This window comes from Parachryseolinea silvisoli (genome assembly GCF_021190955.1).
In the GTDB taxonomy this organism is placed as follows: domain Bacteria; phylum Bacteroidota; class Bacteroidia; order Cytophagales; family Cyclobacteriaceae; genus Ohtaekwangia; species Ohtaekwangia silvisoli.
Genome location: NZ_JAIOAO010000001.1, coordinates 2,133,849 through 2,191,519, shown reverse-complemented (window position 1 = coordinate 2,191,519; position 57,671 = coordinate 2,133,849). Strand labels below are relative to the sequence as shown.

Annotated in this window: 51 protein-coding genes and 1 tRNA gene (2 of these 52 cut by a window edge); 25 read left to right on the top strand and 27 right to left on the bottom strand. The window is 50.1% G+C overall.

Translation table 11 applies throughout. The features are described from left to right. The 5 genes from K7P01_RS09085 to asnB form a co-directional block, all read right to left on the bottom strand. On the bottom strand, nucleotides 1–653 hold the 5' portion of the coding sequence (locus K7P01_RS09085) for a glutamine synthetase beta-grasp domain-containing protein (RefSeq protein ID WP_267292055.1). Its footprint begins 382 nt before the window's first position; 653 of the gene's 1,035 nt are visible here — the first part of the coding sequence; it begins with the start codon at nucleotides 651–653; its stop codon lies off the left edge, out of view. A gap of 89 nt (nucleotides 654–742) precedes the next feature. Next, nucleotides 743–1,921, bottom strand: a complete 1,179-nt coding sequence (locus K7P01_RS09080; RefSeq protein ID WP_267292053.1) for a porin — start codon at nucleotides 1,919–1,921, stop codon at nucleotides 743–745. Nucleotides 1,922–2,240: 319 nt separating this feature from the next. Beyond that, nucleotides 2,241–3,593, bottom strand: a complete 1,353-nt coding sequence (locus K7P01_RS09075; protein WP_267292051.1) for an ammonium transporter — start codon at nucleotides 3,591–3,593, stop codon at nucleotides 2,241–2,243. A gap of 851 nt (nucleotides 3,594–4,444) precedes the next feature. Next, entirely contained in the window at nucleotides 4,445–5,872 is a 1,428-nt protein-coding gene (locus tag K7P01_RS09070) for a DUF4403 family protein (protein WP_267292049.1), read from the bottom strand. A gap of 63 nt (nucleotides 5,873–5,935) precedes the next feature. After that, entirely contained in the window at nucleotides 5,936–7,837 is a 1,902-nt protein-coding gene (gene asnB / locus K7P01_RS09065) for an asparagine synthase (glutamine-hydrolyzing) (RefSeq protein ID WP_267292380.1), read from the bottom strand. Nucleotides 7,838–7,901: 64 nt separating this feature from the next. On the opposite strand from asnB, the gene K7P01_RS09060 reads away from it, so the two are divergent. After that, a complete protein-coding gene (locus K7P01_RS09060) occupies nucleotides 7,902–9,047 on the top strand; it encodes a carboxylate-amine ligase (protein ID WP_267292047.1) in 1,146 nt (381 codons plus the stop codon). A gap of 115 nt (nucleotides 9,048–9,162) precedes the next feature. On the opposite strand, the gene K7P01_RS09055 is transcribed toward K7P01_RS09060, so the two are convergent. The 3 genes from K7P01_RS09055 to K7P01_RS09045 all read right to left on the bottom strand — a co-directional run bounded on the left by K7P01_RS09055 (nucleotide 9,163) and on the right by K7P01_RS09045 (nucleotide 11,915). Next, nucleotides 9,163–9,933: a 3-keto-disaccharide hydrolase gene (locus tag K7P01_RS09055; RefSeq protein WP_267292045.1), complete on the bottom strand. Its 771-nt coding sequence runs from the start codon at nucleotides 9,931–9,933 to the stop codon at nucleotides 9,163–9,165. 79 nt (nucleotides 9,934–10,012) lie between these two features. Beyond that, complete coding sequence (locus K7P01_RS09050; RefSeq protein WP_267292043.1) at nucleotides 10,013–10,381, bottom strand: hypothetical protein; 369 nt, start codon at nucleotides 10,379–10,381, stop codon at nucleotides 10,013–10,015. Nucleotides 10,382–10,499: 118 nt separating this feature from the next. Then, the gene (locus K7P01_RS09045; protein WP_267292041.1) at nucleotides 10,500–11,915 is read right to left on the bottom strand and encodes an FAD-binding oxidoreductase; all 1,416 of its coding nucleotides are present in this window, start codon (nucleotides 11,913–11,915) and stop codon (nucleotides 10,500–10,502) included. A 37-nt stretch (nucleotides 11,916–11,952) separates the two neighbouring features. Between K7P01_RS09045 and K7P01_RS09040 the strand changes: the two genes are divergently transcribed. Beyond that, a complete protein-coding gene (locus K7P01_RS09040) occupies nucleotides 11,953–12,462 on the top strand; it encodes a C40 family peptidase (protein WP_267292039.1) in 510 nt (169 codons plus the stop codon). Here K7P01_RS09040 and K7P01_RS09035 read toward each other — a convergent pair. Further along, a complete protein-coding gene (locus tag K7P01_RS09035; RefSeq protein WP_267292037.1) occupies nucleotides 12,459–13,322 on the bottom strand; it encodes a hypothetical protein in 864 nt (287 codons plus the stop codon). The genes K7P01_RS09040 and K7P01_RS09035 overlap by 4 nt on opposite strands. 121 nt (nucleotides 13,323–13,443) lie before the next feature. Here K7P01_RS09035 and K7P01_RS09030 point away from each other — a divergent pair, with 121 nt between their 5' ends. The 3 genes from K7P01_RS09030 (at nucleotide 13,444) to K7P01_RS09020 (ending at nucleotide 17,279) form a co-directional block, all read left to right on the top strand. After that, nucleotides 13,444–14,796, top strand: coding sequence for an NAD-dependent succinate-semialdehyde dehydrogenase (locus K7P01_RS09030; protein ID WP_267292035.1), 1,353 nt, complete (start codon nucleotides 13,444–13,446; stop codon nucleotides 14,794–14,796). A gap of 80 nt (nucleotides 14,797–14,876) precedes the next feature. Beyond that, nucleotides 14,877–15,593, top strand: coding sequence for a head GIN domain-containing protein (locus K7P01_RS09025; RefSeq protein ID WP_267292033.1), 717 nt, complete (start codon nucleotides 14,877–14,879; stop codon nucleotides 15,591–15,593). 279 nt (nucleotides 15,594–15,872) lie between these two features. Beyond that, entirely contained in the window at nucleotides 15,873–17,279 is a 1,407-nt protein-coding gene (locus tag K7P01_RS09020) for an MATE family efflux transporter (RefSeq protein ID WP_267292031.1), read from the top strand. Nucleotides 17,280–17,320: 41 nt separating this feature from the next. On the opposite strand, the gene K7P01_RS09015 is transcribed toward K7P01_RS09020, so the two are convergent. Further along, on the bottom strand, nucleotides 17,321–17,599 hold the full coding sequence (locus K7P01_RS09015; protein WP_267292029.1) for a hypothetical protein: 279 nt from the start codon (nucleotides 17,597–17,599) through the stop codon (nucleotides 17,321–17,323). A 266-nt stretch (nucleotides 17,600–17,865) separates the two neighbouring features. On the opposite strand from K7P01_RS09015, the gene cmk reads away from it, so the two are divergent. Both cmk and K7P01_RS09005 read left to right on the top strand, forming a co-directional pair. Beyond that, entirely contained in the window at nucleotides 17,866–18,585 is a 720-nt protein-coding gene (gene cmk, locus K7P01_RS09010; protein ID WP_267292027.1) for a (d)CMP kinase, read from the top strand. A gap of 46 nt (nucleotides 18,586–18,631) precedes the next feature. Further along, on the top strand, nucleotides 18,632–19,195 hold the full coding sequence (locus tag K7P01_RS09005; RefSeq protein ID WP_267292025.1) for a DUF502 domain-containing protein: 564 nt from the start codon (nucleotides 18,632–18,634) through the stop codon (nucleotides 19,193–19,195). A gap of 157 nt (nucleotides 19,196–19,352) precedes the next feature. On the opposite strand, the gene K7P01_RS09000 is transcribed toward K7P01_RS09005, so the two are convergent. From K7P01_RS09000 to K7P01_RS08990, 3 genes are all read right to left on the bottom strand, one after another. Further along, nucleotides 19,353–19,901 carry an outer membrane beta-barrel protein gene (locus K7P01_RS09000; protein ID WP_267292023.1) on the bottom strand — a complete coding sequence of 183 codons (549 nt, stop codon included), beginning with the start codon at nucleotides 19,899–19,901 and terminating at the stop codon, nucleotides 19,353–19,355. 218 nt (nucleotides 19,902–20,119) lie between these two features. Then, entirely contained in the window at nucleotides 20,120–21,304 is a 1,185-nt protein-coding gene (gene mnmA / locus K7P01_RS08995) for a tRNA 2-thiouridine(34) synthase MnmA (protein ID WP_267292378.1), read from the bottom strand. 26 nt (nucleotides 21,305–21,330) lie between these two features. Then, nucleotides 21,331–22,578, bottom strand: a complete 1,248-nt coding sequence (locus tag K7P01_RS08990; RefSeq protein WP_267292021.1) for a peroxiredoxin family protein — start codon at nucleotides 22,576–22,578, stop codon at nucleotides 21,331–21,333. 99 nt (nucleotides 22,579–22,677) lie between these two features. Between K7P01_RS08990 and K7P01_RS08985 the strand changes: the two genes are divergently transcribed. The 3 genes from K7P01_RS08985 to nadB are packed head-to-tail and all read left to right on the top strand — an operon-like array spanning nucleotide 22,678 to nucleotide 26,459. After that, the gene (locus K7P01_RS08985) at nucleotides 22,678–23,817 is read left to right on the top strand and encodes a CaiB/BaiF CoA transferase family protein (RefSeq protein WP_267292019.1); all 1,140 of its coding nucleotides are present in this window, start codon (nucleotides 22,678–22,680) and stop codon (nucleotides 23,815–23,817) included. Between the two features lie 60 nt (nucleotides 23,818–23,877). After that, complete coding sequence (gene nadA, locus K7P01_RS08980; protein ID WP_267292017.1) at nucleotides 23,878–24,888, top strand: quinolinate synthase NadA; 1,011 nt, start codon at nucleotides 23,878–23,880, stop codon at nucleotides 24,886–24,888. A gap of 2 nt (nucleotides 24,889–24,890) precedes the next feature. After that, a complete protein-coding gene (gene nadB / locus K7P01_RS08975) occupies nucleotides 24,891–26,459 on the top strand; it encodes an L-aspartate oxidase (protein WP_267292015.1) in 1,569 nt (522 codons plus the stop codon). Between the two features lie 88 nt (nucleotides 26,460–26,547). Here the strand turns inward: nadB and uvrB are convergent, their stop codons facing one another. From uvrB to K7P01_RS08920, 11 genes are all read right to left on the bottom strand, one after another. Continuing rightward, nucleotides 26,548–28,572 (bottom strand): excinuclease ABC subunit UvrB, encoded by a 2,025-nt coding sequence (gene uvrB / locus K7P01_RS08970; protein WP_267292013.1) that lies wholly within the window; start codon nucleotides 28,570–28,572, stop codon nucleotides 26,548–26,550. Nucleotides 28,573–28,808: 236 nt separating this feature from the next. Continuing rightward, nucleotides 28,809–29,552, bottom strand: a complete 744-nt coding sequence (locus K7P01_RS08965) for a shikimate dehydrogenase family protein (RefSeq protein WP_267292011.1) — start codon at nucleotides 29,550–29,552, stop codon at nucleotides 28,809–28,811. A 2-nt stretch (nucleotides 29,553–29,554) separates the two neighbouring features. After that, complete coding sequence (locus tag K7P01_RS08960; protein ID WP_267292009.1) at nucleotides 29,555–30,517, bottom strand: DUF368 domain-containing protein; 963 nt, start codon at nucleotides 30,515–30,517, stop codon at nucleotides 29,555–29,557. Continuing rightward, nucleotides 30,504–31,307, bottom strand: coding sequence for a phosphosulfolactate synthase (locus K7P01_RS08955; protein ID WP_267292007.1), 804 nt, complete (start codon nucleotides 31,305–31,307; stop codon nucleotides 30,504–30,506). Before K7P01_RS08955 ends, K7P01_RS08960 begins: the two co-directional genes overlap by 14 nt. After that, nucleotides 31,307–32,716, bottom strand: a complete 1,410-nt coding sequence (locus K7P01_RS08950) for a tetratricopeptide repeat protein (RefSeq protein ID WP_267292005.1) — start codon at nucleotides 32,714–32,716, stop codon at nucleotides 31,307–31,309. Before K7P01_RS08950 ends, K7P01_RS08955 begins: the two co-directional genes overlap by 1 nt. A gap of 58 nt (nucleotides 32,717–32,774) precedes the next feature. Next, complete coding sequence (locus tag K7P01_RS08945; RefSeq protein WP_267292003.1) at nucleotides 32,775–33,761, bottom strand: NAD-dependent epimerase/dehydratase family protein; 987 nt, start codon at nucleotides 33,759–33,761, stop codon at nucleotides 32,775–32,777. Nucleotides 33,762–33,775: 14 nt separating this feature from the next. Further along, nucleotides 33,776–34,504 (bottom strand): tyrosine-protein phosphatase, encoded by a 729-nt coding sequence (locus K7P01_RS08940; RefSeq protein WP_267292001.1) that lies wholly within the window; start codon nucleotides 34,502–34,504, stop codon nucleotides 33,776–33,778. 23 nt (nucleotides 34,505–34,527) lie between these two features. Then, entirely contained in the window at nucleotides 34,528–36,870 is a 2,343-nt protein-coding gene (locus K7P01_RS08935) for a GumC family protein (protein ID WP_267291999.1), read from the bottom strand. A gap of 9 nt (nucleotides 36,871–36,879) precedes the next feature. Then, the gene (locus K7P01_RS08930; RefSeq protein ID WP_267291997.1) at nucleotides 36,880–37,650 is read right to left on the bottom strand and encodes a polysaccharide biosynthesis/export family protein; all 771 of its coding nucleotides are present in this window, start codon (nucleotides 37,648–37,650) and stop codon (nucleotides 36,880–36,882) included. A 24-nt stretch (nucleotides 37,651–37,674) separates the two neighbouring features. Beyond that, nucleotides 37,675–38,229: a dTDP-4-dehydrorhamnose 3,5-epimerase gene (gene rfbC / locus K7P01_RS08925; RefSeq protein ID WP_267291995.1), complete on the bottom strand. Its 555-nt coding sequence runs from the start codon at nucleotides 38,227–38,229 to the stop codon at nucleotides 37,675–37,677. A gap of 17 nt (nucleotides 38,230–38,246) precedes the next feature. Then, nucleotides 38,247–39,359: a glycosyltransferase family 4 protein gene (locus K7P01_RS08920; RefSeq protein WP_267291993.1), complete on the bottom strand. Its 1,113-nt coding sequence runs from the start codon at nucleotides 39,357–39,359 to the stop codon at nucleotides 38,247–38,249. A gap of 186 nt (nucleotides 39,360–39,545) precedes the next feature. Between K7P01_RS08920 and hflX the strand changes: the two genes are divergently transcribed. After that, nucleotides 39,546–40,745: a GTPase HflX gene (hflX, locus tag K7P01_RS08915; protein WP_267291991.1), complete on the top strand. Its 1,200-nt coding sequence runs from the start codon at nucleotides 39,546–39,548 to the stop codon at nucleotides 40,743–40,745. A gap of 27 nt (nucleotides 40,746–40,772) precedes the next feature. On the opposite strand, the gene K7P01_RS08910 is transcribed toward hflX, so the two are convergent. Next, nucleotides 40,773–41,276: a hypothetical protein gene (locus tag K7P01_RS08910; RefSeq protein WP_267291989.1), complete on the bottom strand. Its 504-nt coding sequence runs from the start codon at nucleotides 41,274–41,276 to the stop codon at nucleotides 40,773–40,775. Between the two features lie 239 nt (nucleotides 41,277–41,515). On the opposite strand from K7P01_RS08910, the gene K7P01_RS08905 reads away from it, so the two are divergent. Beyond that, nucleotides 41,516–41,587: transfer RNA gene (locus K7P01_RS08905), tRNA-Arg, on the top strand. 205 nt (nucleotides 41,588–41,792) lie between these two features. Here the strand turns inward: K7P01_RS08905 and K7P01_RS08900 are convergent. After that, nucleotides 41,793–42,278 carry a hypothetical protein gene (locus K7P01_RS08900; RefSeq protein WP_267291987.1) on the bottom strand — a complete coding sequence of 162 codons (486 nt, stop codon included), beginning with the start codon at nucleotides 42,276–42,278 and terminating at the stop codon, nucleotides 41,793–41,795. A 307-nt stretch (nucleotides 42,279–42,585) separates the two neighbouring features. On the opposite strand from K7P01_RS08900, the gene K7P01_RS08895 reads away from it, so the two are divergent. Continuing rightward, complete coding sequence (locus tag K7P01_RS08895; RefSeq protein ID WP_267291985.1) at nucleotides 42,586–43,404, top strand: polysaccharide deacetylase family protein; 819 nt, start codon at nucleotides 42,586–42,588, stop codon at nucleotides 43,402–43,404. A gap of 750 nt (nucleotides 43,405–44,154) precedes the next feature. On the opposite strand, the gene K7P01_RS08890 is transcribed toward K7P01_RS08895, so the two are convergent. Continuing rightward, entirely contained in the window at nucleotides 44,155–45,240 is a 1,086-nt protein-coding gene (locus K7P01_RS08890) for a Gfo/Idh/MocA family protein (RefSeq protein ID WP_267291983.1), read from the bottom strand. Between the two features lie 96 nt (nucleotides 45,241–45,336). On the opposite strand from K7P01_RS08890, the gene K7P01_RS08885 reads away from it, so the two are divergent. From K7P01_RS08885 to K7P01_RS08830, 12 genes are all read left to right on the top strand, one after another. Further along, on the top strand, nucleotides 45,337–45,699 hold the full coding sequence (locus K7P01_RS08885) for a winged helix-turn-helix transcriptional regulator (protein ID WP_267291981.1): 363 nt from the start codon (nucleotides 45,337–45,339) through the stop codon (nucleotides 45,697–45,699). An 862-nt stretch (nucleotides 45,700–46,561) separates the two neighbouring features. After that, complete coding sequence (locus K7P01_RS08880) at nucleotides 46,562–47,116, top strand: dihydrofolate reductase family protein (RefSeq protein WP_267291979.1); 555 nt, start codon at nucleotides 46,562–46,564, stop codon at nucleotides 47,114–47,116. 130 nt (nucleotides 47,117–47,246) lie between these two features. Further along, a complete protein-coding gene (locus K7P01_RS08875) occupies nucleotides 47,247–47,609 on the top strand; it encodes a VOC family protein (RefSeq protein ID WP_267291977.1) in 363 nt (120 codons plus the stop codon). 100 nt (nucleotides 47,610–47,709) lie between these two features. Beyond that, complete coding sequence (locus tag K7P01_RS08870; protein ID WP_267291975.1) at nucleotides 47,710–48,180, top strand: MarR family winged helix-turn-helix transcriptional regulator; 471 nt, start codon at nucleotides 47,710–47,712, stop codon at nucleotides 48,178–48,180. A 198-nt stretch (nucleotides 48,181–48,378) separates the two neighbouring features. After that, nucleotides 48,379–49,149, top strand: a complete 771-nt coding sequence (locus tag K7P01_RS08865; RefSeq protein ID WP_267291973.1) for an SDR family NAD(P)-dependent oxidoreductase — start codon at nucleotides 48,379–48,381, stop codon at nucleotides 49,147–49,149. A gap of 211 nt (nucleotides 49,150–49,360) precedes the next feature. Continuing rightward, the gene (locus K7P01_RS08860) at nucleotides 49,361–49,864 is read left to right on the top strand and encodes a DinB family protein (RefSeq protein ID WP_267291971.1); all 504 of its coding nucleotides are present in this window, start codon (nucleotides 49,361–49,363) and stop codon (nucleotides 49,862–49,864) included. Between the two features lie 118 nt (nucleotides 49,865–49,982). Further along, nucleotides 49,983–50,960 carry a helix-turn-helix domain-containing protein gene (locus tag K7P01_RS08855; RefSeq protein WP_267291969.1) on the top strand — a complete coding sequence of 326 codons (978 nt, stop codon included), beginning with the start codon at nucleotides 49,983–49,985 and terminating at the stop codon, nucleotides 50,958–50,960. A gap of 73 nt (nucleotides 50,961–51,033) precedes the next feature. Then, a complete protein-coding gene (locus K7P01_RS08850; RefSeq protein WP_267291967.1) occupies nucleotides 51,034–51,732 on the top strand; it encodes an SDR family oxidoreductase in 699 nt (232 codons plus the stop codon). 58 nt (nucleotides 51,733–51,790) lie between these two features. Then, on the top strand, nucleotides 51,791–52,816 hold the full coding sequence (locus K7P01_RS08845) for an efflux RND transporter periplasmic adaptor subunit (RefSeq protein ID WP_267291965.1): 1,026 nt from the start codon (nucleotides 51,791–51,793) through the stop codon (nucleotides 52,814–52,816). A 39-nt stretch (nucleotides 52,817–52,855) separates the two neighbouring features. Further along, entirely contained in the window at nucleotides 52,856–55,987 is a 3,132-nt protein-coding gene (locus K7P01_RS08840; RefSeq protein WP_267291963.1) for an efflux RND transporter permease subunit, read from the top strand. Nucleotides 55,988–56,044: 57 nt separating this feature from the next. Further along, nucleotides 56,045–57,340 (top strand): TolC family protein, encoded by a 1,296-nt coding sequence (locus K7P01_RS08835; protein ID WP_267291961.1) that lies wholly within the window; start codon nucleotides 56,045–56,047, stop codon nucleotides 57,338–57,340. Between the two features lie 178 nt (nucleotides 57,341–57,518). Beyond that, nucleotides 57,519–57,671: the 5' end (the start) of a M57 family metalloprotease gene (locus tag K7P01_RS08830; protein ID WP_267291959.1), read on the top strand. The gene runs 1,023 nt beyond the window's last position; 153 of the gene's 1,176 nt are visible here — the first part of the coding sequence; its start codon is at nucleotides 57,519–57,521; its stop codon lies off the right edge, out of view.

Below are 57,671 nucleotides of genomic sequence, written 5' to 3'. Positions count from 1 at the left end.
AGCGGCTTGCAGTGCCAGTTAATCGCGATACCATATTTTTCAGCCGTACGTTCCAGCAGGTAGCGTGCTACCCATACCTGGTCGCCGGCGGCTTTCGCGCCTTTGGAAAATACCTGGAACTCCCACTGGCCAGTGGCCACTTCGGAGTTTATACCTTCTACGTTGATGCCCGCTTCAATGCAGAAGTCGAGGTGTTCTTCTACGATCTCACGGCCGAAAGCGTTCTTCGCGCCGACAGAGCAGTAGTATTGGCCTTGCGGAGCCGGATATCCGTGAGTAGGGAAGCCAAGCGGCTTGTCGGTTTCCGGATTCCACAGGAAGTATTCCTGCTCAAAGCCAAACCAGAAATCATTATCGTCGTCGTCGATGAGCGCGCGGCCGTTGGACGGGTGTGGCGTGCCATCGGGGCTCAATACTTCGTTCATCACCAGGAATGCATTCTTACGAGCCGGGTCGGGGAAGATGGCAACAGGCTTGAGCAAACAGTCAGAAGAACCACCGGGAGCCTGCTCGGTGGAGCTGCCGTCGAAACACCATACCGGGCAGCTTTCCAGCTTGCCGTCGAAATCGCGAACGACTTTCGTTTTGCTACGCAGGCTTTGAGTGGGAACATATCCGTCAAGCCAGATGTACTCTAATTTGGTTTTTGACATGGGCGTATTATTTAAAATTTAACAATTAGGTTCGGTTGTAGTTTAAAAGGTGCTCCCGGCAACAGGGCAATTGCCGGGAGTCACCAGGATTAAAATTTATAGACAGCAGCCAGATTAATAGAAGTCATCATATCCTTGGGTTCACCATCTTTATCCTCGAAAGAATCTTCTGAAGTTTTGTCGATGCGGATTTCCGGAATGAAAGTCAGGTCACCTACTTTATAGTTTGCTGATAGCGTTACATCGATCACATTGCCATCACCATCGTCATCCGTCCCGAAGGGGCTGATATAGCCGGCCTTCACTCCAAAGTATTCTGCGCGCACGCCGATCGAGAATGCATCCGACAAGGTAAATTTCGGATACAGCGCCACGCCCATGAAGCCACGGGAATCAGCGTCGTCAGCATCCACGATGTCGCCACCGACCATTAGCTCTTTTTGTTTTACGGTACGGTAAGAAGCATTCCAGCCTAAGTAGAAAGCATCCGTTACGCTAAAGCCACCGGTAATGTCAGCCTGGAACGTACCGCCATCAGAGTAATCATCCACGGTACCGTCGGCATCGTGGTCCACGTTATAATCTTCGAGCTTGCCGTCCTGGTCGCCGTACAACAGGTTCAACCACACACCGCCGTTGTCGTTGACATAGCCGATCTGGCCACCGTACGTATAGGAGTTGAAAGCGTTGTACTCTACCAGGTCTGTGGGGTTCATCACCGCCAGCTTTGCAACGTATCCGCCACCCAAATCGAAGTCCAGGCGTGCGCCCGTGTGATTGAAGGGACCCCAGGAGAAGAGGTATGAAGTAGAGTAGTGGTAGTTGAGTGTAGGCGAGATCACTTCGTAGCCTACAAACGTGTTAAACTGACCGATATTCAGTTTAACCTTGTCTGTAATTTTATAGAATGCATACAGCTGGTTAACGATACCCTGGCTGGTATACATGTTGGCAAACACAGCATCCTTACCGCGGGGACCGAACACGACGTCGGCCACGAAGCCTGCCTTCGAAGTTTCATAGCTGGCAATGAAGTTTACCATGCCGATACCGAAACCGCGCATGTTAGCAAACGATGTAGATGGATTATACTCGGTAGCAGAGAACTGGTTTATGGTACCGAGGGAAGAGTGAAAATAGGCATCGACCGAACCCGAAAACGTAAACGTTTTCGTAGAGTCTGGCTCGGCTGTTGTCTGACTATACGTGTTGAAAGAAAAGGTAAATAAAGTTATCACTACTAAAAGGAGTACTTTTATAGATTTCATATTTTGCAATGTGTTTTATTAAACAATAAGCTAGAGTTATCCCTGCGGGAGATCTCGTACATCTCCCCGGGGATGCTTTAGTGATGAAGAAGTGTATATACTGACTGGTTCCTGGACACGCCGGTATAAAGCCTTCCGGCGTGGAATATCAGTCAGTGCCTGAGCGCACTAAGGGCTGGCAATACGAGATGCGGCGTGCTGTTGCATAGGGATTTTGGTTTGGTTTGTAATAAAAAAAGCTATCCGCTAATGGTTAATGAGTTTTTATAGAAGGCCGGGTGGTTAATCCGGCCTTTTATATTCTAGTGTTGTGCAGCGATTAGATGACTTTCTCTTTCAGTGAGCTGAAGTCCACCGGGTATAGATTTTCGCCGTGCTGGCTGTAATCCTGACCGATTTTCTTGTCCTCGGCACTGACGGTAAGACCCATGAGCAGGTCTGTGATCTTGAGCAATGCCATCGAGCCGATGAAGGTATAGCCGATGACAATGACCAGTGCTTTCATGTGTACGATGAACAGCGCAGTCTCACCAAAGAACAGACCGTTGCCAGTTGTGTTGGCGCCGTTTACGGCAGTGTTTGCCAGCAAGGCTGTCATCACCATACCGACTGCTCCACCCACGCCGTGGCAAGGGAACACGTCGAGTGTATCTTCCAGGGAAGTTTTAGATTTCCACGATACAACGATGTTGGAGATGATGGCGGCGAACGTACCGATGAACAAGCTTGAAGGGATGGTTACGAAACCAGCGGCCGGTGTGATGGCCACGAGACCTACGACAGCACCGATACAGAAACCGAGTGCCGAAGGCTTCTTGCCACGCACCGCGTCAAACAGGATCCAGGCAAGACCGGCAGCAGCCGAAGCTGTGTTGGTTGTAGCAAAAGCTGATGCAGCCAGGGCGTTCGCGCCTACGGCGCTACCGGCGTTGAAGCCGAACCAACCGAACCACAGTAAACCTGTACCGAGCAATACAAACGGAATGTTTGCCGGTGTAACGTGCGCTTTTGCTTCTCCTTTGTTACGGATATAGATAGACGCTGCCAGGGCAGCAAAACCAGCGGACATGTGTACGACAGTACCACCGGCGAAATCGAGCACACCCCACTTAAAGAGGAAGCCGTCCGGGTGCCAGGTCCAGTGTGCCAGGGGCGCATAGATCACCAGTGAGAACAGGACCAGGAACAGCAGGTACGATTTGAATTTGATACGCTCAGCAAAAGTACCAGTCACCAGCGCGGGGGTGATGATGGCGAACTTCAACTGGAAGAAGGCAAAAAGTACCAGGGGAATGGTGGGAGCCAGTGACCAGGGTTTGCCGTCCAGCACGTTCTTGAACATAAAGAAGGAAGACGGGTTGCCGATAAAACCACCGATGTCATCACCAAAGGCAAGGCTGAACCCTACCAGGATCCACAGCACGCTGATCACGCCCATGGCGATGAAGCTCTGCAACATCGTGGAGATGATGTTTTTGGTATCGATCATACCGCCATAAAAATAGGCGAGGCCGGGGGTCATGAGGAGTACCATGGCGGCGGCGGCCAACATCCAGGCGGTATCGCCGGTGTCAATGCCCTCCGTGACAATGGTGGTGGGCACCGATGGCTGAAAGACAGCCAGAATGCTCACCGCGATGAGTAAGACAAGAAAAATAACGGACTTTTTCATAGTTATTTAGTTTTAGGGTTTGATGACGTTCATTTAGCGCCTTATTGGTATAAATTTTTTAACAATAAGGTAAAAAACAAACCTGTTTTCGTGAAATATTTCCGAAAACGTTGTAGTCATGGTTCTTTTTAAACCAAGCTACCTCGAAAATTATAATATTTTCAATAATCCTCGTTATGCAGAATGTTGTAGCGCGATTATGTAGAATGATCTAATTTTATTTTGTATGTGTGTTTTCCCCATGGAGTAGGTTCAATTGCGTGCTTTGGAGCACACAATTGGAATAATTCAATCACGTCGCAGTAAGCCGGATGTAAGGTTTGGGAGCATGTGCTCAAATGTGCAGGGGATAGTGGGTTTGAATGGCCGGCCAATGACGGGGATGTCTCCGAGTATTCTCCGTGTAGAGTGCGAGTTTAGTCCGACATAAGCCCGTGTTAAAGGACCGAAACACGTGGGGCTCAAGGTTAACGGAGCACGCGGGAAGTGCGGCTTTATGACTGGACGAAGAGGAGACATAAAAAAAGGCCAGGTGTTTCCACCTGACCCTACTAAACAACCAGACGCCAAAATAGTCCGTTAAACCCGGCGTGCACTGGCAACTCTTGAATGTCGCTTTAATCCCATCGCTGGTGCTAAGGGATTGAATGAATGCTAATGCTCATTTATCCTCCATTCCTTCATTCAGATGCCGAATGACGCGCGTTGTAGGAACAATTTTCTCACTTATTCGTTAAAAATAGAACTGTTTTTTAATAAAAATATCAGAAATCGTTGTAGTTGCGTTAAAATATCAACCTTATTTTAAATAATTGATATGTTTTTTAGTGAGGCAGGGTGTTTTTAAGGCCTTAGCTTAGAATTTTGGGCCGGTTTTTCTTTTTCTTACCCTTAAACACTTTCTGGTGAAGCCCGATCGTGGCCTGTCCCGTTGCTTTTAGTACTACCTGCACGTCATTTTTGGTAACAATGATCTGTTGAGGCTTCACGTCCAGCGCGGCCACCTGCAAATTGATCTTATCGCCTGAGCGGCCGTTCTCGACACCTTTCTCGATAAGCCCTGGCAACTGGTCGATCCACGATTGTGTGTGGATGGTAAGCTTTTCGTTGACGATCTCCAGCATGTTGTCGTGCAGCAGCCAGTCGGCGGAGTTCACCAGGCTGTTTTGAGAGTCTACGTCGAAATTGAACTTCTGCACAAAGAACACGGCCTTCATGGTATCGTACGCCAGCACTCCGCGCAAATATACCCGGCCGTCCACATCGCCGCGTAATTGTAACCGTATGGCTATACCTTCTTCGGTGCCGTAGACGTCGAGGTCTTTTATGGTAGTGGAGTAACCCTGGGCGGTAAACGTATGGTTGCCCAGCTCTTTCTTCAACAGGGTGTTGATGGTGCGGAAGGGAAGCTTAGCCAGGACATATAGCGTCAGGCTATCGGTATCGGTCTTTTTGGCTTTATACGGCGGCAGTACAGTGTTGGTGGCCGGCATCTCCTGCGTTTCGAGCACGGTGCGCACATAAGCCTTGAGCTCGGTCTCGAGTACAATAAAATTGCCGCGTTGTGTCACGCGTGCCTGCAAGTCTTGCGCGGTGGGCTTCAGCCACACTTCGGTGCCCTTCTTGTTGATGCGGATAGGCTTCTGGATATCGTTCCACAGCTTCTCGATCACTGTGCGTGTAGCCAACCGGTCGTGTAAGACCTGGTCCATTTTTCCCGAAAGTGCCTCCCGATTTGACAGGATCGTTTGTTCAACAATTTTTCGCAGATTGATCCGTACCATCGCGATTTTCAAAAAAGGATCCTTGATCCAGACAATCCGTTGCAGATCCGTTTGCGTCAGTAAATTCCAGTCCTTGTTAATGAGAACGTTTGTGGCGAGATGCAAAACCATTTCCATGGCGATGGGTGTAGCATTTTTTACTTTGATACCCGCTACGCGTTTGATGAACTTTCCTTTTACGCTCACCGGGAAGGCAAACGCAAGCTTCTCTTTCTTCCACTCGATTACCACGGGACGGGTACGAGCGATTTCCAGGTACAGGCTATCGCCGCGGTCGTTTAGCTTGATCCATTGCTGAATAAAGGAGCCTTTCATTTTGCCGTTGAGGGTGGCGGCCAGGCTGTCGAGGTGATAATACACGGGCAGGTTGACGGTGGAGAGCGGCAGCAGCAATTCGGTGTCGCGTGTCGTGGCAGGCGGCGGCTCGGGCTTGATGCGTTCGCACCCCGCCAGGCAGCACGCTAACAGCGATAGAAGTAACAGGGCTTTTTTCATGCGCGCAGGGGGAGGCTTTAGTATTCCCTACTAAAGATGTATGCCGCCCCGCCCGCGGGCGTGCTAATGATACTTTTTCCACCACGACTGGAAGACGACCAGGCCCCAGATGCGGGCATGCACGTCGCCAGGATTGTTGGAGAAGAGCTGCTTTTTGAGCTTGTCTATTTCAGGATAGTGAAAGATGCCCTGCTGGGTGACAAAGGCTTCCGACAACAGATCGTCGGTAATAAGCGACCGCATCTCGCGCCGGAACCACTTCAGCAATGGCACCTCAAATCCCTTCTTCGGCCGGTTATACAGTTGTTCGGGTAATACATCGCGGAATGCGTCCTGTAAGATGCGCTTGCGCAAACGGTGGTCAATTTTATAGGACTCCGGCAGGCTAAAGATGAAGTTTACAACCTGGTAGTCGAGGAAAGGCACCCGTACTTCCAATCCATTGGCCATGCTCATGAGGTCCACTTTCGTGAGCATATCGTTTGGTAGGACCACGTTCATGTCGGTCAGCAGAATGTCGTTGATGTTTTCGTGCGGGGGCAGCGTGCGTAGCAAAGTACTACGGCGCGGCATAAACTCTTGCAACCCGGCCTCTGTGCGTAGGGCGGGCTGCAACAACGCCAGGGCTTCGTCCTGGCTGGCAAAGGATGCCCACCGCCAGTAACGGTCCTGGGTCGACAACGACGCACCTTCGCTAAAGCGCGCCAGCTGCCGGATTTTATTGGTGAGCGTGCTGTTGCGCGATTTGGGTAATATTTTCCATAGTCCCTGCAGGCCTGTCACCGCGTTTTCTTTCCAGCCCGGGTGCAGCATGCGGTATGCTGCGGCGTGTTTGTTGTAGCCGGCCAGCAGCTCGTCCGCACCATCGCCCGACAGTGCTACGGTAACGTGCTTGCGCGTTTCTTTACTGAGAATATATACCGCCAGGGCGGAGGAGTCTGCAAAAGGCTCGTCGGTATACTCCAGCACGGCATGTACGTGTGCGAAGAGGTCGTCGTTCGTGAGGGAGAAAACGGTGTGCCGGGTGTTTAATTTTTTCGCGACGGCACGGGCATAGTCGGTCTCATCAAAAAACTTTTCGTCGCGAAAGCCAATCGAGAAGGTGTGCAGGTCTGGCTTGTGTCGCGCAGCCAGTGCCGAGATGACAGAAGAATCGACGCCTCCGCTCAGGAAAGAGCCCAGTGGTACATCGGACACCAGCCGACGCTGTACAGCGGCCTCCAGCAATGTTTTTAGTTTCTCTTTGGCCTGATCATACGAGAGCCCACTTGCGTTTTCTTTTTCACGCTCGTAGGGGATCTGATAATACGGTTGGATATCGAGTTGCTGCCGGCGCACCGTCATATAGTGACCGGGCATCAGCTTTTTGACCGGCGCGAAGATTGTGTCGGGTGCCGGTATATAATTCAGTTGCAAAAATGAATACAGTGAGCTGTAGTCCAGTGTCTTTTCGATGCCGTATTGCAATACCGCCTTCATCTCCGAGGCGAAGATGAACTTGTCCTCATCGAAGACGTAGAGCAGGGGCTTGATGCCATAACGGTCGCGTGCCACAAAAAAGCTTTGCTCTTCCTTATCATATACACAAAACGAGAAAAACCCGTTGAGGCGCGACAAACATTTTTCACGCTGGTCGATATAAAGCTTCAGCAGTACCTCGGTGTCGGAATGTGAAAAGAACGAATAGCCCTTGGCGATCAGCTCATCGCGTAGCTCCTGATAATTAAAGATCTCGCCGTTAAAAACAATTCCGTAGCGTTTGCTTTCATCCCACATGGGTTGGTGCGCAATCGACGCGGTGTCGATGATCGAGAGGCGACGATGGCCGAGCGCAACCCAATCGTCGAGATAAATATCCTGAAAGTCAGGGCCGCGCCGGCTGAGCGACATCGTAGCATTCGTAACGTGTATCTTGTTGAACTTGCCGACGAGGTTAAAGGCAAAGATGCCGGTAATGCCACACATGTAGTTGATGGTGATTGTTGTCGGAAAGTTAGTAGATTGCCCGGTATCTTTTTTAATTTTTATCATGCCGGATAACCATCTTGTCGAATTGCCGTTCACCAGCAGTCAGCAAACGCTGTCGCTGGGAGTGGAGCTCGAGCTGCAGGTGCTCGATCAGCAGACGTTGCAGCTCACGCCGCGTGCCGCAGAGATTCTCGAGCGGGTCGATTCCGAAACATTCAAAGAAGAGTTCTTTCAAAGCACCCTGGAAATTGTCACGGGTGTGTGTGCCGACGTACAGGCGGTTGAGCGAGACCTGACCACAGCGCTGGCGCACGCACGCCAGGTTAGTGCCGGCCTCGGACTAGCCCTTTCTTCTACGGGCACGCATCCACTGGCGGATTACCGAGATCGCCTCATTACGCCCTCGCCGCGCTACAACGAGCTGATCGATCGCAACCAATGGCTTATCCGCCGTATGGCCGTATACGGCATGCACGTACACCTCGGCATGGCGTCGGGAGAAGAATGTATACGCTACAATTATTTTTTTATGAGTTTCCTGCCGCACATTCTGGCGTTGTCGGCCAGCTCTCCGTTTTGGCAGGGCATGTACACCGGCCTCTCGTCATGCCGTCCGACAACGTACGAGGCAATGCCCACCGCGGGCATGCCGTACCTGGTGGGGAATTGGTCGGAGTTTGAGAAGCTCTATCATTTCCTGCTACGCTCGAAGGCCATTCAAAGTATGAAAGACCTGTGGTGGGATTTACGCCCCAGTCCCACGCTGGGTACGTTGGAGCTGCGTTTTTGTGACGAGCCCGCGTCGCTGGCCGAAGCACTCGGCATCGTGGCTTTTATACACCTGCTGGCACATTGGTTTCGCGAGCACGAAGATGAGTGGGTAAGCGCGCGCACACCGCTCAAACATTGGATCTTTCGCGAGAATAAATGGCGTGCCATACGCTACGGCCTCGATGCGGAAGTAGTGGTAACGCGCAATGGTAAGACTAAGCTCCTGCGGAAGGATATTGCCGATTGGCTGAAGACGCTTCGTCCATATGCGGCAAAGATGGGCTACGAAAAATACTTGTCGGTCATTCAGGATATTCTGAAACGAGGCACCAGTTCCACTCGTCAACACGAAGTATTTGTTCAGCGCAACGACCTGGGTGCTGTGACGAAGCACAATGTGCAGGAGTTTGTGACGGGTATGCCGCAGTGGAGTTAGGAAACTTCGAATTGTTGCGCCCTTTCAGGGCTGAGGTGTGATGGTTGGGTGAGCCCAGGCCTTCGCTTCAGCCTGGGCTATTTTGTTGCGCCCTTTCAGGGCTGGGTATATTTCATTATAATGTCTTAATGCGAATATTCCGGAACCAGGCCTCGTGGTTGTGATCCTGGAAGTCGATGTGGCCGGTCTTGGCGGTGCCGTAGTTCTTGGCGTCGTTCCACTTGCTTTTGGCTTTGCGCTTTTTCCAGTCGGCAGAGCCCAGCTCATATTCCACCACCTTGGCGCCGTTCAACCAATGTTCTACGTGGTTGCCGTTCACGACCAATCGTGATTCATTCCACTCACCCACCGGTTTAGGTTTTGCATCCGGAGCGGTATGCATGTCGTAATTGGCGCCGGTAAATTGCTCGGGCTTCAGGTCGCCGGGATAACCTTCGTTGTCGATGAGCTGAAACTCGGGGCCTGACAGGTACGGTTGATCATTTTCTTCCGTCACGCGGAACATCACGCCGCTATTGCCTTGTGCGGAGATTTTCCAATCAAAGGCCAGCTCGAAGTTGGCGTATTCATCGACCGTCATGATATCGGCGCGCTGGTTCTCACGGCCGTCCACAAAAGGCTTGCAGTGTAGCGTGCCGTCGACAACGTCCCAGCTGTCGCTGGGTTTATCCTTGAAGTACTTCCAGCCGGTGAGTGTCTGGGCATCGAATAATAGCTTGTAGCCGGCCGCGGCGTCGGCTTCTGACAGCTGTGCCGCCGGTGAAGCAGCAGGCGCCACGACTTCCGGTTTTGTAGCGGTAGTATCGGCCGCGGGTGTTTCGGTTTTTTTGGTACTGCACGCCAGCAACGAGGCTAACAGACAGGCATAGGTCATTCTCTGGATCATGGTTGTGGAATTTGATTTTATGAAATATAGCAAGGAATGACCACACGCACGACCTTTTTTCCGTCAGTGGTAGGCCTCGCTAAGGCACGGCACGGAAGATCCATACCCTCGTGAATGCACCGACGCCGACGGCCTTGTTGCTGTTGCCCTGGGTCAGGCGTGTGATGGAAGCTACCTTTAGATCTGTAACGGTAACGGTCCAACCTTCGAGTGATGTACCGTCTTTTTCGGATTTCGTGCGCACGGCGGCTTCGTGGCGAACCAGGGATGGGTTGGTGATGTAGGCCAGGGCCAGAAAGATGATGACCAGGATGAGGCGGGTGATGAACTTGAATACTTTGAAGAGGAGGTAAAAGACAAGGGCGAGTGCTGCGACCGCGAGAATGGTGATGATCAGTTCCATGATGGAAAAATACGAATTGCGGCCTTCAGCGCCAACTGACTCCACGCCAGTCTGTGGTTGCGCCTTTGGTGCCAGCGGATCCACCACGAATGGCTACAGTACAAGACAGGCACAAGTCTCCGCCCCGCGGCGGGGCTAAGACTTGCGCCAGCAACCATTGTGGTTAGAATATCTTTCCTGGGTTGAGTATACCTTTTGGGTCGAATGCCAGTTTGATGCCGCGCATGACGGCGAGGTTGGCTTCGCGCATGGCGATCGACATATAGGGCTTCTTGGCAATGCCGATGCCGTGCTCGCCGGACAGTGTGCCGCCGAGGCTTACGGTGAGCTTGAAGATCTCGCCGATGCCTTCGACGATCTTGGTGTGCCAGTCTTCGTCGCTGATATTTTCTTTCAGCACGTTTACGTGCAGGTTGCCGTCGCCGAGGTGGCCAAAGCATACCGAGTTGAAGCCGTACTGCTTGCCGATCTCTTTGATGCCGACGATCAGCTTGGGCAGGTTGGCGCGGGGCACGACAACATCTTCCGACTTTGTGAGGGAGTATGCGTTTACCGCGGGGGAGATGTTCTTACGAATCTTCCACAGCTCGTCCTTTTGCGCGGCGGTATCGGCAAAGAGAATTTCTCCTACCTGGAACTGCTCGGCCACGTTCATCACGCGTTCTGCGTCGCGCATCAATACTTCGTCGTCGTTGCCGTCCAGTTCGCAGAGCAGGTAGGCGTCCATGTTCTCGGGGAACGACGTCGTGACCTTGGCGGCATAGATTTTTTCACAGTAGTCGATGGTCTTCATTGCCGCTTCGCGTTCGAAGAACTCCATGCCGGAAGGTTGTACGCCGGCGCGGAATATTTCGGCGATGGCGCGGCAAGCTTCGGCGTTGGTGACAAAGGGCAGGAGCAACAGCACGGACTTTTGCGGGAGGCCGCGGAGCTTAAACACGATCTTGGTAATGATACCGAGCGTACCCTCGCTGCCACACATGAGCTGCGTGAGGTTATAGCCGGTGGAGTTCTTGAGCACGTTGGCGCCGGTCCAGATGACTTCGCCATTGGGCAGGACTACTTCCAGGTTGAGGACGTAGTCGCGCGTGACGCCGTACTTCACAGCCTTGGGGCCGCCGCTGTTCTGCGACACGTTGCCGCCGATAAAGCAGGTGCCGCGGCTGGCGGGATCGGGCGGGTAGAAGAGGCCCTTCGTCTTGACGGCGTTTTGAAATACTTCGGTGATCACGCCGGGCTCTACTGTGGCCTGCAGGTTGAGCTCGTCGATTTCGAGAATTTTGTCAAAGCGCTCCATGGACACCACGACGCCCTTTTCAATGGGCAGAGCCGCGCCGGCCAGGCCCGTGCCGCCACCGCGCGGGGTCACCGGCAGCGAATGCTCGTTGCAGAGACGCATGATGCGGCTTACCTCATCGGTCGTGCCGGGACGCAGCACCACATCGGGCAGGAACGAATAGTCCTCTGTCTCGTCGTGGGAATAGTTATAGCGCTTTTCAGGGTCCACGATCACATGTTCTGCGCCTACAATTCCTTCAAACAGGCCGATGATGTCGGTAGATACTTCTGCAAATGGCATGAATCTGGTATATTTGTTGTACTTTTTAAACTTCGGTATGAAGCAATTTTTTGAACTCAAAATTAATCAAAAGCAACTGCTTCCGGTCGTCCTGACGGCAACACTTTTTCTTTTATTCTCCTGTAGCGCGCACAAACAAGCGCGTGTTAGGGATGATCGGGCGGACCAGGTAATTGGCGCAGCGCGCAGCTTTATCGGCACACCGTACAAGTATGGTGGCACCTCTCGCGCAGGCATGGACTGCTCGGGCTTACTCATCAACTCCTTTCGTGTGATTGACGTCAGCCTGCCCCGCAGCTCCGAAGGGCAAAGCAAGATTGGCGAGGAAGTAGACATGAAAGATCTGCAACCCGGCGACCTCGTATTCTTTGCCACGGGCAACCGTAAACGCAAAGTAACGCATGTAGGACTGGTGACAGAACGGAAGGGCAAGGACAACATCAAGTTCATTCACGCCTCCAGCACATTGGGTGTGGTGGAGACAAACCTCTTTGCCGAGTATTACCAGAAACGCTTTCGCGGAGGCCGTCGCGTTATTAACAACTAGCGCGGCGTTTTACCACCGGCTTCTGCCGCGGCCAGCTTCTTCTGGTAACGCTCCAACGGGCGGGTATACATGGCCATCTCAATGGTCTGGCCGGAGAGCTGGATTTCCCATGCCAGTGTTTTTGCCTGTTTCAATTGTTTCAGCAGCGCAGGCGTTGCCTGTATATGCAGGCGGCTATAGTTTACGGGCACCAACGTTGCCTTCTCTTTTTTTCGGGTTGTGCTGGTAGCGGTTGTTGTTAGCGGCGCGGAGTGAAAGATCGTCGAGTGTGACCCGTCGGGGTTCACGACGGGAGTCGTGGTTGTGTTCATCTTTTGCATCTGCTTTTTCCCTTCGGGGCTCACTACTGAAGAAGTTTCGTTGTTGGGTAGTACAGTCTGCGAGCCGTTGGGATTTACTACCAACTTGGTGTCGCCTTGATAATGTACGGTTGAGTTTGTGCCATCGGGATTTACCTGGAGAGCAGAAGACGACGAGCTGGTAGAACTGTGCGCGCCTTGCGCGGTGGTATAATCCAGCGACGAGTTTTCGCGCTCCTTCTCCACTTCCAGCGTACGTTGCTCAGTAACCACTTCCGCGGGTACCGCTACCGTGCGATCGTCCAGGGTGATGCGCACCGTATCGTGCAAGGTTCCTTCTTGCGGCAGGGTATACAGACAAATCCAAAGATCGGCGGTACGCCGGGTATCATACTCCAGGGAGGCAATGCGATTTTCCAGAAAATTCTCCCGGTTAGAAACGCGGGTAATTTTCAGCTGTTCCGAGGCAGTGAACCTGGACTGGCCGGATTGCTGTTGGCTGTAGGCCGACGGTGCAAACAGCGTGAGCGACAGGAGCGATATTTTGATAGGTGCTTTCATAACGACCGGTTTGCAAGGGAAAGTTCAAAAACCGCGCCGTCACTTTTCGAAAACCCAGCTTCGTGCTATTCGTATGCTTCAAATGAAGTATGTTCGCATTCGTTTTTATTGACCTTACGCTATGTTAAAATCCATCCACCCTTACGATCAGGCCGTTATTGGGGAATATCCGCTACTATCGGCTGCCGCTTTGCAAGACAAACTCGACCACTCCGCCAGGGCTTTTAAGCACTGGAAAAAGACATCGCTTTCGCACCGGTGCGAATTGATGTTGAAGGTGGCCGCCCTGCTGCGCCAAAACAAGGAAGAGTATGCCAGCACCATTACCTGGGAAATGGGCAAGATTCTGTCCGAGTCACTGATCGAGGTCGAAAAGTCCGCCAAAGGGTGTGAGTATTATGCCGCCAACGCCGGCAAATTCCTGGCCGACGAGCTGATACAAACCGAGTCGCGTCGCGCCCTGGTGGCCTACCAGCCCATTGGCACCGTGCTGGGTGTCATGCCCTGGAATTTTCCCTTTTGGCAGGTGTTCCGCTTTGCCATTCCCGCCCTGCTGGCCGGCAATGTGGGTGTGCTGAAGCATGCCGCCAATGTCACCAAGTGTGCCATTATCATTGAGGATATCTTCCGGGAAGCCGGTTTTCCTGAAGGAGTGTTCCAGTCGCTGTTGATCGATACCGACATGGTTCGCGCGGTACTCGAATCTGATATTGTACAAGGTGTAGCGTTGACCGGTAGTGAGAAGGCCGGGTCGCACGTGGCGGCCATTGCCGGGGCGAATATCAAGAAGTCGGTATTGGAGCTGGGTGGCAGCGACCCTTTTATTGTATTGCCTGATGCCGACCTTGACCTGACGGTAAAGATTGCGACCCAATCGCGTATGCAGAACGCCGGTCAGTCGTGTATATCGGCCAAACGTTTTATTGTATTGGAATCGGTTAAGGATGAATTTTTAGATCGCTTTCAAAAGAGCATAGCCGCCTTGAAGCAGGGCAATCCGTTTAATGCGCAAATGACCACAGGGCCGCTGGCCCGGGTAGACCTGGCGGAAGCGCTGGCCCGACAGCTGGAAGGCTCGGTGAAGAAGGGTGCGCGTCTGCTAACGGGTGGCACATACTCCGGCGCCAGCTTTCAGCCGGCGCTGCTCGATAACGTAAAACCCGGTATGCCGGCATTTGATGAGGAGACCTTCGGACCACTGGCGGCTGTCATTACCGCCAAGACGGAAGAGGAGGCCATCATGCTGGCCAACAGCAGCCGCTACGGGCTGGGTGCGTCGATCTGGACGCGCGACCTGGAAAAAGGCGAGCGACTGGCGCGCGAGGTAGATTCGGGGTCGGTGTTTATCAACGCCCTGATGAAATCCGATCCGCGCCTGCCGTTTGGCGGCGTAAAAAAATCGGGTTACGGCCGGGAGCTTTCTGAGCTCGGCATACACGAATTTGTGAACGCCAAGAGCATATCGATCGCCTGATCGCAAGGGCACGATTATTTTTAAGGCACGCATAGGGGATGCCCGTGAGATAGTTGTCCTGGCATCAGACAAAGACAACCATGGCAAAGTATATACACCTATGCGTGCCCGCCTTTTTGCTGGCGCTTACCTTTATAACAAGCTCTTGCGAACGCGAAGATCCGGGACCCATACAAGAAACTGAACGCGATTATAACGACACGGACTTCGATCGGCTTGAAATGGGTAACGCATTTCGGGTGACAGTAGAAGAATCCAGCATCTATAGCGTACACGTGCGTGGCGACCGTCGCAATCTTGACGACCTGGATGTACACAAAAGTGGCTCGACGCTGATCATTCGTTTTGAAAAAGACGGCAACCGGAAACACGATACGTATATAGACATCACCATGCCGAAATTGCGTGCCGCTAATTTTTCGGGCGCATCAATACCCATTATCAAAGGATTTAACGAACCGGAAGATGCCCTGGACCTGTTCCTCTCGGGCGCCACCAAAGCACAGCTCGATGCCACGTATAAGCGTGTGAGGGCGGTGTTGTCGGGCGCGTCGGAGCTGATCATGACCGGCGAAGCCGATGCCCTGGATACCGAGCTTTCGGGCGCCTCCATTCTGAGCGCCTTTTCCTTTCCTGTGCGTACGGCAACCATGAATGCAGCCGGGGCAAGCTCAGGCCAGGTACATGTGTCGGAGGAATTGAATGCTGTTGCCAGTGGCTCAAGCTCGATTTTATACCGGGGCGATCCGGAAGTAAATGCCGATGTATCGGGCAACAGCTCGGTCAATCGCGACTGATCGGTGTTATAACATCAGGAGATTCTGCCAGGCTGCCTTGAACGGGCGGCCTTTTTTCTTTTACCGTTCACAGAAAAATAATCGCACAGGGACAACCATTGTCATTACATTTTCGTGAACTTTGGTTCTATCCTCATAAGGCACTTTAAACGTTATCACCGATGTACACACTCGCTTAACTTTGCTCATATAGCAGTTTTTTTGCAAGACCTCCTCCTGAAGATCCTGCCTCTTTCCTATATCCTTTTTTTACGATCTAATTCATTTAATACCTTTATTATGTCATTTTCTAAAAGGCTTAAATCCTTTTTTCGTCTTCTTTGGACGGCCATAAAAGGCAGCGAGCAAGACTATACTTCCTTGAATCTGAATCGCGCCATTTTCTTATTGTCGGTGCCGATGATCCTGGAAATGTCGATGGAGTCGATCTTTGCCCTGGTCGATATTTTCTTTGTGAGCCGGTTGAATGACGTCGATGCGTTGTCGACCATTGGGCTAACGGAGTCGGTATTGGCGCTGATCTATTCTGCGGCAATGGGGCTCAGCATGGGCGCTACCGCCATGGTGGCGCGTCGCGTGGGCGAAAAAGATATTCCGGGCGCGAGGGTAGCCGGGATGCAGGCCATTTATATAGGCATCGGGTTTTCGATGGTGGTCAGTGTGGTTGGTTTGTTTTTTTCCGACGACATTCTACGGCTCATGGGCGGTTCTGAAACGCTTATTCAGCGTAATGTGAGTTATACGCAATGGATGCTTGGCGGTAATATTACAATCGTGCTCTTGTTCCTGATCAACGGTGTGTTTCGCGGTGCGGGGGATGCTTCGATTGCCATGAAGTCACTGATCCTGTCAAACGGTCTGAACATTCTGTTGGCACCGATCTGTGTCCTGGGCCTCGGACCGATACCGGGTCTCGGTATAAAAGGTGCCGCCATCGCGACGACGGTCAGCCGAGGCTGTGGTGTGCTCTTTCAATTATACCACCTATTGAATGGAAAGAGTGTTATGAAGCTGGATCGTGCCAACATCGCCCTGCGGCTTGATATTATTGCGCGGCTGTTGAATGTATCTGTCGGCAGCATTGGGCAGTTTCTGATAGGAGCCACCAGCTGGATGTTTTTGTCACGTCTTGTCAATACGTTTGGGAGCGCGACGTTTGCCGGATATACTCTAGCGATGCGGGTAATCGTGTTTGCTATTTTGCCTGCCTGGGGTATGGCGAATGCCGCCGCGACGCTGGTAGGGCAGAACCTCGGGGCCGGTCGTCCCGACCGTGCCGAGCAGTCAGCCTGGCGGGCAGCATTTCTGAATATGATTTTTCTTGGGATTGTGACGATCGTGTTCTTTATACTGGCGGATAACATTCTCGGTTTTTTTACCACCGATGCCGAGGTGTTGCGCAGCGGGATACTGTGTCTGAAGGTCGTGTCGCTGGGCTACATCTTTTACGCGTATGGCATGGTCATTAACCAATCTTTTAATGGGGCAGGCGACACCCGTACACCGATCATCATTAACCTGATCGGGTTCTGGGCATTTCAGATTCCGTTTGCCTATGTGATGGCCAATGTATTGCACACGGGCCCGATAGGAGTGTATTCAGCCATTTCGATTGCTGAATCGGCTATTGCTGTCGCGGCTATTTTGGTGTTCCGGCGCGGGCGATGGAAGTCCGTAAAGATTTAAAGGCAGGCCGGTGTCTGGTGACAGGCTCCGGCCGTTCTTTTTTAGTTCTTCTTGTTGTTGAAGGCGGCCTTAAAGGCGTTGCCCAGCTCGTCGCCGGCACGCTTGAGGCTTTGCTCCACGTCCTTCCAACGGTCGCTGCTCTCAGCTTCTTTTTTGAGCTTTTCAGCCGAGACTCGCAGCTCTTCGAATTTTCCTTCAAATTCCTTTTTGAGTCTTTCGCCCGCCTCTTCGAATTCGACCAGGAATTCATCTACGCGCTTGCCAAAATTCTTAAAGGCCTTCTCATTCTGGCCCTGGCCCTCTTGGTTATTTTCCGTCATACAGGTAGCAATTTTATCGAACTTACTAAACAATAACGAAAACGGTGGACGTTTGGACGGAGATTGCGGTTGATTTTCGGAATAACCCGCCGAATTTTCTATTTTTACATGTCAATCAAAAAGGGATTTATTTTGAGCATCAGACTATTGAAAGTAGCGATCCTCGTATCGGCGGTGGTTTTACTGGCCGACGGCTGCGCTTCGTCGCATAAGAACAAGAAACTGAAGCCTGGTAGACCCATTCCTTGTCCTCACAAAGACTGCTGATGAACTTACGAAAAATAGTCATTGCTATAGACGGATATTCTGCCTGTGGTAAAAGCACCACGGCTAAGCTGGTGGCCGCTATCCTGGGCTATAAGTATATCGACACCGGCGCCATGTACCGGGCCGTAACGGTCTATTTTCTAGAGCATCATATCTCATTGACCAATCCAAAAGAGATTGCCCGGGCGCTGGAGCAAATACATGTATCGTTCAAAGTCAACGCGCACAACGTGTCGGAGACTTACCTGAACGGGCTGAGCGTGGAGAAAGAGATTCGAAAGATGAAGGTCTCCAACAACGTAAGCCAGGTGAGCGCACTCAAAGAGGTACGGACGGCCATGGTGGAGCAGCAACGCCGCATGGGCAAGGAACGTGGTGTGGTGATGGACGGCCGCGACATCGGCACCGTGGTGTTTCCAAATGCCGAGCTGAAGCTGTTCATGACAGCGGATATGCTGGTGCGTGCCACACGCCGCCAGCAGGAGCTGATGGAGAAAGGACAACTGGTCGAGCTGGACAAAGTCATCGAGAACATCGAACAACGCGACCTGCTGGACACCACGCGCGCCGAAAGTCCGTTGCGTAAAGCGGACGATGCCATCGTAATCGACACCACGTATGTCAGCATCGACGAGCAGGTAGACGAAGCGGTGCGACTGGCGGTCACCAAAATTCTGACGCCGGTATCAACCCTTGCGCACGCGAAGCAGCTGGTCTGATCGCGCGTTATTTCGCTCTCGCACTCACGCTGTATTCACCGTATCCATGGATAATACTTTTCGACGCATCATCCGCTATTTTTTCAGTGGGACGGTCTTTATTGTCCCGTTGGTAGCCACGGCCTATTTCATCTTTATATCTTTTAGCTGGCTTGACAGTCTGCTTATGCTGCCGTACCCCGGTCTCGGCTTTGCCATCATCCTGGTCGCCATTACCGGCTTTGGCTACCTCACGACCAACTTCGCCTTCAAGACCCTGAGCGACTGGCTCGACCACGGCATGAATAAGATTCCGCTGGTGAAGCTTATTTACTCCGCGGTGAAAGATTTGCTGGGCGCGTTCGTGGGCGACAAGAAGAAGTTTAATAAGCCGGTGCTCGTGCGGATCAATAAGGATAATAATTTGTATCAGATCGGGTTTATCACGCAAAACGATTTGAGCGAGTTGGGGTTAGAAGACATGGTGGTGGTATATTTTCCACATTCGTATGCCTTTTCGGGGTATCATTACTTTGTACCCCGAGAGAATATCAAACCGTTAAATGTATCCGGACCCGTGGCGATGAAGTTTATTGTGTCGGGGGGGGTTAGTGGATTTAAGGATCACTGATCCACTGGCTCCATGCATACAGTGTGAGTGTCAGTGTGAGAGCGAAGAAAAAGAATGCCTTTTCGCTCCCGCTCTCACACTCACTCTGTATTTAAAAGGCCGTCCCTGGAGAGAGACGGCCTTTTTTATGTCGTGTACTTTAACCGTTGCCGTTGTATTACAGTTTCAGTGTTACACCCAGTACGAGCGGGGAGAGGCCGATGCCGAGCTCGCCGTAGCCGGCGAAGTTGGGGGCGAAGTAATAGCGTGCACCTGCGTGGATACCGGTGCGGAGGCCGCCGTCATAGTCGTCATCGTCGTAGCCATTTCCATCATAGTCGTTGCTAGAGGTCACAAAGCCCAGGAATGCACCAGCATAAGGGTCGAAATTGGGGTTCTTCACACCAAAGAGCTTCGCGAAGTGGTACGAGGCACGTGCGCCGATATCAATGAAATTATAACCGATATCGTAGCGGTTGCCAGCATAGCCCCAGTCATTCTCCCAGTGGGTGTAAGCAAAGTAACCACCAATCCCGAGTTCAGGAGTAACCGAATATTCTGCATTTATGTTTAATGATACGCCACCGGCATAATAATAGCCGAAGCCAACACCTGCATTTAGGAGGAGGTTGCCTTTGTCAAGTTCTGCTTGTGCGCTGGCTCCCTGGTACGAGAAGGAAGCTACCAACATGGCCAGTAGTGCCAGTAAACGAGTTTCTTTTTTCATAAAGTGAGTTTTGTTTCACTGCGAAATTAGAAAAACGTGCCAACAAAGAGAGGCTTGCTACACGAAAATGTAGCAATTATATAAAAATATTACCCGAAAGGGGGAGGCAACCCTCACGGTTTTCCAGTAGATCGCTCAATGGCGCAACCCTCCATAGCATCTTTTCGTTTAGGCGTTTTCTACTCCTAAACAATATTTGCAGACCACTCACGGGAGGATTATGCGTTGATGACACCCGAGCCGATCAGCTCTTCGTCTTCATACCAAGCTACAAATTGACCCGGCGTTATGCTTTTTGTTGGATTTTCAAAAATAACATACAAGCCTTCCGGGCGTTTGTGCAGGGTACACTTCACCAGGGGTTGGCGATAGCGTATACGTGCCCTATAGTCGCGCGATTCGCCTACGGACAGTTGCAGGTCGGGACGGATCCAGTGCTCGTCGGCATTGGGTACAAAGAGCCCCTGGCGGTATAGACCCGGGTGATCTTCGCCCATACCGGTATAGATAATATTTTTATCGGTGTCGGTGCCGATGACAAACAAGGGCTCGGGAAAGCCGCCGATGTTAAGACCCTTACGCTGACCAATGGTATAATAATGCGCACCGTTGTGATCGCCCACCACGTTGCCGGCTTCGGGCGCCATGGCATACGGCGTGGTCAGGGCCACGAGGTTGTCGTGCGCATAGCCATTCCGGAAGGAGGTAGCCTCCGCCGGTATATTGACCACTTTGCCCTTTTTGGGGCCCAGTCGTTGTTGCAGGAATTCGGGCAGGTGGACCTTGCCGACAAAGCACAGGCCTTGTGAGTCTTTCTTATCGGCCGTTACCAGACCTGCTTCTTTTGCGATCGCACGCACTTCGGGCTTCAGCAGCTCTCCGATGGGGAAGAGCGAGCGCGACAGTTGTTCCTGCGTCAACTGACACAGGAAATAGCTTTGATCTTTGTTCGGATCCTTCCCGGCCAGTAACTGGTACGTTGTTCGGCCGTTTGCTTCGGTCACACCGCGCCGGCAGTAGTGGCCGGTGGCTACAAAATCGGCGCCGAGCTTGAGGGCCGCGTTCAGGAATACGTCGAACTTGATCTCGCGGTTGCAAAGCACGTCCGGGTTGGGGGTGCGGCCGCGCTGGTATTCGTTGAACATATAGTCCACGATGCGGGCCTTGTATTGCTCGCTCAGGTCGATGGCCTGAAACGGAATGCCGAGATGCTGCGCCACGATCATAGCGTCGTTGCTGTCGTCAATCCAGGGGCACTCGTCACTGATCGTGACGGAGTCGTCATGCCAGTTCTTCATGAACATGCCAATCACCTCGTATCCCTGCTGCAGAAGCAAATACGCGGCAACACTGGAATCTACCCCACCTGATAAACCGACAACAACACGCTTTTTCATGGAAATAAAAGGATACGTCCCCGAAAGGACTATTACCTGGAAGAAGTCAAATTCTCGCGCAAAAGTTCATTCACGGTTTCATTAAACTTCTGAATGCCTTGCTCATAGTAAACGCCCGTGCCGGGTCCGGCATAGCCGGTGTGGATCTTCTTAACCTTGCCGTCGCGGCCGATAAAGATCGTCGTCGGAAACGCCACGACCTTATTCAGCATCGGGAGCGTTTCGGCCGCCTTGACCTTATCGTTTGTACCGGCAATGGCAAAATCGTATTTGACATCATACTTCGCAATCATCTTCTTGACGCGATTGCTGGCATATTCAAAATCGGGCTTGCGCTCATACGCCAGGCCGATAATCTCCACGCCGCGCGGATGATTTTCGTTATACCACGGCACCAGGAATTTTGTCTCGTCCATGCAGTTTGGACACCAGGTGCCAAACATTTGTAGAATGACGACCTTGTTTTTATACTTCTCGTCGTTGAGGCTGATCTTCTTGCCATTCACGTCGGGGAAACTGAATTCAATTTTTTCATAGCCCGGTTTCAGGAAGGTGAGCGACTCGGGATCAGGCAGTGCGGCCTGCTCGTTCTTCTGCGCTTCCCAGCGTTCCTTCCATGTCTTACCGGAAATATACTCGCCGTTTAGCGTGCCGTCTTCTTTCTTCGTGGCGCGGAAGATATAGGCGTGGTTACCGTCAAAGGTGCTGAGCTGGAGCTGGCCGTCGGCCACGTTGCCTTCCAGGTAGCGGTAGTCGCCCGTGGGTGTGAGGAAGGTGCCGGTGGCACTATCGCCTTGCTGGTGAAATATACCTACCGCGCGGGTCGTGTCGGCGTCGTTTACAAACGTGACACTATACTTGCCGCTAAAGTCGGGCACGTTGCCGGGGTCTTTGCCTTTCTCAAAACGATGCGTCTGTCCATGGACAGCCACGAACGGTACGCGAGAGTTCTTGTCGTAGTTCTTGATGAATTCGCCGCGCAGCGTGTCGCCTACGATGCGGGCTTTGATGTTGGCATCGAAGATGTGGAGGGCGATGTCGACGGAGTCGTTCGCAACGGTGATTTCGTCCAGCAGTAAGCGCTCGTCGGCGTTGCGCAGATAGGCGTCGACGCCTCCAGTCTTGTCGCTTACTACCTCGAAGTTAAAGGGCAACTGCTGACCTTGCAGCGCGAGCGTTGCGCGCCAGGCGCCAGTCTTGAGCGTAGCAGGCGGGTGTGACGGCGGCGTACAGGCGGCCAGGGCAACCAGCAATGGCGCGACGGCAAAGAGCTTTTTCATGGACGTGGTCATGCTTTTGGAAAACACAAAAATGCTACAAATGATTTAGAATTCGCCAATAAGTGGGACTTTTGGATACAAAATGGAGCACTCAAACGTATGTTTCAGGATTTAAAGATCGTCGAGCTGGCCTCTGTGCTGGCAGGCCCCAGCGTGGGTCAATTTTTTGCCGAGCTGGGCGCCACCGTCGTGAAAGTCGAAAACCCCCGCCAGGGCGGTGACGTGACCCGCACCTGGAAAGCTGCGGGCGAAGTAACCGACGACCGTTCCGCTTACTTCTGCTCTGCCAACTGGGGCAAGCAATCTGTCGCGCTCGACCTGACACAGCCCCGCGACCGGCAGGTGGCCGACGACCTTCTGCGCGAAGCGGACATCGTCATTGCCAGCTACAAACCCGGCGATGCTGAAAAGCTCGGGGTGGATTATACCACCTTGTCTCAGCGCTATCCGCGATTGCTCTACGGCCAGATCACCGGCTACGGCGCCACCGACCTGCGTGTAGGCTACGACGCTGTACTGCAGGCCGAGGCAGGCTTTATGTACATGAATGGTGAGCCCGGCGGGCCGTCGCTCAAGATGCCGGTAGCCCTTGTTGACGTGCTGGCCGCGCATCATCTCAAAGAAGGATTGCTGTTGGCATTGTTGAACCGGTATCGCACCGGGCAGGGTGCGCTGGTAGAAGTATCGTTGTGGCAGGCGGCTGTGTCGTCGCTGGTAAATCAGGCGACCAACTGGCTGGTGGCGGGCAAGCTGCCGCAAAAGCAGGGCTCGGCACATCCCAATATTGCACCGTACGGCGATGTGTATAAGACGGCCGACGGCGAAGAGATTTTGGTGGCTGTGGGCAGCGACCGGCAGTTTCGCGACCTCTGCCAGGTGCTGGACATTGCTGTGCTGGCGGATGATGCGCGTTACCGTGACAATACCGCACGCGTGCAGAACCGTTTGACCTTAAATTCTGTTTTGCAGGCACAAATAGGCTTGCGTACAGCGCAGGCACTGATGATGCAGATAAATCAATGGAAGATCCCTGCCGGATTCATTCACACGCTGCGGCAGGTCTTTGAAGTGCCCGCGGCACAGGAATTGCTTCTGCGGGAGGGAACGCTGGCCGGCGTGCGGAATGTAGCCGCCATGCTATCGTTTGTAGACCGTAGCACCATTCACATTACGGCCCCGCCGGCGCTGGGCGAACACACCGACAGTGTGTTGGAACGATTAAATTCAAACCGCTCGTGACGGATTATTCCCGCCATAATTCTTTAAACATTAATTTCGCGTACTATTCACACAATCGAAATGATAACAGAGACACTACCCGCAGCCGTGGTTGAGGCGCTTCCGAAAAAGGGATTTCTGAATATTCCCGTAGGAAAGGATGTGGACGTCGTAGCGGAGATAAACCGCCTGCGCAAGGAAAAGAATGCTGTGATCCTGGCCCACTACTACCAGGAGGGCGCCATTCAGGACATTGCAGACTATGTAGGCGACAGTCTTGGGCTTTCGCAGAAGGCTGCGGCCACGCAGGCAGATCTGATTGTCTTTGCCGGTGTGCATTTTATGGGTGAGACGGCCAAGATTCTGAACCCCAACAAGAAAGTAGTACTGCCCGATTTGAATGCGGGCTGCTCCCTGGCCGAGTCGGCAGAGCCCCATGCATTTCGCGCTTTTCGCGAGCAACACCCCGACCACGTCGTGGTGACGTATATCAACTGCTCTGCCGAGATCAAGGCCATGAGCGATATCATCTGTACCTCGGCCAACGCGGAGAAGATCGTCAACTCCATTCCAAAAGATACCCCCGTCATCTTCGCGCCCGACAAAAACCTGGGCCGCTACCTCATCAAGAAGACGGGCCGCGACATGTTGTTGTGGGAAGGTGCCTGCATCGTGCACGAGGCGTTCGCCATCGACAAGCTGCTGGACCTCGCCAAGCAACATCCCAACGCGCGCATTGTAGCGCACCCCGAGTCGGAAGAGCACATTCTGAAGGTGGCCCACTATATCGGGTCGACCACCGGCATGATCAACTTTGTGAAGAACGACGCTGCACAGGAATTTATCATCGCCACGGAAGCGGGCATACTGCACCAGATGGCGAAGGAAGTGCCGGGCAAGGGCCTGATCCCTGCGCCTAGCCATGAGGATAACACCTGCGCGTGCAGCGAGTGTGCGTTCATGCGCATGAATACCCTGGAGAAACTTTACCTCTGCCTGAAATACGAGCTGCCCGAAATACACGTGCCGGAAGACATCCGGCTGAAGGCGCTGGTGCCCATCCAGCGCATGCTCGAAATCTCTAAAAGCTAACCATGCCTAAAACGGACGTACTCATTATCGGCTCCGGCATTGCCGGATTGTCTTTTGCTATCAAAACCGCCCAGCGTTTTCCCCAGCAAAGCATAACCGTCATAACCAAAGCCGACGACAGTGAGTCGAATACCAAGTACGCCCAGGGCGGCATCGCCGTGGTGCTCGACGAGCTGACAGACTCGTTTGAAAAACACATTGAAGATACCATGCGTGCCGGCGACGGTCTCAGCAATCGCGAGGTGGTGGAGATGGTTGTAAGAGAGGGTCCGGATCGCCTGGAAGAAATCATGCAGTGGGGCATCGAGTTTGATCAGGATGCTTCAGGCAACCTGTCCCTCGGGCGCGAAGGCGGACACACGGTCAATCGCATTATACACTTCAAGGACATTACCGGCTGGCAGATCGAACAAGGCCTGCTGCGTGCCGTGGCGCAGCAACCCAACATTACGCTGCTGTCGCACCACTTCTCGATCGACCTGATCACGGAGCACCATTTCAGTCACAAGATCTCACAGCCCGAGCCGGGCATCGCGTGCTATGGCGCCTATGTTATGGACCAGCGCACAGCCCGCGTCGAGAAATATGTATCCAAGGTTACGCTGCTTGCCACGGGAGGTGCCGGCCAAATATACCGCACTACCACGAACCCGATCATTGCCACCGGCGACGGCATCGCGATGGCGTACCGCGCCATGGCCAAGGTGAAGGATATGGAGTTTGTGCAGTTCCATCCCACCGCATTTTATGCGCAGGATGAAAACCCGTCCTTCCTCATCACCGAAGCAACGCGCGGCCACGGAGCATACCTGCGCACCAAAGACGGTGAGCGGTTTATGTTCAAATACGACGACCGGGGCGAGATGGCCTCACGCGACATTGTCGCCAAAGCCATCGACCACGAGCTGATCACCCGCGGCGATGAGTTTGTGTACCTGGATTGCACGCATTTTTCCATGGATGATTTTATGACGCACTTTCCCAACATTTATGAAAAGTGTTTGGCGAAGGGCATCGACATCACCCGGCAGATGATACCGGTGGTGCCGGCGGCGCACTACCTCTGCGGTGGTATAGAAGTAGATCTCTTTGGTCGTACGTCCATTACGAATTTGTACGCCTGCGGCGAGTGCTCGTGCACCGGCCTGCACGGTGCGAATCGATTGGCCTCTAATTCGCTGTTGGAAGCGTTGGTGTATGCGCACCGTTGTTTTCTGGATGTGTCAGAGAAGCTGGATGAGATACCGATGCGCGAAAGCATTCCGGAGTGGAATGCCGAGGGTACGATCGTTCCGCGCGAGCAGATTCTGATTACCCACACACGCAAGGAGCTGCGCGACCTGATGAGCGATTATGTAGCGATTGTACGCTCGAACGTGCGGTTGGAGCGCGCGCGGAAGCGGCTTGATATTCTCTATCATGAGACGGAACTGCTCTATGAGAAAGCTGTGTTGTCGCCGCAGTTGTGCGAGCTGCGTAATTTGATCACGATTGGGTTTCTGATCACCAAGCAATCGCAGGAGCGGAAGGAGAACCGGGGTGGGTTTTATAATATGGATTTGGAGGCTTGATTATTTTCCTCGGCAGTCTGGAGACTGCCACCACGGTAGGCACGAGTCTCCGCCCGAGACGGGCTAAGACTCGCGCCAGATGTATTTTTTACTTTTTGTCTTCCAGCAGTTTTTGAATGGCCATATACTCGTCGCGTAGCTTGGCAGCTTCGATGAACTCGAGCTCTTTTGCCGCTTTCTCCATGGCTTTGCGCGTACGGTCGGCCATCTTCGTCAACTCATCTTTGCTGAGGTATGCTACTACGGGGTCTGCTGCCAATGTTGCTTCCTCTTCCTCCACGTAGTAGTTCCGCGTAGACTTTTTCGAGTCTGCTACTTTGGTTTGTCCAAGGATGGCCTCTTTTGACTTGATCACTGTTGTCGGCACAATGCCGTGGATCTTGTTGTACTCCTGCTGTTTCAAGCGGCGACGATTTGTCTCTTCAATGGCAAGCTGCATGGACTCCGTAACTTTATCGGCATACATAATCACGCGGCCACCGGCGTTCCGCGCGGCACGACCGATGGTCTGTACCAGCGAGCGCTGGTTTCGCAGAAAGCCTTCTTTGTCGGCATCCAGAATGGCCACGAGTGACACCTCTGGCAGGTCAAGACCTTCCCGCAGCAGGTTGACGCCAACGAGTACGTCATATACTCCCAGGCGCAGCTCGCGCAGCAGCTCTACGCGCTCGAGCGTGTGTACTTCGGAGTGGATATAGCGACACTTGATGCCGACGCGATCCATGTATTTGGTCAACTCCTCGGCCATGCGTTTGGTCAGCGTCGTCACCAGTACACGCTCGTTTTTTTTCACGCGCTCATCAATCTCTTCCAGGAGGTCGTCGATCTGGTTCTTACTCGGGCGGACGTCAATCTCCGGATCGAGCAGGCCCGTGGGACGAATGATCTGTTCGACCACCACGCCTTCGGACTTGCGCAGCTCATATTCGGCGGGTGTCGCACTGACGTACACCACCTGGTTCATGAGTGCCTCAAATTCGTTAAACGTCAGGGGCCGGTTGTCGAGCGCTGACGGCAGGCGGAAGCCATAGTCTACGAGGTTTACTTTGCGCGACCGGTCACCGCCCCACATGGCGCGAACCTGCGGCACGGTTACGTGACTTTCGTCAATGACCATCAGAAAATCATCCGGGAAATAATCGATGAGACAGAAGGGGCGTGCCCCCGGGGCGCGGCGGTCGAAGTAACGCGAGTAGTTTTCGATGCCCGAGCAGTAGCCGAGCTCGCGCATCATTTCGAGGTCGAATTCGGTACGTTCTTTCAAGCGCTTGGACTCGAGAAAGCGTGTGTCCGTTTCAAATAGCTTTACCTGTGCCACCATGTCGTCTTGTATCTCGCGCATGGCCTGGTGCAGTACGGACTTGCCGGTAACGAACAGGTTGGCGGGGAAGATGGTAACGACTGATTCGTCGGATAACTTTTTACCGGTATCGGGATCGATGCGCTGGATCGATTCGATCTCGTCACCCCAGAAGTAGACGCGGATGGCATAATCGGCATACGCCAGGAATACGTCCACCGTGTCGCCCTTCACGCGGAAGGTGCCCCGTTTAAACTCGGCCTCGGTGCGGTGGTATAAAATGTCGACAAGACCAAACAGCAATTTATTACGTGCGATGACTTCGCCTGCTTTGAGCTTGATGACGTTCTTTCCAAACTCGTCCGGGTTACCGATACCGTAAATGCACGACACGGACGCCACCACAATTACATCCCGCCGGCCGGTAAGTAGCGCCGACGTTGCGCTCAGGCGCAGTTTCTCGATCTCTTCATTAATGGAAAGATCTTTTTCGATATACACATTGGACGAAGGAATGAACGCCTCGGGCTGATAATAATCGTAATAGGAAATGAAGTACTCTACGGCGTTCTCCGGAAAGAACTGCTTGAACTCGCCGTACAACTGTGCCGCCAGTGTTTTGTTGTGGCTCAGCACCAGCGTGGGCCGGTTGGTTTGGGCAATGACATTCGCCATCGTAAACGTCTTACCAGATCCCGTCACGCCGAGGAGGGTCTGATGTGCCTCGCCTTCGTTTACGCCTTTAACCAACTGCTTGATTGCCCCCGGCTGATCGCCGGTGGGCACATATTGACTGGTGAGTTTGAAATCCATGCCGGAAGTTAATGTTTTCTGAAAATCCCTTTGTTCTTAATCGCATTGGAAGAGAAATAGTTTCATTGTGTGGACACACTTGCGCCATGGGGCTGTGCTTTAGAACCGGCAGGGCTTTAGGGAGGTGAGCCTATGGCTTTGACAAGGCTTATGGATGACTAATTGTCGCTGTAAGGGTGCATAAAAAAGCCCTTGTCGGTTGGACAAGGGCCTTTATATTCAGCGAATATGCCAGATCAGTTGTTCCAGATTGTCCAGGACTTTTCTGCCTGTATATGCAGCATCTCCAGTCCGTTTTTAATGGTGGCGTTACGCATCTCTGCTTTTTGCAGAAACAACGTACGCGCCGGATTGTAGATCAGGTCGTACACATAATGATCCGCTCCGATCTGTTCAAAATCCACGGGGGGCACGGCTTCTGTCTTGGGGCTCATGCCCAGCGGTGTGGTGTTGATGATCAGCTTGGATTGTTGCAGGATGGACGGATCCTTTTGCAGATCTTCATAGGTAATAACGCCTTTCCGGGATTCGCGTGATACGATCTGGAAGGGAACCTTCAGTTTTTTCAGGGCTTCCTGTACGGCTTTGGAAGAGCCGCCGGTACCGAGAATTACCGCTTTAAATTGTTTGTCAGTGGGTAGCCACTTTTCGATGGTTTCAAAGAATGCGTCAGAGTCCGTGTTGAAACCTTTCAGCTTGCCGTCCTGGATCTTGATCACGTTTACGGCGCCGATCTGTTTGGCAAAGCCGTCTACCTCGTCGAGGTACTTCATGACTTGCTCTTTGTACGGAATCGTTACATTCAGGCCGGTAAGGCCACGGGTATCTTTCAAAAGCGCCTCCAGGGCGTTGATGTCTTCGAGCGGAAACAATTCATAGTGATAATCGCGGAGGCCTTCGCGAAAAAATTTCTCGTCAAAATAAGATTTTGAGAATGAGTGGCTAACGGTGGCTCCGATTAGTCCGAATACTTTTTCCATGTTCAGATTGTTGTTTTTAGTCCTGCTGCAATTCTTTCAATTAAAACCATCATAAATACCCCCAAGGCCATCATTAACATAGCCTGGAACACCTGAGGGTCTTTACTGGTCGTTACCAGATAATTCCATGGTAAGATACTTCTGTCTGCAACGGGTATTTGCTCACCTTTGCCAGTGATAACATATTCTTGCACTTCGCGCCAGGGCCACACTTTATTGAGCGATCCCAACATGAAGCCAGCTAGTAAAGCTACTGTAGTGCTGAGATAATTGTCTATTATCCAGCTTAAAAATCTTGCCATGCCCAGCAAGCTGATCGCGCTGCCGGCGGCAAAAAGACCCAGCACGGGCAGGCTCATTTGGCCGAAGGCCCATACCATCAGCTGGTATTTACCGATGAGCACCAGAAAAAATCCACCTGACAGTCCGGGGAGCAACATGCCCAGAGCCCCGGCCAGACCGGCTACAAAGGCCCATAAGAATGTATTCGAGGTGTGAAGGGGCGGAAACAATGTGAGGCCAAACGTCGCGGCTGCGCCAAACAGGAAAAAGAGTACCGTTGCAAGGCTCCATTTCCGAATACGGCGCAGGGCCAGCGGGGCGGCCATCAGTATGACGCCGAAAAAGAATGAAAAAAGTGGAATAGGGTAGTGGCCCAGCAAGTGGATCATGCCGCGCGACAGGATCAGCAGCCCCAAAAACACTGCGGCAGCCCATGTGGCAAGGAAATTACCGTCGATCTTGGTCCAGCAGTCTGCAAAGCGTTTATGACCGATCAGCTCGAAGGCTTCGCGATCGATGGCCCGCAGTGCACGGACCAGGCGCTCGTGTATGCCGCTCATGAACGCCACTGTTCCTCCGGATACTCCCGGAATGATGTCCACCGCCGCCATGGTTAGTCCCTTACCAAACAGGATAATATAATCCAGGGGTTTCTTCAATACTTTCCGCTTAGTCGATTTCAAACGGCGGCGCCGTGTTGGTGTTCTTCCGCTCGATGCCGAGGAAATGGAGGAAGGTATCTCCGCGCAGGCCGAGGCGAATGGTTTCCAGCGGTATCACCTCTTCTGGCGCGATGTTACCCAGGTTTACATTGGCACCCAGCAATTTGATGAACCAGACTTGCTGTGCTTTCTGGGGGGCTTCCCAAATAATCTTTTCGAAGGGAATTTTGGTGAGGATCTCCTGCACAAGGCCGGAGCGAACTTCGCCGGTAGAACGGAAAAGGCCTACGTTGCCACCCTCGCGGGCTTCGCCGATTACTTTCCAGGCGCCAGCATCGAGCTCTTTCTGCATGAGGTCGATCCACATATACGGCGGAATGATCTTATCGGCGTCTTTCGAGCCAACTTCGGACAATACCGTCACTTGCTCGGAAAGCTTGGCGATATAGTCGCATTTTTTGTCGTGGTCCAGGTCGATAGAACCATCCGAAACCTCGGCAAACGACATGTCAAATTTATCCAGCAGGCGACGATAGTCGTCAAACTGGTCGCGGATTACAAATGCTTCGAATAGCGTGCCCCCGAAATAGGTGGGAAGGCCGGCGTCCTTAAAAACTTTTAGTTTGTCTTTCAGACGAGGTGTGACGAAGGAAGTAGCCCAACCGAGTTTCACAATGTCTGTGTGATCGGCACACATACTGACAAAATCTTCGGCTTCACGGATACTCAGGCCTTTGTCCATGGCCATAGTAAAGCCGTATTGCCTGGGCTTTGTGGTACGCTCAGGCAGGTTTTTAAGGTCGTAATTCATTAATTGTTTTCTTTTCTAAACTGCTCGACGATCTTGTACAGCGCCTTTTGAGTCTCCAGTTTCGGGAAGAAGTCAAACAGCGCAGTGTGACCATCGAAGTCCAAAATTAAGGCATTTTCCAAATAATTAAAGGCTTCCTTAAAACGGCCTGCTTCGATGAGGTACACGGTCATGCGGTAGAAAAGTTCGGCATCGGCCGGAATGTCGCTAAAACCGACTAATAACGTGTCTATAGCCTTGTTCAGGTCGCCCTGCTCAAAGTAAATAAACGACCAGTTTAGCCAGATCTCCTTGTCCTGGGGATCGAGCTTGGCTGACTCTTCGTAGGCGTCAATGCTCGAAACGGTATTGCCGACTTTAAATTCGGCGTGGGCAACGGACTTCCAGTATTCGGGATTTTCCGGGTGGATTTTGAGTGCTTTGTTGTAGAAATGCAGAGCCTGGTACCATTTTTCCTGTTTTTCCAGGCAGGCACCGGCACCAAACCAGGCCTCGTCGTACAAGGGGTCCAGCTTGGCAGCTTTCTGGAAGTATTTCAGGCCCAGGTCGTATTGCTCCAGGCTTTCGTAGGCGGCGGCCAGGCAGCAATATACTTCGGGGCTGGGACCTTCCAGCTCGATGGTCTTGCGAAAGGCGTCCAGCGCCTTGGTGTACTCGCCCAGGTTCATGTGGGTGTTACCCATGTTGAAATAGGCCGAGGCAAAGGCGTCGTCAATGGTGATGGCGTAGTCGTACGCATGCATCGCCTCCTGGTATTTTTCCAGCTTGTTATACACGATACCCAGGTTATACCAGGCGGGTGCCGAGTACGGGTCTTCGTCGATAAACTTCTGATAATATTCAATGCTGCTTTCCAGCTGGCCCGTTACGTCGAGGCAGAAGGCCAGCTCGTATAGCGCGCCGTCGTGGTTGATGTTGAGCTCGATGGCTTTTTTATAGACCTCGATTGCCAGGGTATAATTTTCCATACTCTGGTAGGCGAGACCGATGCTATAGTATACTTCGTCTTTGTCGTCGGCAAACAACAGCGCCTGCTCGTAGTATTCAATCGCTTCATTGTGTTTTCCTTGTAGCGATAATACCGAGCCAATGGTGAGAAATATGTCTGCGTCGTTGGGTTGAAGCGCATGTGCTTCTTCCAGCAGCTCGAGGGCTGCATCGTACTCTTCTAAGTTCGAGAGGATCTGAGCTTTGATCGTGATCAGCTCGGTCGAAAACGGATATTGACTAATGGCCTGGTTTACAGCCTGCAGTGCCTTGTTGTGTTTGCCTCTGAACATGTAGAAGTCAATGATCTGTTCATAGGCGTCCAAGTCGAAAAATGCTGCCTTTTTCTTCCGGAGATGTTCTTCAAATCGCCTGATGAGCTCATTTCCTTCCTCTTCTCGTTTGCGGTATTCTCTCGGCATGGACTAAAGGTTTGTCCTAAAGTAGATAATTTATGCGGTAAAGCTACGACCTTTCACCCTATTTTTTGCCCGCCGTTTTGGTCATGTAATATTGGCAGCACCATTGCAAACTGGCATCAATCGGTTGAAATTCGAACGACAAAGTTTTGCGAATCTTGTCATTTTCAAATAAAAATTTTGTGCCTGCCTTACGGGCCGTTTCGCGGGTAATGAGGGGCTCTGAGCCCGTCAGGAATGAACGGAAACCTTCCACCCATGCAACAACGTTTAAAAGCGTTTTGTTCAGTTTGATAGAAGGTGCCTTTTTGTTAAAATTCGCTGCGATTTTTTGGAATAAATTTTCGAAAGAAATGTTTCCTGCGTTGGCAATAAAACGCTCGCCTTCGATAGGTTGGTGCAACAGCCCTACGGCAATAGCGGCGACATCCCGAACGTCGACATAATTTATATACCCGTCGGTATAGAATGGCTTTTGATCCCAGATATACTTAAACACCTTTGCGCTGCTTTTGTACCAGTCGGCCGGTGCGAGTATGACGGAAGGGTTTACAATCACCGTGCTGAGACCTTCTTCCTGACCGCGAAAAATTTCCAGCTCGGCATAATACTTGGACTCGGCATAGCGTGAGGAGGCCGCGTCGCTTACCCACTTGTTGGACTCGTCAATGCGGTCTTGTCCCTTCTGCCGGCCCAATGCCGCAACCGAGCTGATGTGTACCACGCGGCGTATGCCCTGATCGAGGCAAATATTCACTACGTTGCGCGTGCCCTCGATGTTGATGTCCATCATGTTTCGGGCAAAGCGCGGACTAAATGATACGATCGCCGCGGCGTGGATCACGTGCGTAACGCCTTGCAAGGCCTCGGCCAGCGCCACTTCGTCGCGCACGTCGGCTTCACGCCAGGTGATCTTGTCAGCCACATCGGCGAGGAGCGACCTGTCGCTATCTTTTCGGGCGATGGCTACAAATGGTTCCTGTTGCGCCAGAAGCCTCCGCACAAGGAAACTACCCAGCAGTCCGTTTGCCCCGGTAACAGCGATCATGATTTTCAGGTTTGCTAAAGTGTATGATTGAGCAGCGGTAAAGATAAGGCTTTTTGAAAGTACTTCATGCCTTGTGCGCGCGCAATCAGCTGGGCGTGTTGCATATGGTGGCAATCGCTGCCCAGGAAGTGAACCCAGCCTTTGTCAATCAGCCGGTTGGCGGCCTGTTGTACATCGCGGGAGTAATAGCCGACGATGGAGCCGATGTTGACCTGGAACAAAATGCCCCGGTCGAGATAGTCTTGTAATTTGGCCTCGTCGCGCAGCAGGTACATGTATCGCTCCGGATGCGCGAGCACCGGGCGATAGCCTTTGACGGAGGCCAGGAAAATAAACTCCTTCATGTTGAAAGGCTCCGTCAGGAAGTTGGTCTCAAAGAGCAGGTAATTTTTTCCCAGCGTCAGGAGCGGCATGTCGTTTTCCAGCATGTGCATCAGCTGGGCGTCCAGGTAATACTCCGCGGCACTGTGCAGCTCGATCGTCATACCCCGTTCGTGCAGGTAGCGGCGCAACTCGTCCAGCCGGGCGAGGATGCCGTCGGTGGTATTGCGATAGCTGTCGCTCATGACGTGCGGCGACGTGATGAGCTTGGTATATCCCAGGCGTTGAAACTCGCGGATGATCTCCTCGGCCTGCTCAAAGGTTTGCACACCATCGTCCAGCGCCGGCAGCAAATGCGAATGCAGGTCGGTGGTGAGTGGGGTTGCAGGTAGCGTGTCCTTTTTCTTAAACCAGCGAAGCACAGTGGTATGGGAAAGTAAGTGTGTTAGCGTTTGAAGAGCGTACGGATCATTTCCATCTTGCTGTCGCTCTCGTCTTCATAGTAGCCGTAGCCATTGGTGTTCTCGCCGCGCATGGGCAAGGCATTGAGCAAGGTGGTTACGTTGGTGATATGGTTGATGGTAATGATGCGTTGCAGGTTCTTGATGAAATCACGTTTCGAATAATCCGCCCGGAAAATATAGATCGATATGTCGGCTTTTTTCATGGCCTGGATCCCGTCGGTCACCAACCCCACCGGGGGCGTATCGAGCAGAATGATATCGTAATGCTTTTTGAGATCTTCCAGGATCGACGAGAACTCGCCGTTCAGCAGTAGTTCCGACGGGTTGGGGGGAATCGGCCCGGAGGGTATATAGTCAAAGTACTCGAGGTTCGTGCGCAATACGCAATCTTGCCACCGGTCCTTGCGGATCAGGACGGTGCTCATTCCTTTCGAAGGATCGGGTATCTCGATCGGCAGGTTTGCTTTGGGCTTGCGCATGTCGAGATCGATCAGGACTACCTTCTTGCGTGAGATCGCAATTGCGCCGCCCAGGTTCAGCGCGACAAACGATTTGCCTTCCCCCGAGATAGTAGAGGAAAGGGCCACGACACGCTGCGGCGACTCCGTCCGGAAGAAGTCCAGGTTGGTGCGCAGTGTACGGATCGCTTCGCTCACCACGGACTTCGGATAATTCACTACGTGCAAATTTTGAATGCCCGTATGGCGCGAGGCGGGTATCACTCCGAGCACCGGTACGCCCGGCAGTTTTTCAAGCTCGTGCTGTGCGGTAATTTTGTTGTTGATCAGGTATAACACGCCGATCACAAAGAGAATCAGCATCAGGCTGGCCACCAGGCCGATGCCGGCAATCATCGCGCGGTTGGGCGAGATGGGGGTCGTGGGAAGCGATGCCGGCGAAAGGATTTTAAAGTCAGGGGTAGTACCGGCCTGTGCAATTTCAAAGCCCGCCTTCGACTGCATCAGTGACAGGTAAAACTCTTCGTATAGTTTGTAGAAGCGTTGGTTCTTGGAAAATTGCGTGCTCTTGTCGGGCAGGTTGGCAAATTCATTTTCCAGGCTGCTCTTGCGCCGGTTCAGCTCCTGTAACCGGATCACCCACTGATTCTTCATTTCCTGGAGCTGCTGTGAAGCCTTGCGTGTGCGGCTGTCGATCTGTTGCTGCTGCTCGCGATAGGCAAATGTCACTTCGTTATACGACAGCTTCATGCGCTCCATCTCCTGCGTTAACTCCTGAATGTGGTCGAGATTTTCATATAAATAGTCGGGCAGGGCTTGCTTGAGCGCCGGTGATAAAAATACCTCGTGGGTCTGAATGCCGTCCAGCAGCCGGTTCACATCGCGGATGCGCAGGGTCAGGTCGTAGCGTTGTGAATCAATGGCGTTAATGGACTGGATCGTCTTGGCCAGGTCCTGATCCAGGTTGTTGGTTTTGTTCTGCAGCGTAAACTTCTTGAAGTAATCTTCAAAGCCTTCCATTTTTATCTCGATCTGCTGTAACTCTTTGTTGAGCCAGTCGATCTTCTGTGTGTTGGTCAGGTTCTTTTGCTGATGGCTGTAACGCAGATACATCGCGTCGACGGTGTGGACAATAGCCTGGGCTTTGGCGGGCTGGTTGTCCTTGAATGCCACACGGATCGTTTTTGCCGAGTAGTTCAGCGGCTCGACAATCAGGTTTGCCGTGATATAGTTCAAGAGCACATCGCGGCTGTTGATGACGAAAAACAGATCGATTTCGTCGGTCGTGGAAAAGCTAGTATTCTTGGTCAACACCAGCTCAAAGTTGGTGGATCGGACCGGTGTGTTGTAGGTGCCTTTTACTTTGTTGCCTTCCTCGCCTACATGCAGGTAAAATTCATCGTCGTTGATCTTTTCAAAAAAGATCTGCTGGTTATAGGCCGTGGTATGTTCGGGATTGTACTCCACCTGAATCGGTGTAGCAGTAAAAAGCTCATGGTTGAGCACTTCGCCCTTGCTGAAATACCCTACGTCGAGATTGAGCGAGTCCAACACCCGGTTCAGGAAGAGCTTGGCGCGAATCAGCTCGATCTCGCCCGAGATCGGGTCAGTGGCCAGGGGGTCGTCGGCCACAAAGGTTTCTATGCCGAGCGCAGTGGCTTCGTTCTTAATGTCGAGCTTGATCTCCGACGACGACTCGTACAGATCTTTAGTATACCGGATCTTGATATAAGCTGCCGCATTGATCGCTACAAAGATCAGCAGCAGCCACCACAGGTTGCTCAACACAGTGGCACGCAGCTTGTGAAAGTCTATACTTTCCTGGTGGCTGGTAGAGGGGGCGATATGGGGTTTGACCGGTTCCACAGGTGAAGGTTACAATCCGACGAGCACGACCACCAGCGTGGCGATACTTGTTAAGATACTCAAGATAGGGCCATAGTCACGTACGCCCTCAATAAACGGCCGCCGGATGGGCTCGACGTAAACAATGTCGTTGGGCTGTATCACGATGTTGTTTTCTAAGTACCCGGCAAAGGTACTCAGGTCAGCGATGATCACCGTTTCACCACGCAACACGCGAATGTTATACGCCTTGGCATCGTTGCTGACACCTTTTGCCAGCGCCAGCACCTCCGTTAGCCGGATGTTCTCATTCGTCAGAGGAATTACCTGCCCGCCCGGTGCACCCAGTACGACCACGCGCTTGTTCAGATACTTTAACCGGATATACATGCCGGCGTAGAATTTTGTGTAGGTCTGCTGCAACCGGTCTTCTGCCTGTAGTAGTGTAAGCCCTTCGAGGCGAATAGTATCGATCATGGGGAATTTTACCACGCCATCCTGGTTGACCAGGTAGCTGCGTACTTCGTTCCCGCTCACCGGCGTAGTTTGTACGGGACGGTCTTTGTCGAGAAAACGATCGGGGTCTACCAGGCGCTCGCCGTTCTTGGTATAGATCTCAATGGCCAGCTGATCATTTTTCTGAATGCTGTAATTCTTTTCTGCTGCATTGGCCTGCGCCTTGACGGCGTCCTTTTGATCGACCTGGAACATGATGTTCTGCCGGTAGGAGGCACACGAAGAGGCCAACAGGCCCAGGATCGCCAGGGAGCACGCTGAACGAAAAAAGGAAGTTCGTTTCAAGTTAAAAAATGCGTTAATTTCAGCTTAATATCGTGAAATTACGGATTTTCTTAACAACTCTTCCAGCGTTGGAAGATGCTGGTCCTTTTCGGACAGAATAGGGTCGTTTATTTGCCAGTTAATATTCAGCTGGGGATCGTTCCAGCGTACACCGATTTCAGATTCGCGGTGGTAATGATGCGTGCATTTGTAGAAGAAAACGGCGTCTTCCAGCGCCGAAAAGCCGTGGGCGAACCCTTCCGGCACCAGTAGCATATTGTTGCGGCGGGCCTCCAGCAGACAGTAGTACACCTTACCAAAGGTCGGGGAACCGGCGCGCAGGTCGATGGTCACATCCAGGATCGTGCCCTGAAATACCGACACGAGCTTGGCCTGGGCGTGCGGCGCTACCTGCATGTGCAAGCCCCGTACAACACCCTTTTTAGAGAACGACTTGTTCTCCTGGACGAATTTGTCTTGTATGCCGTGTTTGACAAAGAGGTCTTCGCGGTAAAACTCGTAGAACCACCCGCGGCTGTCTTCTAGAACAGAAGGAAAAATCTCCACCAACCCTTCTATACCGGTTTGCTTTACTTCCATGAAAAATCAATGGCCAGTTACGATGCCTTTTTGAATTCGCTGATCGTCTGCAGGTACTTGTCGATGACAACGGACTCGCTGTACTCCGTTTCCATCTTCGTCCGACCATTTTCTCCAAAAAGCTTGAGGGTGGCACTTTCCATATCGGCCATCTCCTTCATCTTTTCAGCCAGGTCGTCTGCATCTTTCAGCCTGCAAAGAAGGCCATTAAAATTGTTTTTCACAACATGGTTGCAGCCCGGCACATCCGTGGCGATAATGGGCTTGGACGAGCTGGCGGCTTCCAGCAATGTGCGCGGCGTACCTTCACGGTACGAAGGCAGCACGACGCAGTCGGCCGCGTGAATGAACCGACGCACGTCGTCGGTCGTGCCCAGGTATTCGATAATGCCCTGGTCGATCCATTCCTGGATCACCTCGGTCTTGATGCCGCGCTTGTGCAGTGGGTCCATCGCACCCAGCACCTGGAAGCGGGCGTTCATTCCGGCCGCACGTAATTTCTTGACGGCTTCAATATATTCCATCACTCCCTTGTCAGTAATGAGGCGGGAGATCATTAGAAATGTAAAAGTGTCATTGCGACGGAATGCCATTGGCTGGAACTTCCCCAGGTCGATGCCCGAACCGGGCACCAGATCCACGGCACGCTCCGGCACAAGCTTGCGGGTTACGAACAGTTTTAAGTCGTCAGGGTTCTGGAAGAAGACCTTTCGCGCAAAGCGGAAACTGATCTTATAGAGCGCGATCGCTACAGCCGACACGAGGTTGTCCTTGAGAAAGACCGTGCCCAGGCCACATACGTTATTCACGACGGGAATCTTCAGCATCGACGCTGCCAGGGTGCCGTACACATTCGGTTTGATCGTGTAGTGTAAGATGACGTCGGGGCGGATTTTTTTGTAAATCGTGTACAATTCTACAATTAAGGCAGAATCCTTCACTGGGTTAGCTCCCCGGCTGTCCATCCGTACCTTGTGGTGCACGCAACCGGCGGCCACAAGGAGATTTGTGTACTCATCTTCGGGTGCCACGGTGTGCACCTCATGCCCTTCTTCAAGCAGGGCGCGAACAAAGTTCATCCGGAAATTGTAAATATTCCAAGACGTGTTGAGGACGATAGCAATTCTCATTTGGGCTCTGGTTGAGAAAATTGAAATTATCCTGAATTCGGTAAAGGGTAGAAAATTCAGCTGTACGTGAGGAAATTCCAGCTTGAATTCGGGTGTCGGTGTATCATCAAAAATAGGAAAAAGTAACCCAACCGTGCAACAACCCGAAAAAATAATACGTTAAGATTGTTCATTTTTGTAAAAGATATGAAGGAAGCAGAAAATACAGCCGTTTTAGTAGCACTTAGCAGCACCCGCACCCAGGAGGAGACCCAGGAGCATCTCGACGAGCTGGCTTTTCTGGCAGAGACGTCGGGCATCAAGACCATCCACCAGGTCGTGCAGAATTTGCCGCACCCCGACTCGCGCACTTTTCTCGGAAAAGGTAAGTTGGCGGAGCTCAAGCAGTTCGTGATGCAACACCAGGTACGTCACATCATCTTCGACGAAGACCTTACGCCGTCGCAGCTGCGCAACCTCGAGCGTGAGTTCAATCCCAAAGAGCAAGAAGATTTTACGGTGCGCATCTACGATCGCAGCTTATTGATTCTGGATATTTTCCTGTGGCGCGCGCAGACCGCTCAGGCCAAGACGCAAGTCGAACTTGCCATGAACCAATACCTGTTGCCCCGACTCACCCGCATGTGGACCCACCTGGAACGCCAGCGCGGTGGTACTGGTACCCGCGGTGGTGCAGGTGAAAAGGAAATCGAGACCGACCGTCGTAACATCCGTCAGCAGATCACGGTCTTAAAAGAGCGGCTCGAAAAGATCGAAAAACAACGCGCCACCCAGCGCAAGTCACGCGGCGGCGTTGTGCGTGTAGCCCTGGTGGGATATACCAACGTCGGCAAGTCCACGCTTATGAATTTGCTGTCCGGCTCCGGCGTACTGGCCGAAGACAAGCTCTTTGCCACCGTCGACTCCACTGTGCGCAAAGTAGTATTTGGCAACATCCCGTTCCTGCTGTCCGACACCGTAGGGTTCATTCGCAAGCTGCCCCATCACCTCATCGAGTCATTCAAATCCACCCTCGACGAAGTCCGCGAAGCCGATCTGCTGCTCCACGTTGTAGACCTGGCACATCCGTACCACGACAATCAGATCGAGGTTGTCACCAAGACCCTGGAAGAGATTGGCGCGGCCAATATTCCAACGGTTTTGATACTGAACAAAATCGACCTCTTCCGTGAAAAAAATCCTGACATCAACCTGGAGGAGATGCGGGGCTTTTACCGCGAGAAAGGATTTGAGCATGTGGTGTTTGTTTCGGCGACAGGCAATGAGAATATTAATGGGCTGAAGCAATTGATTTTTGAGAAGGTGAAGGACAGACATATTCAGATTTTCCCGAACTTCTTTAAGGATGGGTATGAGTTCTCGCCGTGGCCGGTTGAGTCGGTGTGAGGGAAAATATGGAACTGCGGCGTACCATCAACGTTTCAAAACGCTGAACAGATACGCCACATCGCTTTCGCTCTTTCTATCGATTTGTACCCTGGTAAGAACTTTAAAGAAAAAGGCAGGAAGGGAGACCAGCAGACTAATGGCAATTGTCCAAAATAGGGAGAACTCTTCTGGCTTTGCTATATAACCAATAACGCCAACAAGGAGTATCGTTACCGACATACAGAGCGACAGTGTTAGATATATCAGATAGCTGGTTCTGATTTCGTCTTCTGTATCGTCATAGATCGTTATCTCGGTACGGTCGTCCAGTGGCTGCACAGAAATATGCAAGATGGGTGAAATCTCTCCCCTGCCAAACCTTAATGCATTTCGAACATGAATACGTTTCTCTGATACCATGCCAGAGAAATAATGTGATCCAAAAGGTAATATCAGAAACTCCCCCGCGGTAGGAAAAGTGTGGTTTCTTAATACCGTCAAAACCTCTTCGGGGGAAAGCTCTGTAATAAAGATGGAAAGTTTCTTCACGGCCGGACAAAGCTACAGATCCATCGCAATACGTGGGAAACAAAAGTGACTTGAGGTTTTAGCTCACTTCCAGGCGAGACACGGGCCTGCCATGCGGCCAGTCTCCAGAGGATATGGAAAAACTCAATAGATTGTAACTTATTCATAGCCAGTAAGTAAATAAAAAAAACAACGGACACACAATATTTTTTATCTTTGCGCCCCTTGCCCTATGCCGTAAAGGTCATTTATGGCAAGATGGCCCCGTAGTTCAATGGATAGAATAGGAGTTTCCTAAACTTTTGATGCAGGTTCGATTCCTGTCGGGGCTACTACTAAAAAGCCTTCTAATTGCGAAAATTAGAAGGCTTTTTAATGTCCGACTGAAGGGGAATCGAACTGTGCATAGCGTAACTATTTTTAGGGATTTTTTGAACATGTATTCATCAAGCGCCCCATCGTTAAATGCGTGACATACCGTATCTTTCTTTGCAACCCCGGACTAACTAACGATCACTTTACGTTTACCATCCCAATTTAGGAGGCTTCCTTGATCGGAAAATTGCTTTTTAAATCATAACCCAGTCGTATAAATTCCATAAACAACTTTCCATCCTCCGTTACCACGACTGACTCATATCCTGCTATGATAACAAGTTCGTACCAATAATTTATAAATATATCTATAGGAATTTTTGAAAGAGGTAATTGGTAACCAAAGTCCATAATTACATATTCATAATTACGTAGTTTGGAATTACGAAAATACGCCCTTACGGTTTCCTCATTGTTGTCGAAGTCGTAGTAAAATGAATGGTGATCTGGATAGTCATTCCACTCTATCCAATATGGTTTCTTGTTCAACTCAATTCTCGTATTACATAATTTAATGCCATGCGCCGTCAGAATGGAATTGATGTTGTCTGGAAAGTCATTTGAAATTGAAACAATCTTGCTGGAAAACTCCTTAAGAGGATTAATAAATTTGTCGCTCATTATTCTATTATTGATCTTCTGTCCCATTTGTCCAAGCAAATATCGCAAACGGTTATTGATTTGGAGCGCTGGTCTCGTTCTCTAAATACGTACACCTATGCATCGGATCGCGAAAGCAAGGCGATTTTGCCAGTTCTGCGATCTTTAAAAAATCCTGACTCAACTGCCCTTCTCAGGGTGTGAAAACAATTTGTAAGTACCCAAAAAGGGAATGGTGGCGCTTTGTGTTTTTTACGAATTTTATGGGGGTATGATACGGCGAAAATGTAGATCGATTTAAAGAAACGTTCAATTGTGTCGGCTTGCCTTATGTGGGACATTAAACATTGACGATATGCGTTACATCACCACTATCATACTCGGGTTAATGGCTATGCAAATCAGCTTGGACACTTTCTGCCAAGCGCCTTTAAAAAACAAAGGAGTGTCAGCCGCTATTATATGCCTGACATATGACGACGCTCTTCCATCGCAGTTGGATAATGTGATACCGCAGTTGAACGCATTAAATCTTAAAGCAACGTTTTTCGTTAATTCGCTCGCTGGAAGCTCAAATCAGATAGGACATGCATCACCATCGCTGGTCCGTTGGAAGGCCGCATCAATTCAAGGACATGAGTTAGGCAACCATACATTGTTTCATCCTTGTCCTGAGCGGCTCGGGTGGGAAAAAGAGGTAGCATTAGAAGCTTATGATCTGGAACGGCTGATGTCAGAAATTCGCACCATGCATAGTTACCTAGACATAATAATGGGTAAAAAGTCGAAGAGAGCTTATGCCTATCCTTGCAATGAGACGTCGATCGGCGGTGTGGACTACGCCGCCGTGCTTCGGGAGCTTGGTATAATCTCCTATGGCCGTTCTGGCGGCGACGCGCATAACAATATTTCGAACGGAAAAGATCTGGACGGACTAAAAGTACCAAGTTGGCATGTAATGGAGGGAACGACAGGTGCGGCGTTGATCGAGTTCGTAGAAAGAACCATTCGCTCAAACGGGTTAGGAATATTTCAATTCCATGACATAGGGGGATTGCTATTTAATGTTTCCAAGGAAGCACATCAGGATTTACTGAACTATTTGTCAGCGAATGCCGATAGGGTTCGGGTAATGACCTTCAGTGATGCGGTTGCTGAAATGAAACAGCGATGATTAACCATGCAGAATTGCAAAATGACCGGGTTCAGGCTCGTCTATATATTATTCCTGAAGTATTAGGGCCAGCGTTAATCACACTGTAGGAATAAAACCTGTCAAAATTGTCAGGTATTTAAATGCTTTTGCGGCCATTACAGCCTTTGAAGAGTTTGGAGATCAGGATTCAGGGAGCACGAATGCAGCACCGTCCGGTCTACTACTAAAAAGCCTTCTAATTGTTAAAATTGGAAGGCTTTTTTGTGTCTAACCGGATAGGAATCGAAACGCAGTTCATCGCCATCAGTTGCGCCAGGTGCTGCAGGCATTCGAAACTCGACAAGAGTTTACACATGTCGCCACACCGGAAGAAAATGCCTACATCGAAGCATTCCACTCCATCCAGCAGCACGAACTCATGGATCGATTTACTTTTCGGGCAATTACGACGCTAAGGAGCACATTGAGAAGTATATGTACTGGTACAACACACGGTGGCGGCATGGTGCGTTAAAAGGCCATCCTGGAAACGTTACACCGAGGCCACCTTCGACGCAGAAGCGTTTTTACAACAGCCACTGGGCTAAGCCGTATGCAATTACACCGCAAACTAAAAGCGCGTACAGGCAAGTCTACCCGCGAGTTCCTGCGGGATTTTAAGTGTACACGTTCACAGCCGGCCGAGAGCCGATCGTGTGCATACCATCGGAGATAAGTGACGCCAGCAAGTTAAAGAACAGCGTTGGGTTGATCCGGTTGTGTGCTGGCCTAAGCATTTTTTGCAGACGTTTCTATATTATTCAGTAATTTATAAAGCTGTACAGCATCATTAAAAGAGGGTGCATTTCGGGTATGGATTCGAATGTCGTCTGCGAGCAACTTATAAATTCGGGCTACATTTCCTACCAGTGGGTCTTCGGGAAGATTATTACTAAACTCGACTGGGACTTTCAATAATTGCAGTTCTTTCTCAATGCCTCTTGCTCCAAAAATAGAGAGAGGCGCCAACTGTCCGTGTCCCGAACCACCTCTTACCTGTATATCGCCTTCAGTACCATTAATTTCCCATAAAAGATTAGTACCACGTGATATGCCACCACGGTAATGAACAGAAATAGGTATACCATTTGTTAACGTACCGATCACCATAATTTGGTCTTCCGCTGTTTTCGATTTCACCTCACCTGTTTCCAATACTTTCACCAGGGTAAAATTGCTTGTCATTCTGGAACTAAGCTCTGAAAAACTCCCCAATACACGGGTAACGCCTGCCAACGTATGTGCCAAGGGTATAGTAAGCATAGTAGCACCATTGGCTTTATCATACAAATAATATAAATCTCCAACAGTCTCGTTTCGCCAACTCCCGCCCGAACCTATCAAGGTTGTTGATAGAACTTTCCCTACATAACCATCCTTTATGAGTTGTTGCAAATACAAAATCTCAGGTGCTACCACCATTTGCGTTCCTACGACGGCCACAACATCTTTCCTTGCTGCCACTTCGGCTAAAAGTCTGGTTTCCTCCAAACCATTTCCAAGTGGATGTTCACAATACACGTGTTTGCCTGATTCCAGTGCAGCTTTTACCAACGCGAAATGATGTGGAACTTTCACTGTAACGATTACCAAATCTATTTCAGGCGAGTTTATAAGCGCTTCTGCATTGTGAAATGCATAGGGGATTTGGAATGCTTCGCAAGACCTTTTCGCACTTTCATAGTTCGTATTTGCCACGCCTACAATTTCAAAATCCTCTGCCAAAAATTTCAATGCGGGTACATGCGATTTTGATGCCCAATGGCTATCGGGATTTAAACCAATAAATCCGACTCTGATACCATTTGTTTTCATTCTCTTTTATTTTTGATTGAATTGCAAATTTATAGGGATACAAATACCTTTACACAGTACATAGGAAATTGTATGGTACATACAAAAATGTAAGTAATGGCAAACACTAAAGAAACTTCAACAAACAAGCAGAATAAGATTTCTATCGCTGATTGCAACGTTACCTACTCAGTTCAACTGGTTGGGGGTCGGTGGAAACTTCCTATTCTGATGCAATTGCAAAAAGAAAAAAAGCGCTTCGGAGAATTAAAAAAAATAATTTCCAATATCACAGAAAGAATGCTCACACTACAGTTAAGAGAACTGGAAAAAGATGGCTTGGTATCAAGAATGGTTTATGCGGAAGTTCCGCCAAGAGTTGAATATGAATTAACGAAAACCGGAAAGGAGCTGATGCCTGTTTGCAAGGAACTACATAAATGGGGAGCAAAACATAAAATGGAATTATCGAAAAAGTGATAATTCATCCATCCCGAGTCAGGATCACTACGTACGCTACATCCCCTCCACTAGAGGTACTGGCGGGCAATACGTAATGGTCGTATTTCTTTAGCGACGGGCCCCCATTGGCCCCCATTTCCTGCAGCGAATAAACGCCAGCCATGCTCGGTATGCGGTAAACGTATTTCAAAAACATCATCTTTGGCGCTTTACATAGTGATTGGTAGTATTGTTAGCATCTGTCAGTGACAGGATTACACCGCCCCGCACGGCTTCGAAATGGGAGGAGAATGTTTCAGACCCGCCCCTGAAACGGTCCGTAAGCGTCATCGTCCAGATATTGGTATTGTATCGGCCGGTATATTTCTGAGTAGCAAATTTCAGATCACCCTCCTGTCCCGAAGCACCCGAATGTTGACTGCTGTACGTGTTGTCCGCCAGAAAATTGAACTCGTTCGAAATGGAAGTTTCCCGTGGGCTAGTTTCATGAATCCATTAAACATCTGCTTGTTAAAAAGTAACGATTTTAAAGCGTTTTATTTCCACGGAGACTTGGATAGGCTAACATCAAGCCCCTTCGCGCATTTCAAGTGCACCTTTCACAAAACAGATCGTGGGTTTCTCACGATAGAAGAAATCGAGATCTTTTGGAATGCGAAGTTTGATGCCAAGCGCCTTGAGGAGGTGCGAGATTGTTTTTCGCTGATGAGATTAGGTAACGCTGGGGGATATGCCTGTGTTCTTGCAGTTCAGTGCGACATTGGAGGGCATTGACGACAGTAATAACAAATTGTCACAAATGCCACCGGAAATTGTCGCGATTTAACGCTATGATAAAAGTCATTACTTCCGACATTCGTAGACACTAAAAATAATCGACATGGCTAAAATAGTCGCGACCTTAAATATAATGCTCAACGGTTCGTGTGATCATACTTCCGGACTCGCCGACGAAGGCGTACACGATCATTACACGGAAGTAATCCGGGGATCAGATATTATTCTTTATGGAAGAACCACGTACGAGCTTATGGAAGACTACTGGCCCAGGCTGGTTAAAAATCCTAGCGGAGAAAAGTCAATGGACGAATTTGCAGTTGCTTTGCACAATATTCAGAAAGTTGTTTTCTCACGCACACGGCAGTCTCTTAGCTGGGAAAATTCTGTTCTTGCCAAAAAAAGCCTTGAGGAGGAAGTTCGGTCATTGAAGAAACAACCGGGTAAGGATGTTCTGATTGGAAGTCCAAGCTTGATTAATGCGTTAACGAAGCTTGATTTGATTGATGAATATCACCTTTGTATTCATCCGGTGATTGCGCAGGACGGATTACTTCTGTTTAAGAATATCCCTGAACGATTGATTCTCACGTTAACGAAGACTAAAACTTTTAAGGCCGGGCAAGTGATGCTCTATTATGAGAGAGTAAAAGATTAAAGAATGCAATAGCCACGAAGTCACAAAGTTATCTTCGTGTGATTGAGTGCCTTAGTAGCGACAGTATCGGGGGTATTTGCATATTGTTGTCACGTATATTATATTTGTGACAACAAAAAAAATAAGCGCGATGAGAAAATTAGAATTTGCATCCCTTCAGGTTAGGGATCTGGAAACCTCGAAAGGGTTTTACACCACAAAACTAGGGTTTGAGGAAGCAGGAATTCCCAACCCACATGCCTGTGTTTTTAGATACAACAAGGGTGAGGCAAGTTTTGCCATTAGAACGCCAATCGGTAACCTGGAAGGAAAAGAACTGGGTATCGGGGCCTCACTCTGGTTCGCAATCGACGGGGAAATAGAGGACCTGCAGGCCCAGTTATTAGCAAAGAATGTGACACTGTTGGGGCCGATCCAGGTAACACCTTTCGGGAAAATCATTATTGCCAAAGACCCCGATGGATACAACATCACCTTTCTGAAATCAAACTAAACATATCGATTATTACTCATATCCATTCCGGTTGGTTTTTTTTTCGGGATCAACCGGGTCGACTTTGAACGGACTTCTTTACAGACGCTACAAAAAGACTATGCCCAAAAAGAAAATTGAATTTCATTTTAGGAAGCCCGAAGACAGTCCGGGTTATCTTCTGGGACAAGTGACCATGTTGTGGCAGAGAAAACAAAAGCGGGTCTTAGATCCTTTAGACCTGACGCATACCCAGTTCGCGCTGCTCTGTGCATTAGCCTGGTTATCGAGGGAAAGTAACGAGGTTACGCAGGTCGATATAGCCAATCAGGGTAATGCGGACAGGATGATGGTATCAAAGGTATTGCGGACGTTGGAGGAGAAGGAATTCATCACCCGCCATGAGCACCCGATAGATACGAGGGCGAAGACTATCAAACTGACCCCGCATGGGGAAAGGGTACTGCAAAAAGCTATTATCTGTGTGGAAGCTGTCGATCTGGATTTTTTTAACAAGTTGGGAACAGGTCTGACAACCTTTAATTCAAAGATGGTGGCACTGATCGAACAGAATAATAATGATAATTTTTAATGTCCTTACTTAATCGTGGTTATCATAGCGGATTAAGATGACATTTTAACGGAGGTAAATACGTCGCGAGATGTTACCTTGTTACCTCGAGGTTACTATTACTTTTTGATACAACGTTGCTAAAATACATTCTCCGAATCTAGCTTTGCTTCCCAGAAGCTGGAACGACCGGTTTACTATAAAGTATCAATCGTAATCATGAAGAAACATAAAGGAAGAACCGCCCTGGTCACGGGCGGAAGCCGCGGCATTGGCGCCGCGATTGTAAAAAAACTTGCAGAACAAGGTGTTTCATTTATCGGCATACACTACAGCAGCGATGCAGAGGCCGTGCAACGCGTACTGAACAGCATACGTGAACTCGGCAGTGATGGCGTCATCATTCAGGCCGATCTGAAGGAAGGTAAAAAAGCTGCCGACAAAATCTGGACGACCTTTAAAACCGCCCTGGAACAAAACGTAGAATCGCCGGGGGTAGATATATTGGTGAATAATGCCGGCATCGCTCCAGGGCTTCTCCTGGAACAAACCACGGAAGCAGATTTCGATGACATCGTCGATGTCAATTTAAAATCTCCTTTTTTCCTGATTCAGCGCTTCAGCGAGCTGCTACGCGAAAACGGAAGAATTATCAACATCTCCACCGGCTTTACCAGAATTGCCGGTCCCACCCACGTGGCGTATGCCGCGTCAAAAGGAGCTATCGAAACAATGACACTGGCCCTGGCGCCACACTTCGGCCCACGCAACATCACCGTAAACACCGTTGTCCCCGGCTATACCCTCACGGACATGACCAGGGACTGGCTGGCCAATCCTGACGCCACCGCGTTCGCATCAAGCCAGTCCGTTTTCAAGCGCGTCGGTCAGCCCGAAGATGTCGCCGACGTAGTAGCGCTTCTCGCGTCGCCAACCGCGCGTTGGATCACCGGACAATTTATAGACGCCACCGGCGGCGCCAGGCTGTGATTCGCAATGTCATTTTTATCTCTGTCTTTTTACCGTGGCCAGTCCGACTGGCCACGGTAATTTCATTCATGGTTTTTTCGAAAACTGGAAGGCTTAAACGGTATCCATTATCAATTTGAACGTGTAGCCATACTTTCTGAACGATTACCTATCGTTCCGGCCGCTTCTTCACAACTACTTTTGATCCATCATCAAAACAAAGAAGAAGATTATGGCAAAGAATTATCTCATACAAATAGCGGACTACAATCATTGGGCGGATAATAGAGCCATGGAATGGCTACAGCAAATTAGTGATGAACAATGGGAGCAAGTTATCGTCAGCAGTTTCAATAGTATAAGTCAAACGGCAATTCATATCGTCAGCGCAGAAAAGTATTGGGTCGATCTTTGGGCGCATATTCCTGAACCAATATTTTTATCGACGCAATTCAAGGGGACTAAAGATGGATTACTTGAAATTTGGAATAAGGCATCAGCCGATATCAGCACGCTTGTGAATAGTTTTCCAGAAGGGAATTATTCACAAAGTATCATTTTCAAATACCCCAGGACCGGTCGTATAGGTCAAATGCCGTTTTGGGAGACAGTAGCACATGTCATTAATCATTCTACCTACCATCGGGGGCAATTGGTGACGCTTCTACGCCAGGCAGACTACGTAAACGTATCCTCAATTGACATGGCCACTTATTTTCAAATGAATAAAATCTGAGTTCAGCATCTGATTACCACGTATTTAGTGCTATTACAACCGTTTGCGTGAATTCGTGACTGTTAAAATAAAATCATGGTCGCCTCGTCTTTTATGGTTGGAACCTAATCCTGAGGTGATGGACCTAATAAACGGTGACAACCAGTCAGTACGTACACACACATTTTCGGAGTTACTCATCATTCTAGGTCAGCCCAGACAGATCGATGGACTTCAGGTGACTGTTACAGAGAACGAAAGAAAGGCGATTCCGATTTTCTATCCATTTCGATTTGACCAATATTTTGTCTGCATGGTTAGCGCAGGCGAATTATCGTTGAAGCTGAATCTGGTAAATCATGTCATACGCGAAGGTGAATTTGTTTTAATTGAACCGGGAACGATTTGTCAATTCACCGGTTCATCGGAATTTATCTCCAGTGCCTGTATCTCTTTCTCAAACGATTTTCTACTGAAGGCAGGCATCTATCAGAAATATATCTCCGCCTTTAAGTTGCTGGGGCCGAATCTGAGCACGCACCTGGTTTTGGAAAAGGAAGAGATCGCATTGTTGTCGGGCATTTTTAAAATGCTTTATGCCAATATCGTCACCCGGGAAAAGAATGAGTTCTCACAAGAGATTATTCAGCATAACTTTAGCCTTGTGATTTATGAATTGATAAACGTTTTCTATCATCATCATCAGGAATTAAAATCAAAACCTACGCGCAAACAGGATATTACTGCGCGCTTTATGAAGTTGTTAATAAAGTGGTACAAGGAAGAACGGAGTGTCCAATTTTACGCCGGTCAACTTGCTATCACTCCCCGTTACTTAACACAAACGGTGAAAGAGGTGGCAGGCAAAACAGCAGGAGACTTAATTGACGAGATGGTTATCACGGAAGCGATGATTCTGCTCAATGATCCAGCTTGTTCCATCGGACAGGTTGCTGTTTTATTGCAGTTCAGTGATCAGTTTTTCTTCAGTAAGTTTTTTAAAAATAAAACAGGTCTTACACCATCCGAATATCGCAAGAGTAAACAACAGACGTTTGTTATAAAAGAAGAATTGTCAGTCCCTTCTCAAGAACGAATACTTTCAGACATAACTTAAGTACATTTCAACATTCTTTACACGTTACGTGTACTCCATTTTCGCATTGCCGTCCTGAAGGACGACAATCACTATGGACAGGTCATCAAAAAATATTATTTCAATCGTTGCCGGCCTTACGCAACCACTGGAGATTGCTATTATTCGGCAGCTCCTTCAGCGTGATGCGCTGGTAATTGTTCCGGCGTCCAATGCCGACACCATTCTTCAAATTAAGAATGAAGTAGCCGATATTTCCACCGGTTCATTAGTGACACTGGTCACTGACCCGATGGACTACGAAAGGTCAAAAGAGATCACGGATCATATTCAATCCAATTACGGAAGAATAGACCTGGTCATTACTCTATCCTGCACTACCTATCCCTCGCTGCCGCTTACCGAACTGGATTATGTTTCATGGGATACGATGCAATGCGAAAGTATGTCGTATTGGTTTATGTCTGCCAGACTTGTGCTTCCGCTGATGAAACAGCACAGACGTGGCACCTTCATCCAGATCTGTAATGACCCTGTTCAAAAAACAGGTGCGCCATCACCCCTGGGCCGGATTGCCAGCCTGCTACAGATGGAGCTATCAAAGGAACTTGATCGTGAAGTAGGCGTATATGGCGTGCACTACTACCATGTATTCTCGCATCCCGAAAATGAAAACGTCGATAGAGCGAAGGAAGCTGCCTACATTCTTGACCTCTATCAGGACAACGTTAACCAGACAAGGTCACTGTTCCATACAGCATCCAACCACCTGCTCACGAACACTATACAATAAACTCTATTCGACGGTTTAGTATCCATACCCAATTTAAAAAACAAAACGACTAATTTTTATGAATGTATTTAAACAATTGTCCTTCGTAATCCTGGCAGTCGCCCTGCTGGCAAGTTGTGCAAAAAAAGAGGACAACGCGGTAACTGTTCCGACTTTGAAAGTCAGTACGCGGCAATTAACGGCCAATGGAATTGCAGAGACACTTTCCTATAGTGGATCAATAGAAGCCGATAATTCGGTGGCACTGGGATTTCTCGTCCCCGGCAGGGTGACGGCTGTATATGTGGAAGAGGGACAACACGTCACGGAAGGACAATTGCTGGCTTCCATAGAAACCATCGAATATCAAAACAACGTTCTTCTGGCAGAAGCTTCACTTGAGCAAGCACAGGATAATTTCAACCGACTCGATGAGCTCTATGTAAAAGGGAGCTTGCCTGCCCGCGAGCATCTGACGGCCAAGGTTGCACTGTCACAAGCAAAAGCGAACAAGAGTATTGCTGCGAAGCGACTGGCGGATACCAAACTGTATGCACCATTCGCCGGCATTGTTACGGCAAAAGAAATTGAAAAAGGTGCTATCGCCTCCAGCGGCATCACGGCCTTCACCATTGTGAAGACCGATTTGGTCTATGCAAAAATTTCAGTCTCGGAAAGTGAAATCAGTAAGCTTGCGATCGGTACCGGGGCAACTGTCTCCATTCCTGCTATCAAGGATACAAGGAGTGGAAAAATCAGCATCCTCAACCCACAAGCGGATGCTTCTACACGAAGCTTTGAAGTGAAAGTGCGCCTGGCGAACGCGGACGGAAAACTTCTTCCCGGCATGTTGGCAAACATAAATATCTCGACTGATCACAAACGTGAGGTGTTGACCGTACCGGCTGATGCCGTAGTGCGAGATCCGGAAGAGTTCACCTACGTTTTTATTGTAGACGACAAAAACAGAGCGATTAAAAAGAGAATTGTTATCAATGGTTTGTCGATGAATGAGATCATTGTTTCAGAAGGACTTCACATTGGCGACCGGGTAATCATCCAGGGACAGAACCAGCTGAAAGACGGCCAAACCGTAGCACTTTGAGCAGCCCTGTATTTACAATGATTAGATAAGCAGATACAAATGAAAAAACGCAGAATAAATATTATTGAGGCTTCGATGAAGTATAGCCAGCTATCGTTGCTGATTGCCGGATTACTGGTCGTTGTTGGTATCGTGGCGTTGATCACAATGCCTCGAAGTGAAGATCCGCGAATTACCGTGCGACAAGGTATTGTCTTTGCACTTTATCCGGGCGCGGACGAGCTCCAGGTTGAAAAGCAAGTGACTGATAAAATAGAGCAATTCCTCTTCAGTTTTGAAGAAATCAAAAAAGCAAAGACGCGCTCGGAAACCAAGGAAGGACAGGTTGTCATTATCGCAGAGTTAAACGATAATGTAAAAGACCCCAAGAAGTTTTGGAGTACACTGCAGCATGGTCTGAACAGCACATTGCGTCCAACACTTCCGCCGGGCGTGCAAGGTCCGATTGTCAACAGCGAGTTCGGTGACGTGGTGGCACAAATGATCACAGTGAGTGCGCCCGGTAGAAGCTATGCTGAAATGGAAAACTACCTGGACAAATTGGAGGATGGCATTAAGACCATTCCGGAAGTGTCCAAGATCAACCGATATGGCGGGCAACGTCAACAAATCTACATCGTCGTAGACGATGAGAAGATGCAGCAATATGGATTTGATTTTGCCTCGCTGTCAGCCGTATTACAAGCACAGAACGTAACCAACTACACGGGGGACATTACCCTCTCGGCCAGCAATGTTCCCATTTTTGCAAACAGTCGGTATAAAGATGAGGCCGCTATTGGTAACCAGATTATTTTCAGCACTCCGGACGGCAAAGTCGTTCGTCTGAAAGATGTAGCACGTATTGAAAGACGCTATGAAGAGGTGAATAGTTTTATAAAGGTGGGGAGTGACAAGGTAATGATGCTGACGGTGCAGATGCAGCCGGGGAATAATATTGTTTACTTAGGAGATGATCTGAAAGAGAGAATTGATGAAGTAAAGAAGACCTTACCCGCAGATGTCAGCATCAACACCATCGTTGATCAGCCAGAGGTAGTGCGCGAACGGGTAAGTCACTTTATGGTCGAGTTTGGAATCGCCATCGCGGCTGTCATTGTGGTTGTCATGTTACTGCTACCGTTTCGCGTTGCTTCGATATCCGCGATTGCTGCACCGGTATCTATTGCCATAACCTTTGCCATCCTTAATTTAGTAGGGATAGAAATTCACCAGGTGTCACTGGCTGCGCTCATTGTTGTACTGGGTATGGTGGTCGATGATGCGATTGTAATCGTAGATAATTACATCGAAAAACTCGACGAAGGTGTTGCAAACTGGACGGCCGCATGGCAAAGTGCTACGCAGTTAATGGTGCCCGTGTTCACGGCAACCGCAGCTATTATTTTTGCCTTCATGCCCCTGGCCTTTGTACTGAGAGGACTTCCCAAAGAGTTCATTGTGTCGTTGCCAATTGCAGTGTCTATTGCGCTATTCGCTTCATTTTTAGTGGCCCTGCTGCTGACACCGTACATGTGCTATGTCTTTTTGAAAAAAGGACTTAAGCACCATGTGGCAGACCGCCCTGTAAAGAAGAACGTACTGGATTATTTACAAGAGGGATTTAACCACGCGGTTGAGTTCTGTTTCCGCTGGCCGAAGTTAACCATGTTCACGGGACTGTTCTCTGTCTTTCTTGCCATGGTTATCGGTGGAAATGTGCAAGAAGAACTGTTTCCGATGGCGGAGCGAAACCAATTTAATCTGGAGTTGTGGATGCAAAACGGAACCGACGTCTCAGAAACAGCCCGGGCTGTAGAGAAAGTAGAAGCAGCAATAAAAGGTGATCCTCGCATTGTAACCACCGCCAGCTTTGTGGGAACTTCTTCTCCGCGATTCCATGCTACATATGCACCGGAAACACCACGTGAGAATTTTGCGCAAATATTTATTAACACAACCAGTGAACAAGCTACCGTTGACCTCATCGAAGAATACTTGCCGAAGTTTAATAATTTTCTGCCCAACGGCTTCGTTCGGGTAAGACAGTTGTCCAATAAGGAAACTCCGGCCCCGGTTGAAATTCGTGTTGTAGGAGACAATCTGAAAGATCAGAAAAAAGTCGCTGCGCAAATAGCGGCCATTGTCGAAAAGGCGAAAGGAACCAATTGGATCCGCACGGACTATCAGGATGATTACTTCGGTGTACGCGCCATCATTAAGGAAGATGCTGCGAGCCGCCTGGGTGTAAGTCATGCTGCGATTACACAAACATTAGGCGGTGAGATAAAAGGGAACATCGTATCCACACTATGGGAAGATGATAAGTCCATCGACATCGTTCTGCGACTGGACGGGAAAAACCGGGACAGCCTGGATAAGCTTCAAAACATCTACGTCACGTCGCAATACAATACAAAGGTACCACTCAAAGATGTAGTGGAGCTTCAACCTGCGTGGCATACGGGTGTTATTGCTCACCGCAATGGACTTCGTACACTCACGGTGCGATCTGAGGCTCAGTTAGGAGTCACGGCAACTACGATTGTCAATGAAGTCAAACCAAAAATTGCTGCACTTACTTTGCCCGAGGGTATTTCGATCAACTACGGAGGTGAAGTGGAGTCCTCCGGAGAAACATCGCCGGATATGGGCAAGTCATTACTGATTAGTCTGATGCTCATTTTCCTTACGCTGTTATTTCAATTCAAAAGCATCGGTAAGGTGTTGATTGTGCTGGCCGCATTTCCGCTGAGCTTGCTGGGTGCCATGCTGGGACTATTTTTAACAGGCAACCCGATGGGCTTCACTGCTTTCATTGGCATTATAAGTCTGATGGGAATTGTGGTGCGCAACGGAATCATCCTGGTTGATTATGCCGATGAATTAATTCGCGAACATGGATATGCGCTGAAGGCTGCGGCCATTGCATCCGCTAAACGAAGAATGAGACCAATTTTCCTAACCTCTTCTGCAGCGGCTATCGGTGTTGTTCCGATGATTTTAAGCAAATCTCCATTGTGGTCACCGCTGGGAAGTGTGTTGGCGTTAGGACTTGTCTTCTCTATGGTGATGACATTGTTTGTAGTACCGGTGCTCTACTTCTGGTTTATAAAACCTCAGCCGGTCCACCAGGAAATCAACCAGCCCGATGCAGATGAACACATTCAGTATAAGCCGGAGGTTATTTGATCTTCTACTGCACTGAAAGTACTCTTAATCGAAATAACATATCATAAACAACATCAAATGAAGTTGACATTCAAAGGGAGTCTCTCCGGATCCCTCATTATAGTATCGCTACTCGCCTCAGCGTTGGCTGTCGCGCAGCGCAACGTAACATTGGAGGAATTCAGACAACTAGCTATTCATCAGAATAACAATGTAAAAGCCGCGGATCAGAATATTCTGGTAGCGGAAGCTCAAAAAAAACAGGCTGACGCGAATGGAAAATTCACGCTCGACGGTTCGGTTACGGGGTTCTACTTTGGCAAGCCGCTGAATACACTACTACCCGAATATGGGGTGAGTCCGGGAATTAATTTTAATCAGCTGATCTACTCGGGAGGGAAAAATCAATTGGGACGAAAAGCAGCTGCGATCACTGTAAATATTCAAACAGAACGTAAGATTCAGACCACATCCGATGTATTGTATAATACGGAAGTAGCGTATTGGCAAGTGATTTCGGCAAAAGAACAAATCAAGTTAGCAGAACAAAGTCATAAGCAGCTAACGGCTTTGGTGACAGACATCAACAACCAATATATAGCCGGCCTGACATATAAGAATGACCTCCTGCGAGCGCGCGTTCAGCAAAATCAAAATCAGCTGAGCCTGAGACAAGCGAATGATGCCTTTACGTTGGCGAAGCTGAACCTGGCGCAACTTACCGGTCTTGGTGATAGCGTTGAGTTTACCGTGACGGATAGTATCAGTGGAACGTTTGATTCGCTTCAAACTTCAGACCTGGCAATACATGCACAAAGTCTTCGATCAGAAATTCGCATTCAGGAAAAGACGTTAGAATCGGCCCGACTCCAGGAACGGATTTATAAGGGTGATCTCTTTCCCAGTGTATCACTCGCGATAAGCGGCGTTAGCGCGTTTGGCAAGCAAGGGGTAAACCCGGAAAACAACAGCAATTCAATGGCAAGTTATTATGGCTTGGTTACGGTGAACGTACCCATCTTCGGGTGGGGCAGGCGAACGGAAAAAGTGAAAGAACAACAATACCGTATTCAATCACAGGAATATTTACTGAAGGAGAGCAGACAAGTCATTTCCGTACAAGTACAGCAATCCATTTTGCAAGTGAATCAAAGCGCCCGAAGTGTTAAGCTGGCGGAACTCTCTTTACTACAGGCAGAGGAAAATTTGCGACTTAGCAAGGATCGGTTAAAGGCAGGGACTATTGTAGGAAAAGACGTCCTGGATGCGCAAACCATCTGGCAACAAGCCTATAGCAACGTTATCGAGTCGAAGGTGGGCTATAAAATTGCAGAGACAAATCTGAAGAGAACATTGGGGGAATTAGATCAATAAGTGTCGCGTCTCGGAGTGTTTTGAACCGATCAGTTTATGTTTGTGATTACACACTAGTTAATGAACTCACATAAACGTTAATGTGTCATATTCCAGCGTTTGATAGGTTTGAGCGTAAACCTATTGGTGACTAAGTTTGTAGCGCAATAATTATTAAAACCTTATAAACGTTGAGCCTATGAAAAAAACAAAACGATCAGGATTTGTGCTCAAATCCTCCGCTGCCGCACTATGCCTTGCGCTAGTTGCCTTCTCCTGCGACCAGGAAAGTAACGAGGAAGTCGTCCCAGCGCTAACCACGGAGACTACACTGGATAAGTACTACACATTC

What these genes read in the sequence shown, in the direction of transcription:
- K7P01_RS09080 (WP_267292053.1), bottom strand. Translation starts at nt 1,921, where the DNA reads ATGAAATCTATAAAAGTACTCCTTTTAGTAGTGATAACTTTATTTACC.
- K7P01_RS09075 (WP_267292051.1), bottom strand. Translation starts at nt 3,593, where the DNA reads ATGAAAAAGTCCGTTATTTTTCTTGTCTTACTCATCGCGGTGAGCATT.
- K7P01_RS09070 (WP_267292049.1), bottom strand. Translation starts at nt 5,872, where the DNA reads ATGAAAAAAGCCCTGTTACTTCTATCGCTGTTAGCGTGCTGCCTGGCG.
- asnB (WP_267292380.1), bottom strand. Translation starts at nt 7,837, where the DNA reads ATGTGTGGCATTACCGGCATCTTTGCCTTTAACCTCGTCGGCAAGTTC.
- K7P01_RS09060 (WP_267292047.1), top strand. Translation starts at nt 7,902, where the DNA reads ATGCCGGATAACCATCTTGTCGAATTGCCGTTCACCAGCAGTCAGCAA.
- K7P01_RS09055 (WP_267292045.1), bottom strand. Translation starts at nt 9,933, where the DNA reads ATGATCCAGAGAATGACCTATGCCTGTCTGTTAGCCTCGTTGCTGGCG.
- K7P01_RS09045 (WP_267292041.1), bottom strand. Translation starts at nt 11,915, where the DNA reads ATGCCATTTGCAGAAGTATCTACCGACATCATCGGCCTGTTTGAAGGA.
- K7P01_RS09040 (WP_267292039.1), top strand. Translation starts at nt 11,953, where the DNA reads ATGAAGCAATTTTTTGAACTCAAAATTAATCAAAAGCAACTGCTTCCG.
- K7P01_RS09035 (WP_267292037.1), bottom strand. Translation starts at nt 13,322, where the DNA reads ATGAAAGCACCTATCAAAATATCGCTCCTGTCGCTCACGCTGTTTGCA.
- K7P01_RS09030 (WP_267292035.1), top strand. Translation starts at nt 13,444, where the DNA reads ATGTTAAAATCCATCCACCCTTACGATCAGGCCGTTATTGGGGAATAT.
- K7P01_RS09025 (WP_267292033.1), top strand. Translation starts at nt 14,877, where the DNA reads ATGGCAAAGTATATACACCTATGCGTGCCCGCCTTTTTGCTGGCGCTT.
- K7P01_RS09020 (WP_267292031.1), top strand. Translation starts at nt 15,873, where the DNA reads ATGTCATTTTCTAAAAGGCTTAAATCCTTTTTTCGTCTTCTTTGGACG.
- K7P01_RS09015 (WP_267292029.1), bottom strand. Translation starts at nt 17,599, where the DNA reads ATGACGGAAAATAACCAAGAGGGCCAGGGCCAGAATGAGAAGGCCTTT.
- cmk (WP_267292027.1), top strand. Translation starts at nt 17,866, where the DNA reads ATGAACTTACGAAAAATAGTCATTGCTATAGACGGATATTCTGCCTGT.
- K7P01_RS09005 (WP_267292025.1), top strand. Translation starts at nt 18,632, where the DNA reads ATGGATAATACTTTTCGACGCATCATCCGCTATTTTTTCAGTGGGACG.
- K7P01_RS09000 (WP_267292023.1), bottom strand. Translation starts at nt 19,901, where the DNA reads ATGAAAAAAGAAACTCGTTTACTGGCACTACTGGCCATGTTGGTAGCT.
- K7P01_RS08990 (WP_267292021.1), bottom strand. Translation starts at nt 22,578, where the DNA reads ATGAAAAAGCTCTTTGCCGTCGCGCCATTGCTGGTTGCCCTGGCCGCC.
- K7P01_RS08985 (WP_267292019.1), top strand. Translation starts at nt 22,678, where the DNA reads ATGTTTCAGGATTTAAAGATCGTCGAGCTGGCCTCTGTGCTGGCAGGC.
- nadA (WP_267292017.1), top strand. Translation starts at nt 23,878, where the DNA reads ATGATAACAGAGACACTACCCGCAGCCGTGGTTGAGGCGCTTCCGAAA.
- nadB (WP_267292015.1), top strand. Translation starts at nt 24,891, where the DNA reads ATGCCTAAAACGGACGTACTCATTATCGGCTCCGGCATTGCCGGATTG.
- uvrB (WP_267292013.1), bottom strand. Translation starts at nt 28,572, where the DNA reads ATGGATTTCAAACTCACCAGTCAATATGTGCCCACCGGCGATCAGCCG.
- K7P01_RS08965 (WP_267292011.1), bottom strand. Translation starts at nt 29,552, where the DNA reads ATGGAAAAAGTATTCGGACTAATCGGAGCCACCGTTAGCCACTCATTC.
- K7P01_RS08955 (WP_267292007.1), bottom strand. Translation starts at nt 31,307, where the DNA reads ATGAATTACGACCTTAAAAACCTGCCTGAGCGTACCACAAAGCCCAGG.
- K7P01_RS08950 (WP_267292005.1), bottom strand. Translation starts at nt 32,716, where the DNA reads ATGCCGAGAGAATACCGCAAACGAGAAGAGGAAGGAAATGAGCTCATC.
- K7P01_RS08945 (WP_267292003.1), bottom strand. Translation starts at nt 33,761, where the DNA reads ATGATCGCTGTTACCGGGGCAAACGGACTGCTGGGTAGTTTCCTTGTG.
- rfbC (WP_267291995.1), bottom strand. Translation starts at nt 38,229, where the DNA reads ATGGAAGTAAAGCAAACCGGTATAGAAGGGTTGGTGGAGATTTTTCCT.
- K7P01_RS08920 (WP_267291993.1), bottom strand. Translation starts at nt 39,359, where the DNA reads ATGAGAATTGCTATCGTCCTCAACACGTCTTGGAATATTTACAATTTC.
- hflX (WP_267291991.1), top strand. Translation starts at nt 39,546, where the DNA reads ATGAAGGAAGCAGAAAATACAGCCGTTTTAGTAGCACTTAGCAGCACC.
- K7P01_RS08900 (WP_267291987.1), bottom strand. Translation starts at nt 42,278, where the DNA reads ATGGGACAGAAGATCAATAATAGAATAATGAGCGACAAATTTATTAAT.
- K7P01_RS08895 (WP_267291985.1), top strand. Translation starts at nt 42,586, where the DNA reads ATGCGTTACATCACCACTATCATACTCGGGTTAATGGCTATGCAAATC.
- K7P01_RS08890 (WP_267291983.1), bottom strand. Translation starts at nt 45,240, where the DNA reads ATGAAAACAAATGGTATCAGAGTCGGATTTATTGGTTTAAATCCCGAT.
- K7P01_RS08885 (WP_267291981.1), top strand. Translation starts at nt 45,337, where the DNA reads ATGGCAAACACTAAAGAAACTTCAACAAACAAGCAGAATAAGATTTCT.
- K7P01_RS08880 (WP_267291979.1), top strand. Translation starts at nt 46,562, where the DNA reads ATGGCTAAAATAGTCGCGACCTTAAATATAATGCTCAACGGTTCGTGT.
- K7P01_RS08875 (WP_267291977.1), top strand. Translation starts at nt 47,247, where the DNA reads ATGAGAAAATTAGAATTTGCATCCCTTCAGGTTAGGGATCTGGAAACC.
- K7P01_RS08870 (WP_267291975.1), top strand. Translation starts at nt 47,710, where the DNA reads ATGCCCAAAAAGAAAATTGAATTTCATTTTAGGAAGCCCGAAGACAGT.
- K7P01_RS08865 (WP_267291973.1), top strand. Translation starts at nt 48,379, where the DNA reads ATGAAGAAACATAAAGGAAGAACCGCCCTGGTCACGGGCGGAAGCCGC.
- K7P01_RS08860 (WP_267291971.1), top strand. Translation starts at nt 49,361, where the DNA reads ATGGCAAAGAATTATCTCATACAAATAGCGGACTACAATCATTGGGCG.
- K7P01_RS08855 (WP_267291969.1), top strand. Translation starts at nt 49,983, where the DNA reads ATGGACCTAATAAACGGTGACAACCAGTCAGTACGTACACACACATTT.
- K7P01_RS08850 (WP_267291967.1), top strand. Translation starts at nt 51,034, where the DNA reads ATGGACAGGTCATCAAAAAATATTATTTCAATCGTTGCCGGCCTTACG.
- K7P01_RS08845 (WP_267291965.1), top strand. Translation starts at nt 51,791, where the DNA reads ATGAATGTATTTAAACAATTGTCCTTCGTAATCCTGGCAGTCGCCCTG.
- K7P01_RS08840 (WP_267291963.1), top strand. Translation starts at nt 52,856, where the DNA reads ATGAAAAAACGCAGAATAAATATTATTGAGGCTTCGATGAAGTATAGC.
- K7P01_RS08835 (WP_267291961.1), top strand. Translation starts at nt 56,045, where the DNA reads ATGAAGTTGACATTCAAAGGGAGTCTCTCCGGATCCCTCATTATAGTA.